The organism is Haemophilus paracuniculus (genome assembly GCF_002015115.1).
GTDB classification, from domain to species: domain Bacteria; phylum Pseudomonadota; class Gammaproteobacteria; order Enterobacterales; family Pasteurellaceae; genus Haemophilus_E; species Haemophilus_E paracuniculus.
In genome coordinates this window covers 33,987-88,656 of record NZ_MUYA01000018.1, presented here as the reverse complement: position 1 = coordinate 88,656, position 54,670 = coordinate 33,987, and the positions used below count along the sequence as shown (strand labels likewise).

Here is a 54,670-nt window from a genome sequence, read left to right as displayed (position 1 = left end):
GTTTTAATATACAAGGGGGGCAAGCGGTAAGATCCTGCGAAATTTCACAAAATCCCACCCCTTGCAGTGGGAATTTATCCCCTTTTGCTTGCTTTTAAGCTATAATCCGCCCCAATTTTTTCTGATTTCTGATAAAGGATAATTTTATGATGCGTTCTCACTATTGCGGTGCGTTAAACCGCTCTCACGTTGGACAAGCCGTAACTTTGAGCGGTTGGGTTCATCGAATCCGTAACCTTGGTCGTTTTATTTTTATGCAGATCCGTGATCGTGAGGGGATTGTGCAGGTCTTTTTTGATGAGAAAGATGAAGCGATTTTTAAATTAGCGTCAAGCCTACGCAATGAGGCGTGCGTGCAAATTCAAGGGGATGTGATTGCCCGTGATGAGTCGCAAATCAACAAAGAAATGGCAACGGGCGAGATCGAAGTGTTGGTTAAAAATTTGGTGATCTACAACAACGCCGAGGTGTTGCCGCTCGACTTCAACCAAAACAACACCGAAGAACAGCGTTTGAAATATCGCTACCTCGATTTACGCCGCCCAGAAATGGCGGAACGTTTGAAAACCCGTGCCAAAATTACCAGTTTCGTTCGCCGTTTTATGGATGAAAATGACTTCCTCGATATTGAAACCCCAATGCTGACCAAAGCGACCCCAGAGGGGGCAAGGGATTACCTCGTGCCGAGCCGTGTGCATAAGGGCAAATTCTATGCCTTACCGCAGTCGCCACAGTTGTTTAAACAGTTGCTGATGATGTCAGGCTTCGACCGTTACTACCAAATCGTGAAATGTTTCCGTGATGAAGATTTGCGTGCCGACCGCCAACCTGAATTTACCCAAATTGATGTGGAAACCACCTTTATGACGGCGGAAGAAGTGCGTGCCACAATGGAAAAAATGATTCGTGGCTTGTGGCTTGATCGTTTGAACGTGGATTTGGGCGAATTCCCGATGATGACCTTCGCCGAAGCGATGCAACGCTACGGTTCAGACAAGCCAGATTTGCGTAACCCGCTCGAATTAGTCGATGTGGCGGATATTCTCAAAAATGTGGAATTTAAGGTCTTCAACGAGCCGGCCAACGATCCTGAGGGGCGTGTGGCGGTGTTGCGTGTGCCGAACGGGGCGGAAATTACCCGTAAACAGATTGATGAATACACCCAATTCGTTGGCATTTACGGGGCGAAAGGCTTGGCGTGGATGAAAGTAAACGATGTGAATGCAGGCTTAGAGGGCGTGCAAAGCCCAATCGCTAAATTCCTCAATGAAGACGTAATCAAAGCCTTGTTTGAGCGTGTTTCGGCTCAAAACGGCGACATCATTTTCTTCGGGGCGGATAAAGAGAAAATCGTAACCGATGCAATGGGGGCGTTACGCTTAAAAGTAGGGCGTGATTTAGGCATTACCGATCTCACCGCTTGGAAACCGTTGTGGGTGGTGGATTTCCCAATGTTTGAGAAAGATGACGAGGGCAGATGGTCGGCAATGCACCACCCATTCACTTCGCCGAAAGACCTCACACCAGAGCAACTCAAAGCCGATCCGAAAGGGGCGGTGGCGAACGCTTACGATATGGTGATCAACGGCTACGAAGTGGGCGGCGGCTCAGTGCGAATTTTCAACCCTGTAATGCAACAGACCGTGTTCAGTATTCTAGGCATTAACGAACAAGAGCAGACAGAAAAATTCGGCTTCTTGCTCGATGCCCTCAAATTCGGCACCCCACCGCACGCAGGTTTGGCGTTCGGGTTAGACCGTTTGACAATGTTGATCACTGGCACGGAAAATATCCGTGATGTAATCGCCTTCCCGAAAACCACCGCCGCCGCTTGCTTAATGACCGAAGCCCCAAGTTTCGCTAATCCACAAGCCTTAGCGGAATTGGGGATTGAAGTGGCTAAAAGCGAAAAAGCGGAATAATTCTGCTGAAAGATAAATAAAAATAGGACGCAGATTGCGTCCTATTTTTTTGTTTGAAATGGCTATTCTTGTAGCCATTTTGTGGCTAGTTTTTCAAACTCACAAAATATCCGATCATTACTGTTTATTCTGCGAATTTCCATAATATAAGGTTTTAACGTATTCCAATCTTTTAGCACGCTACTTCTGCTCATTCGCTTATAAACGGCTTCATCAAATAATTCTTCGGCGATTCCCACACAAATAAATTCAATTGAATTAAGCACATCAAGCACAATGAAATTTTTTTCAGATTGCTCTTGGGTAGGGGTTGCGTTTTTATCCAATAAACAAGCCAATGCGGTAAAATTTTCCCCTTTATCTCGCATTTGCATATATTTTTGGCGGCGTTCACGTAAAAAAGCATTGCTGTTATTGCTAATCAGTAAGTCGATAGTTGATTTCTGCTTATGCTGTTTACGCAATTCTTTAAGTTGAGACCAAGCAAAAAAGCTAGGTAACCTGTAAATAAACAAGTCCCTAGCCCTGCAATCACGTTGAAATCCATTAGATTTCCCAACCTTCGTTGATAACAAATTTGTTCATTTTGCACCTCTTATGTTGTGGTTAATCTAATCGTGATGATTTTTATCACGCTCTGAATTGGGGCAATCCTAAGCCAAAAATGTTCCCCTGTAAAGAGAAATTTTTGTTATTTTAGGCTCTAAAATTCCCCAATCAAATTCAAAATCCGTTTATCGGAAATTGGGTATTTGGTGCCGAGCTGTTGGGCGAAGAGGCTGACTCGCAGTTCTTCGATCATATAGCGGATTTCTAGCACTTCGTCAGGGATCGCTTTCGATTTTGGCAGTTTGGCGAGCAGTTGCTGGTAGGCGGTTTGCACCTGTTCCACCCGCAACATTTTGGCTCGGTCGCTGTTGGTATCCACCCCAAGTTTGTCTAATCGCTTGTCGATCGCGGTGAGATAACGGTGCAGATCCGCAAGGCGTTGATAGCCTGTTTCCGCCACAAAATTTGGGAAAATCAGACCGCTTATTTGAGCTTTAATATCGCTCAACGCAAACGCCATTGTGAAATCCATTTTGCCTTTGAGGCGTTTGTTGATCTCGAACGTTAAGGTCAAAATTTTCTCGGTTTGCTGGGCGATTTCCACCGTGCAATCATTGAGGTTGGCTCGCACGAAATCGTGCAGGGCGTTGAATTTTTCTTCCGTCCAGACCACGCCGCCGAAGTCGTCCACCAATTTATCCACCGCACAGGCGATGCAATCGTCAATCAGCTCTAACACCTTGCCGAACGGGGCGAAATAAAGCCCCAATTTGGCTTTGTTCGGCAGTTTTTCGTGCAGATATTTAATCGGCGAAGGCACGTTGAGCAACAGTAATCGGCGTAGCCCCGCTCGCATTGCTCGGGCTTGCTCGAACTCGGTTTCAAACAGCTTGATCCCCACCGAAGTTTGCTCGTCCACAATCGCAGGGTAGGCTTTAACGCTGAAATGCTGGCGTTTTTGCTCGTACATCTGCGGCAGCTCGGCGAAATTCCACAAATGCACGCCCGATTGCTCAATGCCGTCATCGGCAACCGCCGACAGGGTATTTTGCACCTGATCTTTGAGTTGGAATTTTAGCTCGTCTAAGTTACCGCTTTCGGCGATTTTTTTGCCCTTGTCGTCCACCACTCGGAAAGTCATTTTGAGGTGTGGGGCGAGTTGCGACAGATCCCACAATTCAGGCTCAACCGTTACCCCCGTCATTCGGCGAAGTTCGTAGCTCAAACTCTCTAACAGCGGTTTGGCGAACGGCTCGGCTCGCCCTAAAAAGGCATCCGCATAATTCGGGGCTGGCACGAAATTACGGCGAGTGGCTTTCGGCAGGGATTTAATCAACGCGACCACCAACTCGTGGCGAAGCCCTGGGATCTGCCAATCAAAGCCCTCTGGCTCAACCTGATTGAGCAACGGCAACGGAATATGCACTGTAACCCCATCGTGATCCTGCCCCACCTCAAATTGATAGCTCAATTTGAGTTTTAGCTGCCCTTGATGCCAGAAATTCGGGAAGTCGAGATCGCTCACTTTGTTGGCGTTATCGTTGATCAAAAAGGATTTCTCAAAATTGAGCAGATCGGGATCGGCTTGGCTTGCCTTTTTCCACCAGCTATCAAAATGGCGGCTCGACACCACATCCGTGCCGATCCGCTGATCGTAAAAGTCGAACACCACCTGCTCGTCCACCAAAATATCACGGCGGCGAGATTTGTGTTCCAAATCTTCCACTTCCTTGATCAAGCGGTGGTTTTCCTTGAAAAATTTGTAATTGTTGTGCCATTCGCCCTCAACCAACGCCGAGCGGATAAAAATCTCACGGCTGACCGCAGGGTCAATCGAGCCATAATTCACAAGGCGATTTGCCACAATCGGAATGCCGTAGAGCGAGACTTTTTCATACGCCATCACCGCCCCTTTCGACTTCGCCCAGTGCGGTTCGCTGTAACTGCGTTTGGTTAAATGTTGAGCTAGCGGTTCGACCCATTCAGGTTCGATTTTCGCCACCGTTCTCGCCCATAATTTGGTGGTTTCGACCAGTTCCGAGGCGATCAACCATTTCGGCTGTTTTTTGAACAGTTCCGAGTTGGGGAATACATAAAAATGAGCATTTCTCGCCCCCAAATAGTGCATTTTTTCGCTCTCTTTGCTGCCGATATGCGACAGCAAACCGCTCAATAACGCGGTGTGAATCTGCGGATAATTTGCCTCGGCGGTGTTGATCCGCAAGCCCATTTCCCGCACCGCAAGGCGAAGCTGATGATAAATATCCTGCCACTCACGCACGCGTAAATAATTGAGAAAATCCTTTTGGCACAATTTGCGGAACTGGTTTTTGCTCAGTTCTTTTTGCTGTTGTTGCAGATAGTGCCACAAATTGACGAACGCCAAAAAGTCAGAATCCTTATCGGCAAAACGGCGATGTTTTTCGTCCGCCGCCTGTTGGCGTTCCTGCGGACGCTCACGGGGATCTTGAATCGAAAGTGCCGACACGATCATCATCACTTCGTGCAAACTGCCATTTTTCGCCGCCTCGATCAACATTCGCCCCAAGCGAGGATCAATCGGCAGTTGAGCGAGCTGGCGACCGATTTCGGTCAGGCGATAACGCCCCTCGTGTTTGTGTGGGGTGGGAATGATCGCCTGCAATTCTTCCAACAATCTCACCCCGTCCTGCACCTGTTTGGTATCAGGGCGATCCACGAACGGAAAGGCTTCAATATCCGACAAGCCGAGCGAGGTCATCTGCAAAATCACCGAAGCGAGGTTGGTTCGCAAAATTTCGGGATCGGTAAACTCAGGGCGAGCGTTAAAATCTTCTTCCGAATAAAGACGGATACAGATCCCCTCAGAGGTTCGCCCACAACGCCCCTTCCGCTGATTTGCCGAGGCTTGCGAAATCGGCTCAATCGGCAGGCGTTGCACTTTGGTGCGGTAAGAGTAGCGAGAAATGCGAGCCGTTCCCGTGTCGATCACATATTTGATATTCGGGATCGTGAGCGAGGTTTCCGCCACGTTGGTGGCTAAAATCACCCGATTCAACCCACTTGGCTTGAAAATCCGCTGCTGTTCTTCGGCGGAAAGACGAGCGTAAAGCGGTAGGATTTCGGTAAATTTTAGCTCACGTTTCTGCAACGCCTCGGCAGTGTCGCGAATTTCCCGCTCGCCGTTCATAAAGATCAAAATATCGCCACGCCCTTCCGCTTGCAGTTCGTCCACCGCATTCAAAATCCCTTGCAGTTGGTCTTGATCCTCTTCCTCAACAATCGGGCGATAACGCACCTCAACGGGGAACGTTCTGCCCGACACCTCAATAATCGGGGCGTTGTCAAAATGGCGGGAAAAGCGTTCCACATCAATGGTCGCCGAAGTGATGATCACTTTGAGATCGGGGCGTTTGGCGAGAATTTGTTTGAGATAGCCCAAAATAAAATCGTTGTTGAGGCTGCGTTCGTGCGCCTCGTCAATGATCAAGGTGTCGTATTGATTGAGATAGCGGTCGGTTTGGATTTCGGCGAGTAAAATCCCGTCCGTCATCAATTTGACGAGGGTATTTTCGCTGATTTGATCGTTGAACCGCACCTTGTAGCCGACCGTTGAGCCGAGTTCCGACTGCAACTCTTCGGCGATCCGTGTTGCGACCGAGCGAGCCGCCAAACGGCGAGGCTGAGTATGCCCGATCAAGCCTTTCACGCCCCGCCCCAATTCCAAACACATTTTCGGCAACTGGGTAGTTTTGCCCGACCCCGTTTCCCCTGCGATTACCACCACCTGATGCTCGGCGATCAGCTTCAAAATTTCCTCACGGCGAGCCGATACGGGCAGATCGGGATAGCTGATCCGCAAATTTTCCGCCTGCATTTTGCGAGCAGAAAACACCGATTTTGCCGACAAAATATCCGCTTGTATCTGCGAAATGATCTCTGCTTTTGCCTTATCCTGCTTAACATTCGCCAACCCCAAAATCCGCCCACGCAAACGGCGATATTCAAAGTTCGTCAAATCAGAAAGTTCAGCCAGTAAGGTTTTTTGCTCATCAGTAAGCGGTCGGTTCACCCGATTTTTTTGCAAGGGTTTGGTCATCGAAATCACAACAAATAGCTATCAAAAATGGGGGTAATATAGCATAAAATGCAGGGAAAATAGGATATATCCCTTTACAAAGGGGAAGGATCTTTTAGAAATTTCGCCTTTCCTTTTCCTACGATGCCTAATGCCCTAAACCTTGCAGAAAAGCCAATAACTGAGGAACAATCTGTTCATAGGCATCTTCTTGAATAAAATGCCCTGCATCTTGCACAGGGGGTAATTTGAGCATCGGGCAAAATGCGTTTCCACTCTTTATTTAACACATCTGACGACCACGCAATATCTTGCATTCCCCACATAATTTCAACGGGTTTGTTACGATAAAGGGCGATCAGTTGGCTTTCCAAATATTCAAAATAGCCCGTCAGCGGATTTTGTGGCTCAATCGGAATTTGGCGAGGAAACGCCAACACGGGTGTGCGAGATGCCCAAGTTGGATGTAGGGCTAAATAAGCCTGCTTGATTTGATCGTTCATTCGCTCGTGTTTGATAATCCCTGCCTTGAATAGCATTCCTTTTTTGAACAGCTCCAGCCCTTTTACCAACATTTCGCCGATATATTTGGTACGAAACAGGCGTAGGATAAGAGGTATTTTTTCCTTTTGGCGGACAACGTAAGCCCCTGTATTGAGCAGGAACATTCCCGCCACCTTGTGTGAATGGCGAACTGCCCACCATAAGCTGATTGGTCCGCCCCAATCGTGGGCGACTAGCACCGCATTTTGCAGATTCAAAGATTCAATCAAGGCTTCAAAACGTTCGGCGTGTCGTGGCACGGCATAGAGATTGGTTTGATCGGGCTTTTCTGATCTGCCAAAGCCCAAATGGTCAGGCACAATCACACGGTAGCCAGCTTTGGTAAGCGGTTGGATAAAATGGCGGTATAAATATCCCCAAGTGGGGTTGCCGTGTACCAAAATCACAGGCCGCCCCGTGGGCGACCCCTCATCAATGTAGTGCATTTTGCCGTCTTGGCTCTCAAACCATTTAGGCTCGTATTGCCAAGTGCCGTTGAATGTCCAGTCTATCGTGCTGTTTTTCATCGTGAGTTTATTTGAAAGGAAAAAAGTGGGGAAATTATAGCATTTCCAAACAATAAAAAATAAAAGGCAACTCATTGAGTTGCCTTTCTTTTTGGTTGCAAGCGGTCAGATTAGTATAATTTTTCTGATGTCTTGAATAATTCTTCTTTGAACGGACGACGCATATTAGTAATTGCATCGATGATATCGTGATGCACTAACTGCTCGTTTTGAATCCCTACGCAGCGACCGCCGTAGCCTTGTAGCAACAATTCCACCGCATAAACCCCCATACGGGAAGCGAGGATTCGGTCGAACGCACAAGGCGCACCACCACGTTGGGTGTGGCCGAGAACGGTTGCACGGGTTTCTAAGCCTACGCGTCCTTCAATCTCTTTCGCAAGGGCGTGGACATCGGTGATCAATTCGGTGATCGCAATAATCGCGTGGCGTTTGCCGCGTTTGATTCCTTCTTCCACACGTTGAATCAGTTCTTCACGGTTAAATTCGTGTTCTGGCACCACGATAAATTCGCAACCGCCAGCGAGGGCAGCGCTGAGGGTTAAATCACCGCAGTGACGACCCATAATTTCTACGATTGAGATACGTTGGTGCGAGCTTGACGTATCACGCAAGCGGTCGATTGCCTCTAACGCTGTTTCAAGGGCGGTTTGGAAACCGATGGTGTAATCCGTACCAGCCACATCGTTATCAATCGTACCCGGCAAGCCAATGCACGGATAGCCGTATTCTTCGGTGATCAACTTCGCCCCCATATAAGAGCCGTCCCCACCGATCACCACAAGGGCGTCAATGCCGTGTTTTTTGAGATTTTCGACCGCTTTGGCACGGATCGCAGGATCTCTAAATTCAGGGAAACGTGCCGAGCCTAAGAACGTACCGCCACGGTTGATCACATCAGACACCGAACGGCGTTCTAATTTGACGATTTTATCGTGGAATAAGCCGTAGTAACCGTCTTGGATACCGTAAACTTCCAAGCCTTCGGTTAGAGCCGCACGCACAACACCACGGATAGCGGCATTCATTCCCGGAGCGTCGCCGCCGCTGGTTAATACCGCAATTTTTTGGATTTTTTTGGTCATTTTTTCTACCTTTTTTAAATTTATAAAATAAATCGAAACTGGTGCGAAGATTACAATATTCGAGCCTTGTGTTCTAGTAAAAAATACGCAGATTTTACGAAAATTTGATCTAATCGGCACTTTGAAAAAGAATGAAAAAACAAAAGCCAACCGAGGGTTGGCTTTATCAATCAGTTTAAAATTACAGACCTGCTGAGGCTCTCAACGCTTCGGCTTTATCGGTTTTTTCCCAAGGGAAATGCTCGCGACCGAAGTGACCGTAAGCCGCTGTTTCACGGTAGATTGGGCGGATTAAATCTAACATTTTGATCAAACCGTAAGGGCGAAGATCGAAATGCTCACGCACCAAACGCACTAATACTTCGTTACTCACTTTGCCTGTGCCAAAGGTTTCCACCATAATCGAGGTTGGCTCGGCAACGCCAATCGCATAAGATAGCTGGGTTTCACAACGATCCGCCAAGCCTGCCGCCACGATATTTTTCGCCACATAACGTGCTGCATAAGCCGCTGAGCGATCCACTTTGGACGGATCTTTACCCGAGAACGCCCCACCGCCGTGGCGAGCTGCACCACCGTAGGTATCTACGATGATTTTACGCCCCGTCAAACCGCAGTCGCCCATAGGTCCGCCGATCACAAAACGCCCCGTTGGGTTGATGAAGTATTTGGTGTTTTGGCTCAACCACTCGCTTGGCAAAATCGGCTTGATGATCTCTTCCATTACGCCCTCGAACACGGTTTTTTGATCGACCTGTTCTGCGTGTTGAGTGGAAAGCACCACCGCATCAATCCCCTTGATTTTGTTATCTTCATAGATGAACGTGAGCTGGCTTTTCGCATCAGGGCGTAACCAATCGAGCTTGCCCGATTTACGCACTTTCGCCTGCTGTTCCATTAAGCGGTGAGCGTAAGTAATCGGGGCTGGCATTAGCACGTCCGTTTCATTGGTGGCGTAGCCGAACATAATCCCTTGGTCGCCTGCCCCCTGCTCTAATGGGTTGGCACGATCTACCCCTTGATTGATGTCTGGCGACTGTTTACCAATCGCATTCAACACCGCACAAGAGTGAGCGTCAAAGCCCATATCAGAGTGGTTGTAGCCGATGTCCGCAATCACTTGACGAGTGAGATTTTCAATATCGACCCACGCGGAAGTGGTAATCTCGCCACCCACCAACGCCATACCCGTTTTCACATAGGTTTCGCACGCCACACGCGCTTTTGGATCTTGCTTTAAAATTTCGTCTAACACCGCATCAGAAATCTGATCGGCAATTTTATCTGGGTGTCCTTCCGACACCGATTCAGAGGTAAAAAGATTGATAGCCATTTTTTATCCTATTGATTTATTTGATATTTTCCACAAAAACAAGCGGTCAGATAATGCAAAATTTTTGCAAAATCGCACCGCTTGTCGCCCAATCGGTTTGGATGTAAATCCGTCTAGACGGCTATAATACGGATTTTGAGCAGAAAGAGCAACTATGGATGTTTAAAATAAAACTTAAATTATTTTCTGAGTAGTTTGTATATGATGGTTAAAACTGAAAGTGGTAAAATTCTCGGCACGGCTCGCATTAAGAAAATTCCTAAACCTAAAATGGGATTGTGGATTTTAAATTGATTTTTTAGGCGGTAAAGTTGCCATTCATATTCAAATTGTTTCCAGCCTCGACGGCGACCAACCATTCCGTTGCCGACCCTTGCGTAAACGAGTACATCGGGTAAATTCGCCACTTTATTGCCGTTTGCCACCATTTTAATCCAAAGGGTGTAATCTTCTTGCAGCCCTTGATAACCACCACACTCTTGCACTTTACTTTTTTGATAGGCAACCGTCATATGGTTAAATGGGCAACGCAAGCGGGTAAATTCGACAATTTTTTCACGTTCAGTCGGCACATTTCGATAGGCAACAATGTCCTGAATATTACGGTTAAATTCCGCAATTTGCCCGCCAAAAATAATCACATCGGGATTTTGTTCAATAAATTTGACTTGCTTTTCAAAACGTTCTGGCACGCAAATATCATCGGTATCCATTCTAAATACCCATTCGTGGGAACAATAATTTAACCCCTCATTTAAGGTTTTGCCTAGCCCTCGATTTTCCGCAAATCTCACCGCTTTTATCGGTAAAATTTGTTCATATTTCGCCACCACATTTTCTAATGCTTCGGTAACTTTTCCGTCAAACAAAACCACAATTTCATCGGCAGGGTAAGTTTGATTTTTTAAACTTTCAAAACACTCCGCTAAAAATGTAGGATCTTCTTTAATATATAAAGACATCAACACCGAGAATTTCATTAGATAAACCTTTTCATATTGATTGCAAGTTTCGGCGAAATAAAGGTAATTACCGCCATTAACAGATGTTTCAAACTTTTGCTTTGTTGAAACATTTTAAAATAATAACTACCCGCTTGTCGGGAATAATTCATCATATAAGGATACGCCAACATATAAAGTTGATTAAGTTTAAAATGATTACGTTGGATTTCCGTTTTTACATAGGTTTGCTCAATATAAGCGATACCTTGTTCAGTGTTTTTTATATTTTTGGATACACTCGCCGTTTTTGTTTCAAAGGTGCAACGGGTTAATGCTTGCGGTAAATAAAAGGGTTTAAAACTCGGTTCTTGAATCAATTTAAGCAGAAAATCATAATCTTCCAACGCTAATAATTCCGTCGCCAAGCCCCCTACTTTTTCAAATAACGATTTTTTCACCGCAATCATCGGCATTCCACCAATTTTATTCGCTAATAAAATGCTTTCAATACTAATTTGAGCAGGATCGGCAAAAGGTTTAGTTTGATAACTAAAACCTTCATTTACCATTACACATTCCGCAGGGTGGTAAATAAAATTGATCGTTGGATTTTCGTTAATGGCTTTTGCCAATAAAGCACATTTTTCGGGGGCAAATTGATCATCATCATCAAGAAATAATAGCCATTCATTTTGAGCATTATTTGCACCGATATTTCGGCTACCCGCCGCCCCTTTATTTTGTTCATTACGAATTAAGGTAACCTTAAACGGATATTGCTGTTCAACCGTTATTTTATTTGGCGAACAATCATCAACGATAATCACTTCAAAATCCGTCAAGGTTTGCAAGGTTAGATTTTCTAATAATGCCTTAACTTGCTGATTTCGATTATAAGACGGCACAATAATACTAAACATTTTTCTCTCGCTTTTGGCTAAAAATTTCTAAATTCCAACCGCTTGTGCCAAATAATGATAAGAACATTAACAACACAAGCATAATTCCAGGGAATGCATAAGTGTCTGCTTTTACATTTAGTACGCTGAAAATAAATAAGGTGGAAAGAATAAATTTCCAACTATAGTTAAACCAATTTATCGCCACTTTTCGTACAAAATAAAACATAAATAAAAAGCAAGTTAAAATATAACCGACACCACCATAAAGAGCTTGGCGAATAAAGCCTGAATCAGAGCCACCATAATAACTTTTGGTTTCCGTATAATAATAACCGTCCCCGATTAACAGTTGTTTTAATTCAGGCATAAATAGATGTTTTTTCACGAGGGTATCCGTTGAGGAACTCACCTGCCCAGCCCCTGAAATTAGGTTAATCACAGGTTCAAGGGCGTGTGCCACATAATGATTTTCAGGGAAATAAATCGCTAAAATTAACACCACCGCCACAAAAGCTACCAGTGCAGGAATATATCGCCATTTAAAATAGAGAGCGATACTGACAAGGGATAACATAAAAAAGGTTCTGCCCGATACCGCCCCAATAAATAGAATTAAAAACAGAAATAGACTACTGATATTATTATGTTTTTCGTTATAGGCTAAAATAAAATGCAGTAATAATAAATAAAAAGCACTTAACTGAAAAAATGCCGATGAAGTAATATTATATAAGCGATATTCCTGTTCTGAACCAAAAAAGCGAGGTAAATTAGCATTGGTTGAAAGGGCAAGATCAACCATAAAGGGAATACCTGCAAGGGCTAAAAAGCCAACCAAAGATTGAATACTAATCCCAATTTGCAGATCTTTAACCAATTTTTGTTGATTATTTTGTGCATAAAAAAGTGAATAGATCAGCACGCCAAAACCAAATAAAATTAACGATTTAATATACATCAACACAACAGAAAAATCTTTTGTGCCGTTAATCAATAATGAAATCGCCGAAAGCCCAATTAAACCTAAAATAACCGCTACGCTATCTAAGGGAATAACGATATTTAATGGCTCTTTTTTATACCATTTATATAAAAACAGACCGCTTGCAAAGATCCCCATTACAAATGCCATTCTTAAAAAATGGAATAGCCAAGGATCATAGATGTAAAATAAATTAACTAATGCACTCATTTTATAAATTTCGCTTAATTGCCAACGCCTTTTTAGCTGGGTATTTCAACAATTTTTTGAATAAACTTTGCTGAATTGAACCCCGTTGGGTTTCTAAATTACTGGTTAAAACAGGGTTTTCAATCGCCATTAACGGACGAACTACCTGCATCGTTAAACCAAATTGTTTTTCAAATAAAATAAAATCATCAGCTAACCAAAATGGCAACTGATTATCTAGTTGAGCTAATAATTTTCTGATCGCAGATTTTTTAATTAAATAAGCCACCGTGCCTGCATAATAAGGTAAATAAGGTAATCCATAACGATATTGCCCTTTGCCAAATTTATTCATCAATGAAAAAAGCGTAGTTGGATATTCAATTTCCAAGTTACTATCATTAAAATCGTTAATTTTCGACTGCCCCACCAAGATAAAATCCGCACCATTTTTTTGTTGAACAAGCTGGGCTAAATTTTCTTGAAAATCTTGATTAAACAGTGCATCATCTTCACAGATTAAACTATATTCTTCCTCTTTAATTTGATTATTCGCTAAAATTAAACGGTAAATTGCTAAATGGCTAAATGTGCAACCTGCTTCGCCCTTTGTAATATGACGTTGATAACGTTGATAAAATTTTTCTACATCAAACTTTTGAGCGAGGCTAGTTAAATCTTCATTCATCGTATTGATTGCATTAAATAGCTCAAAATCTGCGGTGTCCGCTTGGCTAAAAAAAAGCTCTCGGCGATGATGATCTTTTTCAAGGGAAACTAAATATTTTTTCATATTATTTATCAAGTTCAATTACCTTAACCCTAAATTTTTCAAAAATAGGGTAACAGGCTAAATAAGTTGGGTTTGTTAAATTAGGTTTAATCGAAATCACTTCGATATTAGGATTATTTAATACATTCAACACTGCCCCACTAAAATAAGTGTAAATCCGATATTTTTGTTGCTGGCTTTGTTGTGAAATATAATCTTCAAAAATTAACGGGGTTTCAATATATTTTACCTTATCCGTTTTAAAACTTTCCCGTGGGTGGGGTAAATAAAGCTCAATCCCAAATTGCTCTACGACACGCTCAACTAAGGCGATGTTTTGCTGATTATCTTCATACAAAGGTTGCCCTAAAAGCAATGCAAGGGGTGGCTTTTCCGAAAATTTCGCACTATTTTGTTCAACTGAATTACTGAGGGAAACCAACTCTATATTTTCAACAATATTTGGCATATTCGGATAAATGGAATAATGCTTTTGCGAAAGTTGGCGTAATTTTTGAGTGCTATATTTATTACCTAATACTAAATTAGCCATTTTCCTAACAATAGATTGAGACGAATCTTGATAATAGATACTATTTTGCACAATATTTGCCGTGCCGTCATCAAAAGTGCAAAGCAGGTTAAATTGCAACTGGCTAATAAAAGTTTGCACAAATAAATCATCAATGCTCGCCACAAAAATGTTATTAAATTGGCGTTGTGGAAATTTTTTATTAAACTGGTAAAGTGCAGAAAATAATGAAAATCTACCCGCTTGTGGGTAAATAAAAAGTTCGCTTTTTGCACATTTTTCTGAAAAGCGTTGCCAATAATGTTGGAACTTTTGATTATGATAAGAAGCGTAGGTAAACATCACCCCATAAAAATCTTCATTCGGAAATTTTTCCATTATTTTTTCCGCGATCAATACCTGTAAAGGGGTATGACAAATGATTAAATTCATTTTTATTCACCTACTTTTCTTGTCATTATATAAAGCATTGGCAATAAACTAATTGCCCCGATGATACTCGCATAAGGCACATAATCAATTTGCGTATTGGCTAATATCATTAAACTCACTACATAAATAATGGTTGAAATGACCGAGCAGATTGAAATCAATTTATTTTTGCCGTAATAGAACAGATAATTAACTAACACTAAATAAGGAATCGCTAAGGTGGTAGAAATTAAAAATAGCACAATAAAGTATTTTGTACCGACAAACTGTTCCCCTAATAGCCAAACCACCACGCTTTCAGGAATTAACCACATTATGAAAGCAGGGATCGGCACAAATAATAGGGCATAAATCGCCCATTGATAAACTTTATTACGGCTAATTTTTTTGGTTTTTAATCCTTCATATAAATAAGGGATCATCGCCTTATTAACTGCTTGAATTAAAATCATCAACACCGCTGCAATTTGTGCCCCCATTGCATATAAACCGAGATCAATTTCACTAAATTGGTGATAAATAAAAATCCGATCCAACTGCCCTTTTAAATAAAGGCTGGCGTGGTGCAATAATAAGGGCAAGCCAAAACTAAACAAATAAAACAGGCTGGTTTTATATTGTTTAATCGAATAACTTTTTTTCTTCGGTAATTTTCGGCTATATAAAAAATAAGCGATACTAAATACAATTAAATTACTGAATAAAATCGCTAAAATTCGCTTTTCGACTAAATCCGTTTGGTAAAATTCCAACATTAGGACGGTAATTGCCACCGAAAATAGGCTCAATAATAGTTGAATGACCGCATAGGGAATTGCCTGTTTTTGGCATTGGCGAACGCTTAGTTGCACGCCCAAAAAGGATTGGAAAATCGCCGAAATGGCTAGATAAGCAATGATTTCCGCTTGGAAAATCCAGCAACCGAGCAAAATCAACGAGCCAACCACCGCCGTGTAAGCGTAGCCCGTATTCACGATCAAATTGAGCGAGCGTTTACCGTAAAAATAGAAATAGCGAGCCACCGCCCCCTCTTGGCTTAGCCCGACAATAATCACAAACAGGGCAAGAAAAGTTTGGTAGTAAGAGAGTTCCCCATAGCCTGCCACCCCTAATTTTCGGGATAAATAGGGCAACATTAGGAAAGGAATTGATTTGGATAACAATTCCCCACCGAGGTAAATCACGCTATCTTTTATCGCTTTCATCGTTAAAAATTTTCAAAAATCAGACCGCTTGATCGTAAAAGGCTTTTGGCTGATCTTTATTCGGATCATTCAAAAACTGTTTAATCGCTGCGTAGGCTTTTTCCATTGCATTTTCTTGATAATACGGGTTGCCCATCGTTGGCAAGCGTTGTTGGAAATCTGCCGAAAGTAATTTTTTAATGCCCTGCACAATGGCTTCACTCGATGTTTCCACATCAATCACCGTTTCGCCACGAGTTCTACCCTGCTGGCGGTTGCCGATATTGAGCGTGCCGACTTTGAATGACGGGGCTTCCAATAAACCCGATGAACTGTTGCCGATCAAGCCCTGCGAATGTTTAATCAAAGACAAATACTGTTCTGGCTTGACCGAAGTGAAAAAGCAGAAGCCATTTTGCTCGGTGTATTGCTTAAAGCGTTTAAAAATCTGATCGGAACTGGTATCGGAATTTGAACCGATAAACACAAATTGATAACGATCTTTAAATTGATCTAACGCCGCCAAGAGTGCATTCACTTGTGCCAAAACAGGCTGTTCGGTCAAAGTTTCGGGGTGGAACACCACCATAAAGTAAGGACTTTGCGGAATCGCAAGGGTTTCCACCAATTCCGCCTTGCTCGGCAAACTCAAACTTAGCCCATTTTCCGCCCCGAGCGATCCCACATTATGCACGCTCTGCGGAAACTCGCCCATTTGGATCACCCGTTGGCGATATTCTTCCGTAGCAGTGAGGTGCAATTTGCTCATTTTAGTAATGGCGTGGCGGATAAATTCATCATAATTGCCCAAGGTCTGTTCGCCGCCGTGCAAGTGAACAATCGGCAAATTGTGCATCGCCGCCGCCGTTGCCACCGCCAGCATTTCGTAGCGGTCGCCCAAAATAATCACCGCATCGTAACGGTTACGTTGAAAATGCTCGCCAAAACGATCCAAACATTCCGCCATTGAGTGAATAATAGTTTGGTTATTTTCGCTATTGAGGGTCAGCGGAATCCGCTCGGCGATCTCAAAACCGTCTTGCTCAATGATTTGCACCGTGTTGCCATATTGCGGATCGAGGTGCATTGCGGTTACCACTAGCGAAAATTCTAATTCGGAATCATCAACAAAGCGTTTTAAAAGGCGTTTGACGATGCCATATTCCGCCCGCGAGCCTGTAATATATGCAATTTTTTTCATTAGGCTAATTCCTTTTCCAAAATCGCCGCCAATTTTTCGTAACCTTTGGCGTTGAAATGCAAGCCATCGTGGCTTAGGGCGAGATCCAATTTGCCATATTTGTCGCTAAATGCTTCGTCTAAATCCACCCATTTCACATTAGTGAGCTTTTGTTTAAGTAATTGATTTAACTCACGAATTTCTGCGTTATTCAAATTAACACGGAATGCGGACGGGGTAACTTCCAAAAAGAAAATTTGGCAATCTGCACGAATTTGCAGAATTTTGTCGATAACTTGCTGTAAATCGGCTCGAATTTGCTCGAAAGTCCAATTTGAGCGAGTGAAATCATTCACGCCGAGCATTAGCACCACTTGCTCGCCGAGCTGTTGGATCAAGCCTTGATCCAAAATCAGATCGAAATACTCTTTGGTGGCAATCCCCGAAAATCCTAAGTTATTGACCGCTTGTCCGTTCAAGGTCTCAATCTGCCATTGATCCAAAATCGAATGTCCAATCAGGGTGATCGGTTTCGCAAGGTTAAATTGCGGTTTTTTATATTCAATGCGTTGTTTAATCGTATTGAGCATTGTTTGAATACGGTTGCGTTGCTGCATTACAAAGTAGAAATACTCGAAATCGTTGCGATCATCAATGTCAATCGACACTGCTTTATCCATAAAATAAGCGAGGGATTTTTCGCCGTAGAAATGTTTTTGGACGAGGTAAGCGGTCGGTTTCGCACAAAAAATTGCCCCGTTCGGCGAATATTCTGGGTGATATTGCTGACGGGCGTAGTTGGAATAATCCAACTGGAAATTTTTCAAACTTTCATCGCCGTCAATTTGGCGAGTGAGGGTGGTTGGCTTGTGAGCGTCCGACACCGAAACCAAAAAATCAAACTGCGTAAAATGTTGCTCAAATTTTTGGCACGCCTCACGAATATGCTGACCATTTCGCAACGGCGAGGTCGGTTGCAATAACACAAAATAATCGAAATCCACCCCTTGATATTGCTGTAACACATCTTCAATCACGGCAAACGAGCTGGTGGTATCGGTCGCCAAATGCTCGGCACGCTTGATAAATTCAATAGGATAGTGGGAAAGCAGATCGATATATTCCTGCGAATCGGTGCTGACGATGATTTTGTCAAACTCGCCCGATTCCAACGCTGCTTCAATCGAGTAAGCCATCAGCGGCTTGCCCTCAACCAGCAACACGTTTTTATTCGGTAAACCTTTTGAGCCTGCACGGGCGGTGATAATTGCGATTTTTTTCATTTGTGTTATTAACTTCTTAATTGTAAGGGTGGATTTCCCCTCTCTCTGCAAAAAATGCTGAACGCATTTTTCGCTGTCTCTCTCCCACAAGTGGGAGAGAGTTTTTTATTCTTAATTCGGCTTTACACCCTCGCCCATTTATGGGAGAGGGACAGATTTTTCTTCGTTCAGAAGAAAAATCAGGGAGAGGGCAAAAATTTTGAAAATCCTACCGCTTGTTATTGCTGATTGGCAAAGCGAGAATCTTGGATCAGTTGATCTTCTTCAAAATCTTGCTCGGCAGTTTTGCCTAATACTTCATACCAGAACATCGGGCTGATGCCGTTACCTGGGCGTTTGGTGGTGATGTTGTCCACGGTAAACACTTCGCCTTTTTTGATTGGGCGGCTGGCGATAATCGATTTACGTGCCACGATTTTGTTTTTCGCTTCCGATTGGGTAACTAATTTTTCCGATGAACCCAATGATTTTTCCACGGCACGAATCCCTTCGCACAATAATTTTAATTCCTCTGGGGTAACAGAGGCTTTGTGGTCTGGACCTTCAAAGTTTTTATCGAGGGTAAAATGTTTTTCGATAAAGGTAATGCCGTAAGGCACGGCTGCCAAACCTGCAAAATAACCTGCGGAATGGTCGGAAAAACCGAGGCTATATTCGCCAAACACTTCTTTTAGTTGGTGGAATGCGTTGAGGTTCACATCTTCGTAAGGGGTTGGATATTCGGTGTTGCAGTGCAAAATCGTAATATCTTTTTTCGCCATTCCGTTATCTTCCAACACTTTCAGCGAGGCTTTGGTTTCTTCAATGGTCGCCATTCCCGTTGAAATCACAATGGTTTTGCCCTCAATCGGCAAACGGGCGATTTTTTCCAAATAAGGTAAATTGGTTAATTCGCCAGAGGGAATTTTCCACACTTTTTGCTGTTGGCTGGCGAGGAAATCAATCGACTCAAAATCAAACGGGGTAGAAAACACTTCCAAACCGAGTGAGCGAGCGTAAGCCTCTAATTTCACAAATTCATCGTAAGGCAATTCAAGTTTGCGGGTCATTTCCAACTGAGAATCCGCCGTGCCAGTGGTTACTTTTTGATATTCTGCTTTTGGGGCATATTTTGAAATCAATTTATCCGCTTTAAAGGTTTGGAATTTCACGGCGTCCACCCCACATTCTTTGGCAACGTCCACCATTTTCTTGGCAAGGGCTGGATCGCCGTTATGGTTACAGCCGATTTCCGCCACGATAAATACTTTACTCATTTGCTTTCCTTATTGATAGGTTTTGATAAATTTTGCAGGCACGCCTGCCACCACCGTGCGAGGTTCAACATTGCGAATCACCACCGCCCCCGAGCCAACCATTGCATTTTCGCCAACGCGAAGCTGCCCGTTTACCACCGAAGAACTGCCCACGAAAGCATAATCTTCCACAATCACATCGCCGTTGAGGGTGGTGTTGGTTGAGATATTGCAATGGCTGCCGATGTGGCAACCGTGTTCGATCAAGGCTTTGGTGTTGATAATCACATTATCCCCCACCGTTACCCCGCTGTTAATAATCGCCATTTTGCCGACAAAAACCCCCGTTCCCAAACGAGAATGGCGAGACACCAAGGCGGTTTTGTCGATAACATTAACCACTTCGCAACCAAGCTGCTGCAAAGCGAGGAATTTTTCCGTGCGATAGGCATTATTGCCGATACTAATAAAAAAGCAGTATTGATCCCGCTCGGCAAATTCTTGCACGGTGCAAGCCAAAATCGGATAGCCCAAATGCTCACTGCCTAAGGGTTTGAAGCTATCAATAAAACCGCAAAATTCGTACTGTTCTTCATCAACGGAATCCAGCACAGATTTGGCGTAGCCCCCCGCCCCGATAAGCACAAGTTTCTTCTTCATAATCTATTTTTCAATAGCAAAATAAGGTGTGCATTCTAGCAATAAATCGTAGAAAATACGCAAACTTTTTATCAAATGGAATCAACAATGTTTGTTCTGAGCAAAATTTTAACCGCCATTGTGCTGCCGCCCTTTAACGTAGCGGTGCTATGGATGATTTCGCTACTACTCGCCCGTTGGCATTACAAAAAATTGAGCCGTTTTTGTGCGGTGTTGGGGATTGGGATTTTGTACCTTTTCAGCACCCCTTTTCTTGCGACAAAACTCAGCGATTCCCTCGTCAAGCCCGATAATTTAACCCTTGCCGATTATCAATCCGCCCAAGCGATTGTGGTATTAGGTGGCGGAATGCGAGATAGCCAAGAAATTTTCGGCAAGATTGCGATTGGCAACACCGCCCTTGAACGAATGCGATATGCCGCGTATTTGCAGAAATCGGCCCGCTTACCGCTGCTGATTACGGGCAACAGCCCGAACGGCAATTCCGAAGCGAGGGTAATGGCGAAAGAGTTTGAGCAATTTTTCGGCGTAACACCAAGGTGGTTGGAAGAAAAAGCCAAAACCACCAAAGAAAATGCCGAATTGACCGCTGAAATGCTGCTCAATCAAAATATTCGCAAAATCATTTTGGTAACCAACCAATGGCATATGCAACGAGCCAAAATGCTGTTTGAAAAGCAGGGTTTTGAAGTGTTGCCCGCCAGCGTAGGGGCTGGCATCACGCCTGATAGCTATATCAATCTGATGTACTTTATCCCACAATCAGGGGCGATGGACAGCGTAATGATGTCGCTGAAAGAGTGGTTGGGGTATTGGAAAGAGAGATGAAAATAGGATTTGAGGAAATTTCAAAAATCCTACCCCTTGTTTGAGATTGTTACTTTTCTTTGCTTCGCCAAAGAAAAGTAACCAAAAGAAAGGCGACCCCGAGCATTTTGCTATTGTTTCGCTTGTTTCTAATTTCTGCGGTCAATTTGTAAACTCGCCTACTGCGTAGGCTCAAACAGTACAAATTGACCTTGAAATTAACGAAACCGCTCAACGCAAAATGACGGGGAATTTTATTCGAGCAAGGATTAAAAATGTAAGGGCGAATTTTATATCCGCCCTTAATCAGCAAGCGGTAAGATTTTGAAAATTTCATCAAATCCTACCGCTTGCACTTTTACTTACGCCAATTTACTCGCCTGATACTCTCTCGCCGCTTTGATAAAGCCCTCAAATAACGGGTGTCCATCACGTGGGGTTGAGGTGAATTCAGGGTGGAATTGGGCAGCGACGAACCACGGGTGGTTTGGCACTTCGATGATTTCCACTAATTTACGATCTGCCGATAAGCCCGTTACTTTCAAGCCTGCGGCTTCGATTTGAGGCAGTAAGGTGTTGTTCACTTCGTAGCGGTGGCGGTGGCGTTCGTAAATGGTTTCCGCCCCGTAAAGTTGGCGGGCGAGGCTGCCCTCAACCAAATGACAGGCTTGTGAGCCTAAACGCATTGTGCCGCCAAGGTCGGAATCGTCTGAACGCACTTCCACGTTGCCCTCGCTATCTTGCCATTCGGTGATCAAACCGACCACAGGCTGCGGGCAGTTTTTGTCAAATTCGCTTGAATTGGCTTGGGTCAAACCTGCCACGTTTCGTGCGTATTCGATCAAGGCGATTTGCATACCTAAACAGATGCCGAGGTAAGGGATTTTGTTCTCACGGGCATATTGTGCGGTGCGGATTTTGCCCTCAACGCCACGGTAGCCGAAGCCCCCTGGCACGAGGATCGCATCCACCCCTTTCAGCACTTCCACGCCTTTGGTTTCCACATCTTGCGAATCGACATATTTGATATTCACGGTCAAACGATTTTTCAAACCGCCGTGTTTTAACGCTTCATTGACCGATTTGTAAGCGTCTGGCAACTCAATATATTTGCCGACCATTGCAATCGTTACTTCGCCCGTTGGGTTGGCTTGCTGATAAAGCACTTGTTCCCATTCCGACAAATCCGCCTCTTTGCAGGTTAAACGGAAACGGTCGCAGATAAAATCGTCCAGCCCTTGCGATTTCAACAAGGCAGGAATTTGGTAAATCGAATTCACATCTTTGAGGGAAATTACGGCACGCTCTGGCACGTTACAGAACAAGGCGATTTTCGCTTTTTCGTTGGCGGGAATCATACGATCAGAACGGCACACCAACACATCGGGCTGAATCCCGATAGAAAGCAACTCTTTCACAGAATGTTGGGTCGGCTTGGTTTTCACTTCGCCTGCGGTTGGAATGTAAGGCACGAGGGTCAAGTGCATAAAAATCGTTTTTTCACGCCCCACCTGCACCGCAAGCTGACGCAACGCCTCTAAGAATGGCAAGGATTCAATATCGCCGACCGTGCCGCCCACTTCAACAATCGCCACATCGTGTCCTTTTCCGCCCTCGATTACACGCTCTTTAATTTCGTTGGTGATGTGCGGAATTACTTGCACGGTCGCCCCGAGATAGTCGCCACGGCGTTCTTTGCGTAAAACTTCGGAATAAATCTTACCGCTGGTAAAGTTGTTGGCTTTGGTCATTTTGGTGCGGATAAAACGCTCGTAATGCCCTAAATCGAGGTCAGTTTCCGCCCCGTCTTCGGTTACGAACACTTCGCCGTGTTGGATTGGACTCATTGTGCCAGGGTCAACATTGATATAAGGGTCAAGCTTCATCATCGTTACTTTCAAGCCACGAGATTCAAGCAAAGAAGCTAGCGAAGCCGCTGCAATCCCTTTCCCCAAAGAAGAAACCACACCGCCTGTTACGAAAATATAATTGGTTGTCATTGAAATAGCCTTTTTTATGATTGAAATGGAAGAAATCAGAAATGGCGTTAAACCATCAGGACGGGAGCGTAGTTTACAGGAAAATTCCGCTTTCATCTATTAAATTTTGCCAAATCCCACCGCTTGCCGAGGCGAAAAAAGCAATAAAAAAGGGCTAAATTTGCATTTAGCCCTTAAACTAGGGTTTTTCTTTTTTTAGAGTATTTGGATTGTTTACTATCAGAAACTTTCCCGAAAATAAACTTACCCATTGTAAAAAAAAAAAAAAAAACGCAAGCCTTTGTAAATAAAAATTTTTATTTATGCTTTTTCTTCGCCTTTGCTCAAAATTAGGGTTAGAATACTGTTTTTATTTACATTGAAGAACAGCAAAAAGAAAGAGAGCAACAGATGTCTGCCAAACGTTATGATGCCGATGAAATTACCGTTCTAAAAGGCTTAGAGCCTGTCCAAAAACGCCCTGGAATGTACACCGACACCACTCGCCCGAACCATTTAGGGCAAGAGGTGATCGACAACAGCGTTGATGAAGCATTGTCTGGCTACGCCACTCGCATTGACGTGATTTTACACAAAGATAATTCTCTCGAAGTGATCGATGATGGGCGAGGAATGCCCGTGGATATTCACTCTTCGGAAAAAGTGTCTGGGGTGGAATTGATCCTGACTAAACTGCACGCAGGCGGTAAATTTTCCAACAAAAACTACACCTTTTCGGGCGGTTTGCACGGGGTGGGGATTTCGGTAGTAAACGCCCTTTCCAAGCGGGTGGATATTCAAATAAAACGCAACGGCGAAATTTACACCATTGCCTTTGAAAACGGCGAAAAAGTCGAAGAATTAACCGTGATCGGCACTTGCCCGAAAAAGCAAACGGGGACGACCGTCCGTTTTTACCCGAATCCTATCTATTTTGAATCGCCAAAATTTTCGGTCAGCCGCTTACGCCATTTATTGCGTGCCAAAGCGATTCTCTGCCCGAAATTGACGATCAACTTTATCAATCAAATTGACGGCACGGAAGACCGTTGGTATTACGAAGACGGTTTAACCGACTACCTCTGCGAAACCCTTAACGAACACGATTATCTGCCAAATCCGCCTTTTATCGGCAACATCGCCAAAGAGACGGAAGCATTAAGCTGGGCGTTGTGTTGGCTACCAAATGGGGGCGTGCAGCTCGGCGAAAGTTATGTAAACTTGATTCCAACCACCTTGGGCGGCACCCACGTCAATGGCTTGCGTTCGGGCTTGTTCAAAGCAATGGACGAATTTTGCGACACCCAAAAATTACTGCCGAAAGGGGTGAAATTAACCGCCGATGATGTGTGGTCGCACTGCTGTTATGTGCTATCCCTAAAAATGCAAGAACCACAATTTGCAGGGCAAACCAAAGAGCGGTTATCCTCTCGCCAAGCCTCTGGCTATGTGGAAAGCACCATTAAAGACACCTTTATTTTATGGCTGAACGAAAACCTCGACACCGCCAAACAGCTCGCTGAAATGGCGATCAGTTCCGCCCAAAAGCGGTTAGAATCGGAACAAAAAGTGGTGCGAAAAAAAGTGGTAAACGGGCCAGCATTACCTGGGAAATTATCCGACTGCACCTCGCAAGACACCACCCGCACCGAACTATTTTTGGTTGAGGGGGATTCCGCAGGCGGCACGGCGAAAAAAGCTCGCGATAAAGATTTCCAAGCGATTTTGCCGTTGCGAGGCAAAATCAAAAACACTTGGGGAGACCCGTCTCAACAGGTACTTTCTTCGGAAGAGGTGCATAACATCGCGATTGCAATGGGGATTGACCCCGACAATGATGATTTAAGCCAAATTCGCTACGGCAAAGTCTGTATTCTTGCCGATGCGGATTCGGACGGCTTGCACATCGCCACCCTGCTTTGTGCCTTGTTCCTACGCCATTTCCCTGCCCTCGTCAAAACGGGCAGAGTGTATGTGGCAATGCCACCGCTCTATCGGATCGATTTCGGCAAAGATGAAATCCACTACGCCCTTGATGAAGCGGACAAGGATCGCATTCTCGCCCAACTCGCCAAAAAGAAAAAAGGCACGCCCGATGTGCAACGCTTTAAAGGCTTAGGCGAAATGAACGCCGACCAACTGCGGGAAACCACAATGAACCCCAACACCCGCCGTTTGGTGCAACTGACCTTTAACGAAGAACTCGACCAAGAGGACGAAGTGTCCACCTTTGAGCTAATGGATATGCTAATGAACGACAAACGCTCAAAAGACCGCAAATCGTGGCTAGAAGCCAGAGGCGATCAGGCTGATTTGAGTGTTTAAAATCAAAATAAAATGCCCCTTAATTTAAGGGGCAAATTTAAACTTAGTGATAAGTCTGACTAAATTTCTGGTAAGCGGTCAAAAACGCTTCAAAATCTTCTAAGCCACAAAAGGCTATGCTTTCTTGGTCGTAAAAGCTAAAACCCTCTTCCAAACTTTCTTCATCGAAGACATCTTCCAAATGGTTTGCCTTTACCATTACTTCATCAGCGTTGAGGTAGAGGCTGTATTCTCTGCCCTCAAAAATCCATTCATAATCGCTGGCGGTGGATTTTTTGCAGAGGGCGATTTTCTCGAAAATGGTGGCGAGTTGGATTGGGTTTTCGCTGATTTCGGTGTTGATCCAACGGGCGAAGGCTTCGTGATCCATTGAACATTTGGTCATCACGCCGTGCATTGTGTGAGTAAATTGATATTCCATATTTTCCTCTTGGGTTTGATTGTGGGGATCAAGGAAATTTTTCTAAAATCCTACCGCTTGCTTTTGAAAGTTTTGCCCCTTTGGCTCGCAAGCATTGCGACCCTACGGTAGGGACGCCACGCTGGCGTCCTTTTTGGCATTTCCTCGTTTATAGGGGAAGTACCCTGCGTAGCAGGGGATAGGGGGCAAAATTTTCTAAAATCCTACCCCTTGCAAAGCTACCAACTTCCCCCTGCACCGCCGCCGCCAGAGCTGCCGCCGCCGGAGCTGTCGCCGCTGCCACCTCGGAAGCCTCCGCCCCCACCAAAACCACCGCCGAATCCGCCGCCAAAGCCACCGTGTCGGCGGGATTGGCGGGCTATTTGACCGAGTTGATCTAAGGCACTTGGGCTGATGTAAATGTCTTTTCCTCCACGCGGGCGGAACATTAAGAAAATCACGACCCCAGCGAAGATAAAGAAAAACAAGCCGTCAAAGGGTTCTTCTTCTGGTTGAGCATTGTCTAAACCGTAGCTGGTGTAAGGGGCGTATTCGCCGTTGATTGCCGCCATAATTGCCGATAAGCCTTTGGCGATGCCCTCAGCATACAAGCCTTGTTGGAAAAACGGGCGGATTTCATTGCGGATAATGCTTGATGCAATCGCATCGGGCAACGCACCCTCTAAGCCTCGCCCCGTGGCGATAAAAAGTTTGCGATCATTTTTGGCGATTAGCAACAGCACGCCGTTGTTCTCTTTTTTCCGCCCAATGCCCCATTTATTGAATAAATTGAACGAATAGCTAGAAACTTCCTCGCCGTTGGTGGTCGGTACAATCACCACCGCAATTTGCGAGCTGGTTTTTGAGCGATTTTCGATTAACGCATTTTCGAGGGTTCGCCACTCTTCTTGGGTCAGGGTGTTGGTGTAATCGGTAACGTAGTAGAACGGATTCGGTGGCTCGGGGTAATTCGCCCACGCCGAAAGGCTGACTAACAACGCCAATAGTCCAATCCAAACACGGTTTACAAGGTTTTTGATCATTTGACGATCACCTCATTTGGCAATTCATTCACATCATCAGGCTGAATCGGGAAGTAAATCGCAAGTTGCTGTTCCACCTGCTTAATCCCCTCGCAGATCGCTTGGGTATATTGCCCCGCTTGGCAATGGTTTTTCATCGCTTGGTAAACGGATTGCCAAAACGCCTCGCCCACTTTTTGATGAATCCCCTCATCGCCCACCACCGCCACATAGTGCGGTTTGAACGAAAGATAAATCAGCACCCCGTTGCGTTCAGCGGTTTCTCGCATTTTAAGTTCATCAAAAAGCTGCTCGGCACGCTGTAAAGCGGTGAGATTCGCCGAATTTTTGGCTTTGCGTTCCACCACTACGCGTAATTCCGCCGAAGTTTGCTGTTCCAAATGGGCAATCGCCTGCTCGATCTGCTTGGTATCGACAGGCAATTTGCGAGATAGGAAATCGAATAATCCCATAAATCCCTCGAAATATGGATAGTGGTAACACTATCCATTCGATCTTAGTTAAAGTTTACCGTTGGTGCTTTTTCAGCGCCAGCGTCCGCTTTAAATTGTGGTTTCGCTTTGAAGCCAAGAATTTTTGCCGCCAACGACGTTGGGAATTGACGCACTTGCTTGTTGTACTCTTTCACCGCCCCGTTGAAAATGTTGCGTTCCACGTTAATGCGGTTTTCCGTGCCTTCCAGTTGAGCTTGCAAATTCAAAAAGCCCTCGTGAGCTTTCAACTCTGGGTATTTTTCCACCGACACCAATAAACGAGCGAGAGCCGAATTAACCCCTTGTTGAGCCTGTTGGAATTTCGCCATCTCTTCTTCGGTGGCGTTGCTCGGGTCAATCGTGGTTTGCGTTGCTTTGGCACGGGCTTCCATTACCGAAGTGAGCGTCTCTTTCTCAAAGTTCGCCTGACCTTTTACCGTATTAACAAGGTTTGGAATTAAATCCGCACGGCGTTGATACGCCGATTCCACATTCGCCCACACGGAATTGATGTCCTCTTCCGCTTTCACTAACTCGTTGTAGCTATTTTTTAACGTAATACCGCCGAAAATCGCCACCACGGCAATAATCGCAATCACTAACCATTTTTTCATAAATCAAAGTTCCTTAATTGAGGGTTGAAAGATACGAATTTTAAGCGGAAATCGCTTGTAACGCACGAAGATTTTATAAAAAGCGGTGGCAAGGGGTGGGATTTCACAAAATTTTTCCATATCCTACCCCTTGCTATTTCACATTCACCCGCTGCCCAATGTCTTTAAGTTTAGAAAATTCTTCTACAAGGCGAGGGGCGTCATCAAGGCTGAAACCGAATGTCCACATATAGGTGATCACGGCGTAAATATGCCCTGCACTGCCGTAGCCGTTGAGGGTTAAAACGCTGAGGGTAACGCCGAACAGCAGGCACATTGCCACGCCTACTGCCAGAAAGCCGAATGCTTCTCGGTTGGAAATTTTGATCCGCAGTTGCGAGAGCAAATCGTAATGCTTGAACAGCTCTTGATTTTTGGCACGTTCGATCACGTCTACCTCTTTTTCAAGGCGATTGTTGAGTTTGAAGTAAAGGCTGTCGTTGGTTTGCACATATTTCGGCAACAAAAAGCCAAACACGATAAAAATCGCCACCGCCACCACGCCCGACCAAAATTCAATCGTGAGCAACATTATCGCCGAGCCGCCGCCGTTGAGGTTGAACCTTTGAGGCGTTGGTCGAGAATGACAGGCACTGCAAGATCAGCGTAAATGCGAGCGAAAGCACGGGTGTCTACCGCCCGCCGCATTGAGCCGACCAGCCAAATAATCAGCACCAGCAAAGCGTAACTCAACGCCAACCACAAATTGCCCTCAATCACTGCATTGACGGCAAAACTGGCAATCACAGGATAAACCAGCAACAAAATATTTTCCGCCGCCACCAACGCAAAAGTCGCCAGCAATTTTTTGCGATGTTTGAGGCTAATTTGTTTCAGCGTTTTAAATAATGAGGGTTGTTCAAAAGGGATTTGTTCTGACATTTTGCTTTCCATAAATCAAAAAGAAAGGGCGATCATAGCGAGGTTTTTGGGGATTGCAAGGGATGGATTTTTGAAAAATTTGCTCCCCTAAATAAAGAGGGCAGATTCACGAAATTTTCGTGAATCTGCCCGCTTGTTTTTGGGTTAGAACGGATTATTTACCACCACAACCGCAAGTTGCTGGTTGTTGTTCAAAACGGCGGCTGGCTTCGTCCCAGTTTACCACGTTCCAGAACGCTTTGATGTAGTCTGGGCGGCGGTTTTGGTAGTTGAGGTAGTAGGCGTGTTCCCACACGTCTAAGCCGATGATTGGGTAGCCTGATACGCCTGCTACTTCTTTGCCCATTAGTGGGGAATCTTGGTTAGCGGTTGAAACCACGGCTAATTTGCCGTTTTCTAATACTAACCACGCCCAGCCTGAACCGAAACGGGTGGTTGCCGCTTTTTCAAATTCTGCTTGGAAGTTTTCCACTGAGCCGAAATCACGCACGATAGCGTCTTTCAATGCACCGCCTAAGGTTGTGCCAGTTTTTAAGCCTTTCCAGAAGAAAGAGTGATTCACGTGTCCGCCCACGTTGTTGCGTACTGCGGTGCGTTTTTCCGCTGGCACTTTGTCTAAATTTTTGATTAAAGTGGCAGGGCAAAGCTCGAATAATTCTGGATGAGCTTCTAACGCGGCATTGGCGTTGTTGATGTAGGCTTGGTGGTGCTTAGAATGGTGGATTTCCATTGTCGCTTTGTCGAAATGTGGCTCTAATGCGTCATAAGCATAGCCGAGTTCTGGTAGTGTGTAAGCCATTTTTATTTCCTCTTATTAGAAATGACGGGTTAAAAACGGGGCAAATATAGCAAAAAAGCGGATAAAAATCATCATTTCTTTAATCTAAATCAAAAAAAATGCAATTAAAATTTCTGCACCGCCCTACTCAGTTTGGGGGTATAATGCCCCACTTTTTTTGAAGAATGAAATCCTATGCGTTTAGATAAATTTATTGCCGAAAATACGGGCTTAACCCGTTCGCAAGCGGGCAAAATCCTCAAAAGTGGGGTGGTTACCGTCAATGGCGAGGTGGAAAAAAACGGGGCGTGCAAAATTTCCCCCGAAGATCAGATTTGCTACGAGGGCGAGCCGTTGGCGTGGTTAGACGAGGGGCAGTATTTTATGCTCTACAAGCCACAAGGCTACGTTTGCTCGCACGATGACGGCGATTATCCAACCGTCTTTCAATTTTTCGATTATCCACTGATGAGCAAATTGCATTGTGCAGGGCGGCTGGACGTGGACACCACGGGCTTGGTGCTGCTCACCGATGACGGGCAATGGTCGCACCGCATTACTTCGCCCAAACATCATTGCGAGAAAACCTACCTCGTTACCCTTGCTGATCCCGTGGAAGATTTTTACGCAGAAAAATTTGCCGAGGGGATTTTATTACGCGGCGAACGCGAGCCAACCCTGCCCGCCACCCTTGAAATTTTGGACGATTACAACGTCAATTTAACCATTAGCGAGGGGCGTTATCATCAAGTCAAGCGGATGTTTGCGGCGTTAGGCAATAAAGTGGTGGCGTTGCACCGCTGGCGGATTGGCGATGTGGTGCTTGATGAAAGTTTGGGCGAGGGCGAGTTTCGTCCGCTCACCGAAGATGAGGTCAAAAATTTCTGATGAGCGAAACAAAATTTAAACCGAGTTTTATCATTATCTTAGGCATTTTGGCGATGTTGCCGCCCTTGGCGATTGATATGTATCTGCCCTCTTTTTTGGATATCGCCAAAGATCTCAACGTCAGCCAAGAGAGCGTACAAGCGACTTTGGCGATTTTTACCCTAGGCTTTGCGGTGGGGCAGTTGGCGTGGGGCCCGATTGCCGATAGCTTCGGACGCAAACCCGTGATTTTAATCGGGCTAGTTGGCTCGGCGGTGGCGGCATTTTTCTTGACCACCGTGATGAACATTGAAAATTTCTACGTTCTACGCCTCATTCAAGGCATTTGCGGGGCTGCCCCTGCGGTGGTGTTAGGGGCATTGGTGCGAGATCTGTTCGACCGCAACCGCTTCGCCCAAATGATGTCGATGATTATGATCATTTCAATGATCGCACCGCTTGTCGCCCCGATTGTGGGCGGACACCTCGCCAAATGGTTTCACTGGCACGCCATTTTCTACGCCCTTGTGCTAATGGGCGGGCTTTGTGCGGTGCTAATCAGTTGGAAAATCCCCGAAACCCTCGCCAAAGAAAAGCGACTTCCCCTCAGTTTTGGCAAGGTGCTGAAAAATTTCGGCGAATTACTTTCCCACAAAGCCACCCTCGGCTATGTGCTGATCGGCGGATTAAGTTTCGCAGGAATGTTCTGTTTCCTTACCTCAGGCTCAATCGTCTATATCGGGCTTTATGGCGTATCGCAAGAGAATTTCGGCTACTTCTTCATTATGAACATTTTGGTAATGGTAACGATGACGGCGATCAACGGGCGTTTAATCAGCGTTTACGGCTCGGAAAAAATGTTGCGATTTGGTTTGTTGATCCAACTTCTGGCGGGCATTTGGCTCGCGATTTCCGCCACCTTCCAACTTGGCTTTTGGTCAATGGCGTTAGGGATCCCATTTTACGTGGGAATGATTTCCACCATTGGCAGCAACGCCTCAGCCGCCATTTTAGACCGCTACCCCCAAATGGCAGGCACAGCAAACGCAGTGGCTGGCACAGCGCGTTTCGGCATCGGCTCATTAGTCGGCGGTGGGCTTTCTTATATTGCGATTACCAGCGAACGCCCGATGCTTTACGCAATGGCACTCTGCACCCTAACCGCCTTTGTAGTTTATTATTGGCTTTGTTATCAGAAAGAGAGTGAATAAATCGTGCAAGGGGTGGGATTTTGGGGAATTTCATGTTCGGTGGAATGATGACTTAAAGCGAAATTTTCACAAATCCTACCCCTTGTTTGAGATTGTTACTTTTCTTTTCTTTGCTTCGCCAAAGAAAAGTAACCAAAAGAAAGGCGACCCCGAACATTTTGCTTTTGCTTCGCTTGTTTCTAATTTCTGCGGTCAATTTGTAAACTCGCCAGCAAGCTGGCTCAAACAGTACAAATTGACCTTGAAATTGACGAAACCGCTCAACGCAAAATGACGGGGAATTTTTTCGAGCAATAATTTGAGATATGGGAAATATCTACAAAAAAGGACGCCAGCGTGGCGTCCCTACGTACGGGGGCGATTCACAAGATTTTGGATAAGCCACCGTAGGGACGCGATGCTCGCGTCCCACAAGGGCTAGGATTTTTGATTTTTTCCTAATTAAGTAAAAGTAAATATCCCCAAACAGCAGAAATACCGTGAAAAATCGGGTATAATCCGCCAAATTTTTTCTTACCTATCGAGCTACTATGTCTGATATTACCGAAAATCAATCTTGCATTGTGATTGCGATTGCGGGGGCTTCGGCTTCTGGCAAAAGCCTGATCGCCTCAACCATTTACAAAGAATTAAAAGAAGAATTAGGGGCAGATGAAATCGGGATCATTTCCGAAGATGCCTATTACCGCGATCAAAGCCATTTAACAATGGAAGAGCGGATCAAAACCAACTACGACCACCCAAATTCAATGGATCACGCCTTGTTGGTGGAACACCTCAAAGCCCTCAAACAGGGCAAGGCGATTGATATTCCTGAATATGATTACGCCGAGCATAACCGCAAAAAGAGCGTTACTCGTTTCGTGCCAAAACGCATTATCATTTTAGAGGGCATTTTGTTGCTCACTGACGAAGCGATTCGCAATGAAATCAATGTCTCTATTTTCGTCGATGCCCCGTTGGATATTTGCTTTATCCGCCGTTTGCAGCGAGATATGGTGGAACGTGGGCGTTCAATGGAATCGGTGATTTCGCAATATCGCAAAACCGTCCGCCCGATGTTCCTGCAATTCATTGAGCCGTCAAAACAATACGCCGATGTGATTGTACCGAAAGGGGGCAAAAACCGCATTGCGATCAACATTCTGAAAGCTCAAATCAAGCAACTTCTAAAACAAAAATAATCTCACGGGGGATTTATGCGTTTATGTGATACCGATATTGAACGTTATTTAGACGAGGGCAAAATTGAAATCTACCCTCGCCCGTCCAACGAAAAAATCAACGGGGCGACCGTGGATGTGCGTTTGGGCAATTCGTTTCGGATTTTTCGCGAGCATTCCACCCCCTACATCGATTTAAGTGGCTCGCGTGAGCTGATGACCGCACAACTCGACCAAGTAATGAGCGATGAAATTATCATCAACGATGATGAAGCCTTTTTCCTGCACCCTGGCGAACTCGCCCTTGCCACCACCTTAGAATCGGTCAAACTGCCCGCCAATATCGTGGGCTGGTTAGACGGTCGTTCTTCGTTGGCTCGCTTGGGGTTAATGGTACACGTTACCGCCCACCGTATCGACCCCGGTTGGGAAGGCAAAATCGTGTTGGAATTTTTCAACGCAGGCAAATTGCCGTTGGCGTTACGCCCGAATATGTCGATCGGGGCGTTGAGTTTTGAGGTGTTAAGTGGCTTTGCCGCTCGCCCTTACAACGCTCGCCGCGATGCCAAATACAAAAACCAACAAAGTGCGGTGTCTAGCCGTATCAATCAAGATAATTAACCAAGCTACAAGGGGTGGGATTTTGCGAAATTTCATAAAATCCTACCCCTTGCATTCAGTAATTTATGATCGATTTCCGTCCTTTTTATCAACAGATCGCCACCTCGTCTTTGTCTGCGTGGCTGGAAACCTTACCGTTACAACTCAAACAATGGGAAAAATCCGCTCACGGCGACTATGCCAAATGGGCGAAGATTGTCGATTTTCTGCCGAATCGCACCGCTTGTATTAACCTCGCCGACAAGGTGGAAGCGCGTCTTGATACGCCGTTGAGCGAGGGCGAAATGCAGCGGTTGGTTTATCATCTCAAACAGCTAATGCCGTGGCGAAAAGGCCCTTACCACCTGCACGGGGTGCATATTGATTGCGAATGGCGTTCCGATTTCAAATGGGATCGCGTTCTGCCCCACCTTGCCCCCTTGAAAGATCGCACCATTTTGGACGTGGGCTGCGGCAGCGGCTACCATATGTGGCGAATGGTGGGCGAAGGGGCAAAAATGGTGGTGGGGATTGACCCGACCGAGCTGTTTTTGTGCCAATTTGAGGTAGTGCGGAAACTGCTGAATAACGACCGCCGAGCCAACCTGATTCCCCTTGGGATCGAACAAATGCAACCGCTACACGCCTTTGATACCGTCTTTTCAATGGGGGTGCTTTATCATCGCAAATCGCCCCTCGATCACCTTTCGCAGCTGAAAAATCAGCTGGTTAAAGGTGGCGAATTGGTATTGGAAACCCTTGTGATTGACGGCGATGTGAACGATGTTCTCGTGCCTGCGGATCGTTACGCCAAAATGAAAAATGTCTATTTTATTCCGTCCGTGCCTGCCTTGATTAACTGGCTGGAAAAAGTCGGCTTCAAAAATGTGCGTTGTGTCGATCAAGCGGTTACCACCCTCGAAGAGCAACGCAAAACCGACTGGCTGGAAAATGAATCGCTGATCGATTTCCTCGATCCGAAGGATCTCAGCAAAACTATTGAGGGCTACCCAGCCCCGAAACGGGCGGTAATTTTGGCGAATAACTGATCGCCAAAATTTCTGGACCCCCCCCTTGCAAGCGGTCAGAAAAAAATTTAAATCGAAAGGCACGCCATCGTGCCTTTCTTTTTGCTCGTTATAAACATTTTGCCGGTTTCGGTAACCCTGCGATTTTGGTGGCTTGTTTGGCGGGACCGTCTGGGAAGAGACGTTGTAAATAGCGGCTGTTCCCTTTTTGTTCGCCAAATTTTTGGGCGAGGGATTTGACTAACATTCGGATCGCGGGCGAGGTTTTGTATTCAGCGTAAAACTCTCGCACAAAGTAGATAATTTCCCAATGCTCGGCGGTGAGCTGAATTTGCTCTTTTTCGGCAATTTTTTCAGCAAGTTCGGGCGACCAATCGGCTAAATTAGCAAGATAGCCGAAGGCATCGGTGGCAAATTGTTGCTGATTTAATTCAATAAAATGGCTCATCATCCATCCAAAAAAGAAGTGCCACATTTCGTGGCACTTTCGGTTTAATTAAGGTTAATCATCGTTGCCTAATACGCCAAAGATTTGTAAGAAGCTGACGAATAGGTTGTAGAGCGACACATATAAATCCACGGTAGCACGAATGTAGTTGGTTTCGCCGCCGTGAATAATGTTGCTGGTGGCGAGTAAAATCGCACCGCTTGAAAAGAGGATAAACAAGGCACTCATTGCAAGGCTTAACGCTGGGATTGCAAGGAAGATATTCGCAATCACGCCAACGAGTAGCACTACAAATAACGCCATCATCATTCCCGAGAGGAACGACATATCTTTTTTGGTTACCAGCACATAAGCGGAACAAGCGAAGAACACCATTGCGGTTGCCCCAAAGGCTAAACCGACCACATCGCCCAAGCCTCTGCCGATATACGCATTCAGAATAGGTCCTAGTGAATAGCCTAAGAACCCTGTCAAGGCAAACACGCCCACAATGCCTAACCCGCTATTTGAGGTGGCGTTGGTTAAGAACAGTAAGCCGTAGAAGCCGATTAACATTCCCCACCACGGCAGGCGTGGCAAGTTAAGGCTCATTGAAACGAAAGCAACCACCGAAGAAAAGGCTAAGGTCATTGCCAATAAAAGGTAAGTATTGCGTAGCACTTTGTGGGTGCTGAGTAGCGATTCGCCACGTGCATATTCAGTTGCTAAACGATTTTGCATCACATTCTCCTAAAAACGTTAAAAAAGTATGGAAATATGTCCATACTTCGGGCTTAAATTAACCATAAAAAGCGTGAATGTCAATCTTTTACGCTTAATTTTTAGCCATTTGCAAGGGGTGGGAAACCGCCTAATTTTTTCAGTTGATTCACCATTGTGCAAAATAGCTCGGTGGTTTTTTCGGTGTCGTACAAGGCGGAATGAGCCTGTTTGCCGTCAAAGGTAATTTGTGCCATTTGGCACGCTTTGACTAGCACCGTTTGCCCATACATAAAGCCCGCCAAGGTGGCAGTATCAAACATTGCAAAGGGGTGAAACGGATCTCGCTTAGCGTTAATCCGCTTCACCGCCGCTTGCACAAAGCTCTGATCAAAGGCTGCATTATGTGCCACGATTACCGCTCGCTGGCAGCCCTGCTCTTTCATTGCTTGACGCACCATTTTGAACATTTCGGGAATCGCCACATTTTCTGGCACCGCCCCACGCAAGGGGTTATCAATATCAATGCCGTTAAATTTGAGGGAATCGGGGTTGATGTTCGCCCCCTCAAACGGCTGAATATGAAAATGGCATTTTTTATCCGCTTGTAAATCGCCATTTTCGTCCATTTTGACCGTAATCGCCGCCAACTCTAATAACGCATCGGTTTGAGCGTTCAAGCCCGCGGTTTCCACATCAATAATCACGGGCAAATAGCCACGAAAACGGTTTTTTAAGAGGCGGTAATCTAGCGTTTCTGTCTGCTCTGCCATTGTTTAACCCAATGCTGCTTTGGCGTCTTTGTTCTCAATAAATTCAATTTTGTAGCCATCTGGATCTTCCACAAAGGCGATCACAGTTTTGCCACCTAACACTGGACCGGCTTCACGAGTTACTTTTCCGCCCGCTTGGCGAACGGCTTCCACGGTGGCGTAAATGTCGTCCACGCCAATCGCAATATGTCCGTAAGCCGTGCCTAATTCGTAGCTTTCTACGCCCCAGTTGTAGGTTAATTCAATCACGGAACTTTCGCTTTCGTCCGCATAGCCCAAAAACGCGAGGGTGTATTTATACTCTGGATTTTCGCTGGTGCGTAGCACACGCATTCCAAGCACTTCGGTGTAAAATTTGATTGAGCGTTCTAAATTTCCTACGCGTAACATTGTATGTAAAATTCGCATTGTCTGTTCCTCTGAATAAAAATAGCGTGCCATTATGCCATAAAATCATTTTTGTGGCATAATTTGCGACTATTCATTCCCGTTTAAACACGATATTCCAATGGCACACGATCACGATTCCGACAAAAAATACGATATCGCAACCTTTGCGTTATTGCCAATGAGCCTAATGCTCTTTATTCAAATGGCACTGAATTTTTACTTTGCACCGCAAGGGGTAATTTTTATTTCGCCCTATCTGCTCGCCCTGTTGGCAGCAAGCCTCGTGATGTTATTTGTGTTGTGGAAAGGGCAAATCTGCCCTGGTCAGCGAGGGCGTTTACTGTTTGTGCTGAAATTCTTCGCCCTGTTTGCGGTGGGGAATTTTCTCTATTCGGTCGGCTTTACCCCAAAACATAATCCAATGTTGTTGGTGGGCGTTGCCTCAATAATGCTAGTTTTCCTGTTTTGGGCGTTGCCCGATGAAGAAAAACTCGCCCAAACGATGATCTATTGTGGTTTTGGCATCGTGGCGATTGCGATGATTCAATATCTCGCCATTTACTGGATCGAACTACCCTCACTGTTCAACTGGCTGCGTGCTAACAACTTCGCCCAGCTATTGCTTGGTGTGCTGTTGGCGGGTTGGTATTTGATGCTCGCCAAAAGTCGTTTAGAGGGCTTTTTGAAATTGCTCGTTAAAATCGCCCTGTTATTATTGGTGATGAATTACGCTTGGCTGATCGCAATGTTTTATATGCTAATGAAAAGCGGTGTAGCAGAGGTAGCGATGCTACCCCTTGCGATCAATTTTGCGGTGCAGTTTGGGATTTTAGCCTGCCTTGCGTGGTTGCTGATAGGTAACAAGGGCAAAAATATCAAAAATCCGACCGCTTGGACCGCAGCCACATTCCTTGCGATGAGCTATCCGCTCACTAGCCTTATCTAGCGAATGTTCTCTCGCCTTTTAGTCGTTCTCGGCATCCTTTTCGCCACCCTGTTCGCAGGGGGCGTGGCGTTGATGTCGGGCAAGCAACTTTCCACCGTGATTAACTGGGCGTTGCCAGAAGGGTGGAAAATCAACACCCCAACGGGGCTTGATTTTGGGTTGGAACGCCTTGCGTTGCCCGAATTTTCCCTCGCTTACCAACAATGCCCGTTGCTTGATGTCAAAGGCGTTCGCCTGCAATGGTTGCCCGCTCGCCAATTTACGATTGACACCGCCAGCCTTGATTATCAATGCTTAACCCAACTTCCGCCGAGTGAAAAATCCGATAGCCCAACCTCGCTCAACGCCTTGCTCGCCCTGTTGCCAGAGGGCGAAGCAAGCCTGAATCAGCTGACGTGGCGGAATTTGTCTGACGATATTAACCCGCGTTTAAAAACCCTGTTGAATTCGCCGAGCCAGCTCAAATTAGCCTATCAACAGCAAAAATTAACCGCCCATTTGAGCCAACAAGCGGTCAGATTTTCCTTAATTTTTGCCGATCAAACCCTCAATGCGAATTTGGACTATCAGCCCGATTTCCCTGCAAATACAAAAGAAAATTCCAAAGAAAGCCACCGCTTGCAACTGAATGCGAAGCTGAATGATGATCTGTCTCAGCCGCCCGTTTCGGGCAACTTACGCTATCAATGGCGATTGCCAAAAACGATAATCGATGATCCCAATTTACAACAAGGGGAAATCAACGCCGATTGGCAAACGGAACAGCCAAACCAACTGGCGGGCGAGCTACGTTTTGTTTCCCAACACAACGACAAAAATCGGCTAACCCTGCCGTTTAAATTCGATTTAAACACCCTTGAAATCGTGCAAGCCCCGTTCTATTGGGAAATCAGCAAAATTTTCCCGTTGCAAGGGGTGGCTTCCGCAAAAATTTCCCCAAAAAGCTGGACGGGGGATTTCTTCCCGATTCAAACCTATTTCCGTTTCAGCTTTTTATCGCAAAGCAAAAAAGCAGGCAAAGGCAACATCGTGATTGAAAATAAGCAGGGCGAAATTCTGCCCGATACCCTCAATCTGCCGCTGCAACTGACGGGCAATGTCAAATATGATGATTTTATTTTATACAGTGCCGTACCGATTGCCTTTCAAGGCAAATTTGACGATTTGAGCGTTCGCTTTCAGCCCTCGGCGTTATTGCGTTTGGTCGGCAAGCAGGATAATTTGATCATCAATGAACTGCGTTTCCCAATGGCGGGGATTTTAGTCAATAAAAACGGCATCACGGGGCGGTTGCAAGCCCTGCTGAAAGGGGAAACCCCCGAATTTAAACAGCTTGCGTTGAATTTGGACGGCTACGCCAAAAATTTCCACGCAGGGCAAAATCAATTTTTCCAAAAGCTGAAAGGCAAAAAAGCGATTAACGATTTGTGGCAATGGCGAATTTGGGGCAATGCACAGGTGCAGAGCCTCAAAACGCCCCTCAAAGTGGGTGGTCGGGGCAAATGGCAAGGAAAATTGGTTACGTTGAGCGAGCTAGACGGGCAACTCGGCAAGCTCATTTTGACGGGAACGCAGATCCCAAAAATTGATTTTAGCCTAAGCGAACCGATTGAATTTGCCTATCTTAAACGGCAAATCAAGGGCGAAGTGAAAGCGATTTCCCCCGAAACGACCTTCAATTATGGGGGCGAACTCACTCGCCCCGTGGGGCGTTTAAAATTCAACGGCACACTGGAAAACTTTAACATTCAGGGGCAAATTGAGGCGGGCAAACTCGGGCCGCTCAAACTCTTTGCTCGCCGTTCCCTCAAAAAAGGGCAAAGTGAATTGGTCGGCAAACTCTATTGGTATGCTCAACCCGCCAACGTGTTCCAACCTTTGTTGCCATTACGCCAAAACTGGATCATCAACAAAGGCATGGTCAAAGGCGAAACCGCATTTAGTGCCAACGCCAAGCAGGGGCTGATCGCGGGCGGGCATTTTTCGATCATTGACGGAGGATTATCGATCCCAAGTGGCGACATCAACGGCATTCAATTTTCGCTACCCTACCGCTTGCAACAGGGGCAATTTAGCTTTGGCGTAAAACAACCGATTGCGGTGAACATTGATGAAATGAAGCTCGGCGTGCCGATTACCAATGTGCGAGTAAAAGTGAATGGCAGTTATCCATACAGCAAAAAACGCCCGCTCTATTTGCGAGAGCTAAAAATGGATCTGCTCGGCGGATCGTTGCAGGTCGATCACTTCGCCCTGCCACAGACTTCCCTCACTTATCTCAAATTGAATGAGATTGATTTTGAGGAAATCCTCAATTTGATGAAATATCAACAAATTGAACTCAAAGGCAAAGCCAACGCGATTTTGCCCCTTTGGTTAGAGGGCAAACCGTGCTATGTTTGCGATGGTTTGATTACGCAAGCGGGTACTTCCCGCCTAAAATTCACCCCCGAATTGCTCAACGCAATGAAAAACAGCGGCTACACCGAACAGCTTTTGCTTTACTTGATGAACGACACCAAAATCAACGAGTTGCGAGCGTTAGTCAATGTGGGGTCAAAAGGGGATATGGTGCTGGACGCCAAACTGAAAATGGAATTGAACGAACAACAATCGGCGAAAATCAATTTTAATTATAATCATCGTGAAAACCTGTTTGATCTCTGGAAATTGATTAACGCAGGTAACGATTTTGAACAACAAATCGAAAATAAACTCTATCAAATTTTGGATAAACGCAAATGATCAAAAATCTTTTCTTTGCCATTTTTTGCTTAAATCTCACCGCTTGCACCCCGAAAATCCAGCTCGAAACGCCGAAAGAGGGGATCACAATCAATATGAATGTGGTGGTGGATCATAAAATTGACGTGCAAATGGACAGCAAATCCCGTGCCATTATTCGCACTATTGATAACAAAGCGGAAAAGGCGAAAAAATAACGGTTGGCCCCCTACCCCCTGCTACGCAGGGTACTTCCCCCGTGAACGGGGGCAGATCTTAAAACCACCACAAAACTCGATCTTCCCCCGCTTGCGGGGGAAGTGGCACGCAGTGCCGAAGGGGGCGACAAATGCAAAACCAAGAACGGTAAGCGGTGGGATTTGGGTAAATTTTGTAGGAATTGGCACAAAACGCAATGGCGTTCGGGGAACGCTCTGCATTGCGTTTTATTTGAGATATTTTAAGTTATTAGAGAAATTGGTTGATTGGCAATAAACAAAAAAGCGGACAAAAGCCCGCATTTATGATTTTAAATTCTTTCACTGTTGTGGGTATTAATCCCTCTGAGGTTAATCATTCGGGTAATACTTCCGTCCAGTTCTCAGAGAAGTATTGTATATAGCACCGCCAAACCCGTCCATTCGCTCGATATTATACTTAATTGCATTATATTGTTCTAGGGTAAATTGATTTCTGCGGCTATCGAGTGCAACTTGAAATGTTTTAGCATTTCTAATCAACTCATATCCAGTATTTTTTGTTGTTCTCAATAACGCTTTATTATAATTACCTTTTTCAATTTTTCTCACTTCCTGTGTTAAATAACGAAGGCTCTTCATCATTTCTTTATCGAAAAAATTTGCTTCTCCCGCTTTTACCCGATTTACGTTAGTTAACATTCTTCTGTTATTATCTACAATTTTACTTTCAACTTTTAAAAAATGTTTTTCGAGTTTTGGGGTTAATTTAACTGGTGGTGCAAAAGTATCATTTGCATTAGCAACATTTCCCATCATTAAACCAAATAAAACAAAACCTAATTTAAACCATTTCATTATTAAAATCCTCTTAGTGTATTAAATTTTCTGTTCGAAGCACTTTGCTCATTTTCTTGTCGAAAATTTTGATTGAGTTTCATTTCTTCATTCTGTTTATCAGAAAGTTGCCCTTTATATTGCTCAACATTCTGATATAACCCTTGCAACTCAACATCTTGTGGATTTTGCTCTACAATATTTTTAAGTTTTTTCCAGTCTTCTGCTGTCATCTTATCTAATAAATGTTTTAGATCTTGATAGTTTTTAGCATTTGTAAAAAGTTTTAAAAGATGCTTAGTATTATTTGTATTTTTTAAACCTTCTGCGATTAAACGGTCAATACGCTCAAAAGTATCCTTTTTACGAGAATAGTTTTTACTATTGATACCCGCTGTTTCAATTACGACTGTTCTACCGTAGTTCTCTTCGGTGAAAGCTTGTTTTGTATAGTCAACTTTGCCATTATTATTTTGGAAGATATTACCGCTTGCCCCGAGTTTAGAGGCGGCTTCGTTAAAGGTATCGACTTTTTGAGGGGTCGAAAGATGCTGATAATATTCCTCAATAAAATTGATTAAGGACAAAAAAGTCATTTGTTTCAAATTCATCTCCTGAATTTTTTTCGTTGCAGACCCCCCCCGCCGCCTTCGGCGGGGAATTAAACGGCTTGTCGCTAATGCGACAACCCCTTTAATTAATGACAATAGGGCAACTTCGTTGCGAGATAAAAGCCATAAATGGCTTTTTTATCGGCTATTTTTTAAGAAAAATAGCCGTAATTACCCACCCTCACCACCTGTGGTGGTGAGGTTTATTTTTATTGATAAGATTGAATAATGATTGAAAGATAATTTTCGAGTTTAGATTTTTTTACAGAGTATCACTCGTTAAATTCTTTGTTTCCTTTGGTGATATGTTTTCCTCTATAAAATTAACAAGCTCTATAACAGAACTAAATGAAAGGTATAAGAATGTTGCACAGACAGCAATATTAGCGAGAAAAATATAAGATTTTTGGGTACAGGCATTTTCTATGCCTGATACAGTAATATTTAAATCTTTTGCAAGGAATAAAATAAATAATAGTGAGATTATAAAGATAACCAATAATCCAATATGTTTTTTGTTATGTTTGATTACTTTCACAAAAGCAATAACAATTAATACATATAACAATATTATAATTAATGAATAACAATCAGTTGATGATTGAATAAAATACCCAACATACGTCAATATCGCACTAATTTCATCACCATTATTAGCTTTCCCAGTTTGACTATCTAAAATCAAAAATCGGAAAAGTAGGATAATGGTAATCGGTTTAGAAATATAAATAGCTTTCTGGACGAATGAACTAACAGAAGAAAAAATTTCGCTAAGTTTGTTTTCTAGGTTGGTTAATGAATTACAAGAATTTGTTTTTTCCATAAAATCTTTCCGCATTGTAAAAAAAAACGTCAAGCCCTGCCAAATTGATTGCTTAAATTTTCATCTTTTGATGATTTTGATGTGAAATGGGAAGGATCACAAGGGGGAAAGATGCGAAGGTAATTGTTGAATGAAAAAATCCCCACCTGACAAGGACGTTGGGAGGGAACATAAAAAATCCCCTTTCGGGGATTTTCATTAGAACGGTCGCCGCATTTGGCGGCTGATTTGTTCGTTGGCGGAACGCTCGGTGGTGATGATTTGCTCGCCTTCGTTCAAGCCTGAAAGAATCTCAGTGCTGAAACTGTCGGCAAGCCCTGTTTGTACCTCTTTTTCGACAGAACGGTTATTTTCCAACACATTCACGAACGTCTGCTTGCCTCGTTTTTTCAATGCCGAGGTTGGCACAACCAGCACATTTTCTCGCTCGGCGATCATTACTGAACCTTGTGCGGTCATTCCAATTCGCAGGCTGTTGTCCTCGTTATCAATCAGCACGTTGGCGTAATAATATATCGCTTCCGTATTGCCCGACTGCTCTTTGTAGTTGTTGTCGGTCAAGGTAGTGAGGGCAGGATCAATGGTGTCAATCGTACCGTGATATTGGCGTTCAGGCTCGGCGAGGGTGCTGAATTTTACCGTCTGCCCTACTTTGACTTGGGCGATGTCCCCTTCGGAAATTTCTAATTTAATCAACATCTTAGACAGATCCGCCACCTGTACAATGGTCGGCGAGGTTTGGTTAGCATTCATCGTTTGCCCGACCGAAACGGGAATCGAGACAATCACGCCGTCCATTGGCGACACAATTTGGGTGTAATTGAGGTTGGTTTTAGCATTATCCACCGAAATTTGTGCCGATTTCAGCTGGGCTTTCGCCTCGTTTACGCTCGCTTTTGCCGCCGCCAAATTATTTTTGGCGGTTTCCAAATCATTCAGCGAGGCACTATTTTGTTTGTAAAGGGTGCTAATGCGGTTGTAATTTGATTGTGCCACTTCCAGCCCCACCTGAGCCGCATTTAATTTTGCCTGCACCGAAGAAAGTTCCGCCTGTGCCGTACCGAGGGTGGTGGCTTGATTGTTGGAATCAATTTCCGCAATTAAATCGCCCTTTCTCACCGCTTGCCCTAGTTTGACATAGAGATTCTGAATTTTGCCCGACACCTGCGCCCCCACTTCCGTCCGTTGACTGGCTCGCACCGAACCGGTGGCAAGCACGCTTTTGCTCAACGAACTGCGTTTCACGGGTTCAGTAATATAATGCACCTGCTGCGACTGGGCTTGTTGCTGTTGATAATAATAAAAGCCCCCCGCCCCGCAAATGGCGAGTAGCAGTAAGGCGACTAATGTTTTTCGTTTCATATTGATCTGAATTGTAAAATTTAAATGATGAAATCTGACTTTGGTTTCGGGGGATTGTTCCCTAATTTTATTGTTGCTTTTATTAGATTCAAAATAAAAAATAGATATTTCTAAAAATTTCAGAGTCCCCCTTATGCCCTCATTCCACCTGCCTAATAAACCAACAATTATGAATCTGTGGATTACGTTCAAAATCGAGCGGTAGGGTTTTGTGGGAGATGTTTTCGGCGGTCAAGCCGAGATCTGCCAATGCCTCGAAATCCATTTTGAAACCGCGTTTGTTGTTTGAGAAAACGATGGTGCCGCCTGCGGTCAAAATGCGTTTTAACTGGCTTAATAGTTGGATGTGATCCCGCTGCACGTCCCAGCTCTGTTCCATTCGTTTTGAGTTTGAGAATGTCGGCGGATCAACGAAGATCAGCTCAAATCGCTCACGACATTCCGCCAGCCATTGCAAGCAATCGGCTTGGATCAAGCGGTGGTTTCGTGCCGATAAATTGTTCAGCTCTAAATTTTGATCCGCCCAGTTGAGATAGGTGTTTGACATATCTACCGTGGTGGTTGATTTCGCCCCGTTGAGGGCGGCGTGAATGGTCGCCGATCCCGTGTAAGCGAACAGGTTGAGGAAGGTTTTGCCCTTCGCCATTTCGCCCACCATTTTACGCGTGAGACGGTGGTCGAGGAACAAGCCCGTGTCGAGGTAGTCGGTCAAATTGACCCACAATTTCGCCCCATATTCGTTCACATAAAAATAGTCGCCCTTGTTGGCAAGTTTTTCATATTGGTTCGTGCCTTTTTGCTTCTGGCGAACTTTCAGCACTAATTTATTGGTTTCCACCCCTGTTACATAAAGGGTCGCCGACACCGCATCCAGCAAGCGTTGGCGAGCTTTTTGTTCGTCAATGTTTTTCGGGGCTTGATATTCCTGCACCACGATATGATCGCCGTAGCGATCCACCGCCAAATTATATTCGGGCAGATCCGCATCGTAGAGACGGTAAGCGTCAATCCCCTGCTGTTTCGCCCATTTTTCGATTTTCTTGATATTTTTCGCAAGGCGGTTGGCGAAATCTTGTGCGACTTGGGCGTTCTGCTCAAATTTGAGATCTTCGCCCTGTTCCGCACGGTGTTCGCTGATTTGATAATTTTTCTGCAAGCAATCAAGCGGTCCGTTTTTCGCTTTAAATTGACGGTGGGAACGCAAACGCAGGCAGTTGAGTAAATCGGGTTCGCCACTAAAAATAGAGGCGTTCCAACCTGCAAATTGCTGTTTGAGGCGTTGCCCGAACACAGAATAAAGTGCCACCAAGGCTGGGGTTGTGCCAAGTCGCTCGCCGTAAGGTGGATTACACACCACCGTGCCGACCTGCTCTGGGCAAGGATTTTTCAACGCTGCCACATCGCCCTGCTGCCATTGAATTAAGTGAGCCACCCCTGCGTTTCGGGCGTTTTGTTTGGCTTTGGCGAGAACGCGATGATCGAGATCGAAGCCAAAGAACATTGCTCTCTCTGCCCTCTCTCTGTTTTCCGTCAAGCCGTTACTTGACGGAAAACTGTCTCTCTCCCGCAAGTGAGCGAGAGTTTCATTTGCGGTATTTTTTGCTTCGGAAAGCACCGCTTGCCATTCGGTTTCGTTATGTCCTTTCCAACTTTGGAAGCCCCAATGCTGGCGGTGCAGTTGCGGGGCGATATTCGCCGCCATTTGTGCCGCTTCAATCAACAGCGTGCCAGAACCGCACATTGGATCAACTAACGGCGAGCCTTTTTGCCAGCCCGAACGCAAAATAATCGCCGCCGCCAAGGTCTCACGCAACGGGGCTTTTCCCGTATCCTCACGGTAGCCACGCATATGCAATGCCTCGCCCGACAGATCAAGGGATAGAACCAGCTCATTTTTTTGCAAATAGGCGTGAATGCGAATGTCGGGGAGGATTTTATCCACCGTTGGGCGAGCAAACCCCTTGCGTTCAAAGTGATCGACAATCCCGTCTTTCACTCGCATCGCCCCATATTGGGTGTGGCGAATTTCGCTATTTGTGCCGTTAAAATCGACAAAAAAAGTATCGCGGCTATCAAACAGATCCGCCCAATTTTGGGCGACCACGGTGGCGTAAAGATCCATTTCATCAAACACCTTACTGCTCACCAACGGCAACAAAATGCGAGAGGCAAGGCGGCTGTGCAATAATGCACGGTAAGCCCCCGCTTGCGTGGTGCTAAAATGCACCCCACCTTGGGCGATTTTACATTCCCCCTGCGTAATCTGTTCCAATTCGGCTTTGAGCATTTCCTCAAAGCCCCGAGCGGTGGTGGCAAAATAAGTGGTTTTTGACATTGTTTCTATCTTTGTGGCTGAAAATGGGCGTAATTATAGCGGATATTCGGCAAAATGCGTTACAAGCGGTGCTTTTCAGTTGAAATTTTGCCTATTTCGGGTAATCTTTCCACCTTTTTGAACAGACGAAAATAAAGGATAAAGAAGATGTTTGGCTTTGATCCTATGCTGACCACATTTTCCATTTATATTGTGGCGATGATTTCAGTCGGCTTTGTGGCTTACCGACTGACCCAAAATTTATCAGACTATATTTTAGGCGGTCGCCGTTTGGGTAGCTTTGTAACCGCCTTATCTGCTGGGGCTTCCGATATGTCGGGCTGGCTGTTAATGGGCTTGCCGGGGGCGGTGTATGCCAGCGGTTTGGTTGAGGGCTGGGTTGCCGTAGGGCTGTTGCTCGGGGCTTATCTCAACTGGCGAATTGTCGCAGGGCGGCTGCGAGCCCAAACGGAATATAGCGGCGATGCTTTGACTTTACCCGACTATTTCCACAACCGCTTTGGCGATAAAACCAAAATCATCAAAATTTTATCGGCGGTGATTTTCCTGCTCTTTTTTGCGATCTATTGTGCTTCGGGCGTGGTCGCAGGGGCGAGGGTGTTTGAAAACCTGTTCGGCGTACCTTACGCCCAAGCGATTTGGTATGGGGCAATCGCCACCATTATTTACACTTTCATCGGTGGTTTCCTTGCCGTGAGCTGGACGGATACTATTCAAGCCTCGCTAATGGTGTTTGCCTTGATTATTACCCCGCTGTTTGTGATGTTGAATTTGGGCGGCTTTGAGCAAATGCAGGCAACTATTGCCCAAGCGGGTGAATTAACGGGAAAAAATTATAATGATATTTTCCGTGGCACAACCCTGCTCGGCATTATCAGCCTGTTGGCGTGGGGGCTGGGTTATTTCGGACAACCACACATTATCGTGCGTTTTATGGCGGCGGAAAGTGTGAAATCCCTTGAAAAAGCACGCCGTATTAGTATGACGTGGATGTTTATCTGCCTAATGGGGGCGATTGGGATCGGCTATTTTGGTATGGCGTATTTCTTCGCCAATCCAGGGCAGGCGGGCGTGGTCAGCCAAAACAAAGAGCAGGTGTTTATTGAACTCGCGAAATTATTGTTTAACCCGTGGGTAGCTGGCGTGCTACTTTCCGCTATTTTAGCCGCCGTGATGAGTACCCTTTCCGCTCAACTGCTGATTTGTTCAAGTGCCTTGACCGAAGATTTATACAAAGGCATTTTGCGCCCGCAGGCGAGCGATAAAGAGCTGATTTGGCTCGGGCGGGCAATGGTGTTAGCCGTAGCAGCTTTGGCAATCTATATCGCCCAAGATCCAAACAGCCAAGTGCTTGGCTTAGTCAGCAATGCGTGGGCGGGCTTCGGCAGTGCGTTCGGACCCGTGGTGATTATGTCGCTCTTTTGGAAACGAATGAATGGCTTTGGGGCAATGGCAGGAATGATTGTCGGGGCGTTGGTCGTCCATTTCTGGGGGGATATTACCCAAACCTTTGCGTTACCAGAAGTGTATGCGATGATCCCAGGGTTTGGCTCGGCGTTAGTGGCGATAGTGCTAGCTTCGCTGATTACCCCACCACCAAGCCAACAAATCCGCCAAACCTTTGAACAAGCAGAACAAGCCTACCGCAACGAAACCCGCTAACAAGCGGTGGGATTTTTTGAAATTTCGTATCTCAAAGCCTCGTGATGAACGGGGCTTTTTTATTAGGCAAAATCTGTCAAAAAGATAAATAATACTGGGAGTTATGTTAAGAATTGATTTCGGAAAATAATGAAAGTATTGAGATAGTGTTAAATAGAAAAGTCAGTTTGAGAAATAATGGCTGGGGTACTAGGATTCGAACCTAGGAATGCCGAGATCAAAACCCGGTGCCTTACCGCTTGGCGATACCCCAAAAGAAAAAAACTAACGAATGTTAGCTTTAAGTGATTTGATTTGAAGAAAGTGGCTGGGGTACTAGGATTCGAACCTAGGAATGCCGAGATCAAAACCCGGTGCCTTACCGCTTGGCGATACCCCAACGACTGATTAAATAAGCTGATAAATGGTGCGGGAAGAGGGACTTGAACCCACACACCTCGCGGCGCCAGAACCTAAATCTGGTGCGTCTACCAATTTCGCCATTCCCGCAAATGGTGGCTATGACGGGATTCGAACCTGTGACCCCAACATTATGAGTGTTGTGCTCTAACCAGCTGAGCTACATAGCCATTTGCGTTCACCATATCGGCTTTGCGGGACGTATTATGCGGATTTCGCCCTACCTCGTCAAATACTTTTTTGAAAAAATCTGATTTTTTTTGCCGTTTGGGTAGAGTTTCGACAGATTGCTATAAAAAACAACATTTTAACGGCAAAAGTGCTTATTTTATAACAAGTTAAGATTGGCTATTTTGCACTTTCCATTTCTAATTTGAGCTGTTGCAGAACGCTTTCCATATCTGGCAGCACATCTTCCCACAACTGAAAGGCAAAACTTGCCTGCCCCACCAACATTCCCAAACCGTCTTGACAGAATTTCGCCCCTTGCGAACGAGCATAATTCAAAAATGGGGTCGCCATTCCCACCGCATATTGCATATCGTACACCTTCGCTTCTTTAAATAAGGCTGGGGGTAATTCCACATATCTCCCTTGCAAGCCGAGCGAGGTGGCGTTGATGATCAAATCAAAGGACGATTGGGCGATTTCATCCAGACAAGCGGTCTGAATCTTGCCAAATTTTGCAAATTTTTCGGCTAAACTAACCGCTTTCTCGGCAGTACGATTGTAAAGGGTAATCTGCTGATCGGCTTTTAAGAGCGGAAACAGCACACCTTTGGTCGCCCCACCCGCTCCTAAAATTAGCACTTTCTGCCCTTTTTCCAACCAGCCTGAACGAGCTAAATCGGCAACCAGCCCCACGCCGTCCGTATTATCCGCATATAAACGCCCGTCATCTAAGCGTTTCAACGTATTGCACGCCTCGGCAAGCAAGCAACTTTCGCTATGACAATCGGCAAGGGCAAAGGCTCGCTCTTTGAATGGGGCAGTAATATTCGCCCCTTTCGCCCCTTCGGCAAAAAATTGGCGTAGTTGCTGTTCAAAATTTTGTTCATCGCCCAATTTGGCGAGATAACTAATCGATTTTTGGGTCTGCTCGCCAAAAAGTTGATGAATACGAGGGGATTTGCTTTGAGCAATCGGATTGCCCCACACAGCATAATGGTTCATAAATTACCCTTGTCTTAAAATTTGTTGGCTAAAAATATCACGAATTTCTGAGGGATTGGTTCGTCCCCCCGTTGGCTGATCCAACACGGGAAAATTCTCGCCAAATTGAGCGATAACCTCACTTGCGATTCGGCACGGTGGTTGCCCTGTTAAATTGGCACTGGTCGAAGTGAGTGGAAACCCCACCGCTTCACATAATTGAGCCACCGCAGGCAAAGTACACAACCGCACCGCAATGCTCTCAAACTGCCCTCTCAGATAACGGGGGACATTTGGATTGGCTGGCATTATCCAAGTGATCGCCTGCTGTTCGGAAACCTGCAAAAAGCGTTGCCATTCTTGTTCGGAAAGTTGGGTTTGATCCAAATAAGGCAACAACAATTCAGGGCGGTGGGCGATCAAAATCAGCCCCTTGTATTCAGGGCGATTCTTCAAATTTAGCAAAGATCGCACCGCTTGTTCACTATTTGGATTACAGCCTAACCCAAAAACCGCTTCCGTTGGATAAGCAACTACTTGATTTTGTTTGAGTTTTTCAACAATTAACGCAAAATTATTCATCATTAAAAATATGTTGGCAACTTTTGTTGGCACATTGATATTTGCCCTTTTTCGGCAGGGCAAGTGAACATTCACATTGTGGACAAGTTTTCAAAACAGGCTTACTGGCTAAGGTAAATTTACATTGTGGAAAACTTGAACAGCCGTAAAAATGCTTGCCCGATCTACCCTTGCGAGCCACTAATGCCGAACCACATTCAGGGCAGTCAAATTGTTCTTCCTGTTCGGTTTGCTCTTGCACGATAAAATGGCAATCAGGATAGCCACTACAACCAATAAAAATCCCAAAACTACCCTGTTTTAATTGCAATGGCAAGCCACATTCAGGGCAAGTTTCCGTCAGTTGTTTAATCACGTGGTTGATTTGATGTAGCGGTTTGAGGTAATCGCAAGCAGGGTAATTACTACACCCCAAAAAAAGCCCTTGTTTGCCTTTTTTAAGTTGCAATTCTGCGTGGCATTGTGGACAAATTTCTGCCTGTTTGGTCGATTTAAATAAGCTCATTAAATTAACTCAAATTCAATTACAAAAAATTGATTTTCGCTGGGATAAATTTCTCTAATCACCTGTTTTAATTCCGCAAGGCTCATATTTTCTTGCTGGGCGTGGCGTTCGCTTAAATCCTCAAATTGAATTTCCGTTACGGATAGCACCCGAATTTGAGCAAACAAGCGGTCGGTTTCGTGGGTAAAAACGCTCAGTTGCTGCTGCGGTTGGAAATGACTTTCCGATTTATCTCGAATGGTAATCGTCTTTTTGCCACTCAAAATATCCGCTTCAAAACGGCTGTAAAACGTAATTTTATTCATCGTAATCCACCTTTAACAGATCATAAAATTGATCTCGCTCGAACCCTCTGCTGATCATAAATCGCCACATTTTTTGTTTAGCTTTTAAATCCCAACGGCTAGGGCGTTTTTTCTCAAACACCGTTTCAGCCAGTTCGTACCAATCAATTTCTGCCTTGTCTAATTCATCTTCAATTTGCCAATCGGCAATCCCTTTCAAACGCAGTTCTTGCTTTAAGCGTAACGCCCCAATGCCCTGCCTAGCTCGATAACGAATATAGCCCGCACAAAATCGCTCATCACTTTGCCAGCCGTTTTCTTTGGCTTTTTCGACCGCTTGTTCAATCTCTTGATCTTCGTACTCTTTCAAAGCAAGTTTGTGCCTAAGTTCCTTTTCGCTGTAATCTCTTTTGGAAAGCAAGTATAAGGCGTAATTGATCGCACTATATTTTTGATTCATTACTTTAATTCGTTTTGATTATTTTTTAATGCGTTCATTAACAAAAATGCGGTTCGCTATATTAGCAGAAACCGCATTTTACAGATTAAAATTCTTCGTTATCTAGTTCAACATCATCAAGATTTTCGACTTCATCATCGGCATCATTTTCTTTACCCATTACCGCTTTTTCAGGGTTACTGAGCAACAAGTTACGAATATCTTGCTCAATTTTTTCAGCAATTTCAGGGTTTTCTTTCAGCCAATTCAGAGCGTTATTTTTACCTTGACCGATTTTATCGCCCTCATAAGAGAACCAAGAACCCGATTTCTTAATAAAGCCATTCGCTTCGGCTAAAATCAACAATTCGCTCATACGAGAGATACCCTCGCCGTACATAATGTCAAACTGAACTTCACGGAACGGTGGTGCAACCTTATTTTTCACCACTTTTACTTTGGTTTCGCTACCGATAATGTTGTCGCCGTCTTTTACAACACCACAACGGCGAATATCTAAACGTACTGACGAATAGAATTTCAACGCATTACCGCCCGTAGTGGTTTCTGGATTCCCAAACATCACACCGATCTTCATACGAATTTGGTTGATAAACACCACCAAACAGTTGGTCGTTTTGATATTACCCGTTAATTTACGCAAGGCTTGCGACATCAAACGAGCCTGTAAGCCCATATGCGAATCGCCCATATCGCCCTCAATTTCTGCTTTCGGGGTTAAAGCGGCGACAGAGTCCACAATAATCACATCAACCGCCCCCGAACGCACCAAAGCATCACAAATTTCAAGGGCTTGTTCGCCATTGTCGGGTTGCGAAATCAATAATGAATCGGTATCCACCCCTAATTTGCGAGCATAAACAGGGTCAAGGGCGTGTTCCGCATCAATAAAGGCACAGGTTTTGCCTGTTTTTTGAGCTTGGGCAATTACCGAAAGGGTTAGCGTGGTTTTGCCCGAAGATTCAGGACCATAGATTTCAACAATACGCCCCATAGGTAAGCCACCAATGCCTAACGCCATATCCAACCCGATAGAACCCGTTGAAACCGCTTCAATATCAAGGGCTTGGGTATCGCCTAATTTCATAATTGAGCCTTTACCAAATTGTTTCTCAATTTGAGCAAGGGCGGCGGCGAGTGCTTTCTCTTTTTGTTCTGGATCGGTCTGTTTAACGACTACGTTTTTCTGATTTTTTTTGCTTTCAGATGCCATAATTCTGTCCTAAATAGAAAGGGTTACGAATAAAACTGTCAAAAATTACTGTTCATTAGTATAGTGTTTTTTCATACAGTTGCAAGCGGTTTTTTCAAATTTTTCGATCGGGATCACAAAATTCAATTGAGGAAATCGGCAAAGCCCTTGTTAGATCAAAGGGATTCAACGCATTGATCATCATCACTTTCTCGAAAGTTGGCAGATCCTCTGCTCGCATTTCAGTCAAAATAGCCTCGCCTTTTTCTACCAACTGGGTTAATTGCGTGCCTTTGAGTAAATAATGTTGCGAGCTATACCATTGGTTTTCTTTTAAAAAAAGTAAATTACCAATAGTGCAATCACTCACAAAACCATTATTGATAATTATCACTTCATCAGCATTAGGATTTTTTAAAAGATCTAACCCCTTGCGATCACTATATTTAAACTGATAATCTAAATTTTGCGTATAAACACATTGAAATTTTTGAATTAGTTTTCGCTGATAGGGATAAAAATTAACTTCATAAGTTCTTTCATTATAATCAATTCGACAGCGAATAATTCCCTGTTTAAAATGTTCAGGCACGATAATGGTTTCAGCTAAATTTAAACTACACGGATGTTTAAAAAAATTCTGAAAAGCAAATTCTACTCGTTGCTGATGATAATATAAATTTTTAGCCTCACCATTTTCAATTAAAATGGTTTCAAATAGCGGAAATTGGCACATAAACTTTCTCTAAAATTTCGTTATATTCTTCGATTAAATCGCTTTTTGCCGTAATGCCACCACCACTTCTAAATATCAGCTGATTATCTTGTTGTTCAATATAACGAATGGCTACAGCACTTTCTAAATTTTCGCCATCAAAATAGCCAAAAATTCCCGTGTAATAACCCCGCTCTTGCTGCTCGGCTTGTTGGATAATTTCAACAGTTTTTTGCTTTGGCGCCCCACTGATTGAACCTGCTGGTAATAATTTTGCTAATAGCGTACCGATTTGATCTTGCCAATTCAGTTCCAATTCCCCACAAATTTCAGAGCTAGTTTGATAAATAGCCCCTTTGTGGGTTTTAATTTTTTCAAGGTAGCGATATTTTTTTACTTGAATATTTTTTGAAACTAAGGCTAAATCATTACGAATTAAATCGACAATCGTATTGTGTTCTGAAAACTCTTTTTCCGAATTTAATAATTTATCCACCGCATTTTCTTCATCGGCGTTAATTGTGCCTTTCATTGGATAAGAATAAATATAATTATCCTTAATTCGCACAAAACATTCAGGGGAAAAACAGACAAACCGATCTTTCAAATATAATTTATATTTAGCCGAACTCGCATAAAAAATCTCGGCTAAACTAAAATTAGTTTGAATTAAGGTAGGATAAGATAAATTCAGTAAATAACTATTGCCTGCTTGAATTTCCTTTTGCACAATTTCAAATCCTGTTTTGTAGCTTTCAAAAGCTAGGGGCTGAAAAGAAAAATGGAAAGGCTTTTCAATTTTTTTCGGTGCAATGTAATTAAGATTAAAAAAATCAAAAAACAGACCGCTTGCATTAGCTTCCGCAAGGGGATAGATAAGCGGTTTTTTTTGCTCAAAATCAATCAGAAAAAAGAATGGTGTGAGATTTTGACCAAAGTGATTTGCCTGAGAAATAAAAGATTGCATTACAAAAATACGATAAAAATAAATGCTTTATAGCGGAATTTTTTTAATTTGGAAAGGATTATTTAAAGAGTGGTGGGCGATACCGGT

51 protein-coding genes, 4 tRNA genes and 1 pseudogene are annotated in these 54,670 nt (G+C 44.6%); 13 read left to right on the top strand and 43 right to left on the bottom strand.

The window, feature by feature from the left end:
- Positions 1-146: 146 nt before the first annotated feature.
- Positions 147-1,922 carry an aspartate--tRNA ligase gene (gene aspS, locus B0187_RS09645; RefSeq protein WP_078237643.1) on the top strand — a complete coding sequence of 592 codons (1,776 nt, stop codon included), beginning with the start codon at positions 147-149 and terminating at the stop codon, positions 1,920-1,922.
- Positions 1,923-1,984: 62 nt separating this feature from the next.
- Here aspS and B0187_RS09640 read toward each other — a convergent pair whose 3' ends face one another.
- The 5 genes from B0187_RS09640 to metK all read right to left on the bottom strand — a co-directional run bounded on the left by B0187_RS09640 (position 1,985) and on the right by metK (position 10,016).
- Entirely contained in the window at positions 1,985-2,497 is a 513-nt protein-coding gene (locus B0187_RS09640) for a DUF4760 domain-containing protein (protein WP_245797030.1), read from the bottom strand.
- Between the two features lie 128 nt (positions 2,498-2,625).
- Positions 2,626-6,549 carry an ATP-dependent RNA helicase HrpA gene (gene hrpA, locus B0187_RS09635; protein WP_078237645.1) on the bottom strand — a complete coding sequence of 1,308 codons (3,924 nt, stop codon included), beginning with the start codon at positions 6,547-6,549 and terminating at the stop codon, positions 2,626-2,628.
- A gap of 176 nt (positions 6,550-6,725) precedes the next feature.
- Positions 6,726-7,598: an alpha/beta fold hydrolase gene (locus B0187_RS09630; protein ID WP_158078238.1), complete on the bottom strand. Its 873-nt coding sequence runs from the start codon at positions 7,596-7,598 to the stop codon at positions 6,726-6,728.
- A gap of 110 nt (positions 7,599-7,708) precedes the next feature.
- Positions 7,709-8,683: a 6-phosphofructokinase gene (gene pfkA, locus B0187_RS09625; RefSeq protein ID WP_078237641.1), complete on the bottom strand. Its 975-nt coding sequence runs from the start codon at positions 8,681-8,683 to the stop codon at positions 7,709-7,711.
- 181 nt (positions 8,684-8,864) lie between these two features.
- Positions 8,865-10,016 carry a methionine adenosyltransferase gene (metK, locus tag B0187_RS09620; protein ID WP_078237640.1) on the bottom strand — a complete coding sequence of 384 codons (1,152 nt, stop codon included), beginning with the start codon at positions 10,014-10,016 and terminating at the stop codon, positions 8,865-8,867.
- Here metK and B0187_RS10285 point away from each other — a divergent pair.
- Entirely contained in the window at positions 10,006-10,143 is a 138-nt protein-coding gene (locus tag B0187_RS10285) for a hypothetical protein (protein ID WP_158078237.1), read from the top strand. The two genes, metK and B0187_RS10285, sit on opposite strands and share 11 nt — an antisense overlap.
- 52 nt (positions 10,144-10,195) lie before the next feature.
- On the opposite strand, the gene B0187_RS09615 is transcribed toward B0187_RS10285, so the two are convergent.
- The 10 genes from B0187_RS09615 to B0187_RS09570 all read right to left on the bottom strand — a co-directional run bounded on the left by B0187_RS09615 (position 10,196) and on the right by B0187_RS09570 (position 20,311).
- Positions 10,196-10,996: a glycosyltransferase family 2 protein gene (locus B0187_RS09615; protein ID WP_078237639.1), complete on the bottom strand. Its 801-nt coding sequence runs from the start codon at positions 10,994-10,996 to the stop codon at positions 10,196-10,198.
- On the bottom strand, positions 10,996-11,880 hold the full coding sequence (locus tag B0187_RS09610) for a glycosyltransferase family 2 protein (protein ID WP_078237638.1): 885 nt from the start codon (positions 11,878-11,880) through the stop codon (positions 10,996-10,998). Before B0187_RS09610 ends, B0187_RS09615 begins: the two co-directional genes overlap by 1 nt.
- Positions 11,873-13,054 (bottom strand): hypothetical protein, encoded by a 1,182-nt coding sequence (locus B0187_RS09605; protein ID WP_078237637.1) that lies wholly within the window; start codon positions 13,052-13,054, stop codon positions 11,873-11,875. The genes B0187_RS09610 and B0187_RS09605 overlap by 8 nt, the downstream gene beginning before the upstream one ends.
- Position 13,055: 1 nt before the next feature.
- Positions 13,056-13,826, bottom strand: a complete 771-nt coding sequence (locus B0187_RS09600) for a glycosyltransferase family 25 protein (protein ID WP_078237636.1) — start codon at positions 13,824-13,826, stop codon at positions 13,056-13,058.
- A 1-nt stretch (position 13,827) separates the two neighbouring features.
- Entirely contained in the window at positions 13,828-14,715 is an 888-nt protein-coding gene (locus tag B0187_RS09595) for a glycosyltransferase family 52 (RefSeq protein WP_245797029.1), read from the bottom strand.
- Positions 14,716-14,771: 56 nt separating this feature from the next.
- Positions 14,772-15,974 carry a flippase gene (locus B0187_RS09590; protein ID WP_078237634.1) on the bottom strand — a complete coding sequence of 401 codons (1,203 nt, stop codon included), beginning with the start codon at positions 15,972-15,974 and terminating at the stop codon, positions 14,772-14,774.
- A 19-nt stretch (positions 15,975-15,993) separates the two neighbouring features.
- Positions 15,994-17,154, bottom strand: coding sequence for a UDP-N-acetylglucosamine 2-epimerase (gene neuC / locus B0187_RS09585; RefSeq protein WP_078237633.1), 1,161 nt, complete (start codon positions 17,152-17,154; stop codon positions 15,994-15,996).
- The gene (locus B0187_RS09580) at positions 17,154-18,416 is read right to left on the bottom strand and encodes a cytidylyltransferase domain-containing protein (protein WP_078237632.1); all 1,263 of its coding nucleotides are present in this window, start codon (positions 18,414-18,416) and stop codon (positions 17,154-17,156) included. Before B0187_RS09580 ends, neuC begins: the two co-directional genes overlap by 1 nt.
- Before the next feature lie 218 nt (positions 18,417-18,634).
- Entirely contained in the window at positions 18,635-19,672 is a 1,038-nt protein-coding gene (gene neuB / locus B0187_RS09575) for an N-acetylneuraminate synthase (RefSeq protein ID WP_078237631.1), read from the bottom strand.
- Positions 19,673-19,681: 9 nt separating this feature from the next.
- The gene (locus B0187_RS09570; protein ID WP_078237630.1) at positions 19,682-20,311 is read right to left on the bottom strand and encodes an acetyltransferase; all 630 of its coding nucleotides are present in this window, start codon (positions 20,309-20,311) and stop codon (positions 19,682-19,684) included.
- An 87-nt stretch (positions 20,312-20,398) separates the two neighbouring features.
- On the opposite strand from B0187_RS09570, the gene B0187_RS09565 reads away from it, so the two are divergent.
- A complete protein-coding gene (locus B0187_RS09565; protein WP_078237629.1) occupies positions 20,399-21,139 on the top strand; it encodes a YdcF family protein in 741 nt (246 codons plus the stop codon).
- A gap of 341 nt (positions 21,140-21,480) precedes the next feature.
- Here B0187_RS09565 and pyrG read toward each other — a convergent pair whose 3' ends face one another.
- Positions 21,481-23,118 carry a glutamine hydrolyzing CTP synthase gene (gene pyrG / locus B0187_RS09555; RefSeq protein WP_078237627.1) on the bottom strand — a complete coding sequence of 546 codons (1,638 nt, stop codon included), beginning with the start codon at positions 23,116-23,118 and terminating at the stop codon, positions 21,481-21,483.
- Between the two features lie 390 nt (positions 23,119-23,508).
- On the opposite strand from pyrG, the gene parE reads away from it, so the two are divergent.
- The gene (gene parE / locus B0187_RS09550) at positions 23,509-25,422 is read left to right on the top strand and encodes a DNA topoisomerase IV subunit B (protein WP_078237626.1); all 1,914 of its coding nucleotides are present in this window, start codon (positions 23,509-23,511) and stop codon (positions 25,420-25,422) included.
- Positions 25,423-25,465: 43 nt separating this feature from the next.
- Here parE and B0187_RS09545 read toward each other — a convergent pair whose 3' ends face one another.
- The 6 genes and pseudogenes from B0187_RS09545 to sodA form a co-directional block, all read right to left on the bottom strand.
- Positions 25,466-25,843: a YacL family protein gene (locus tag B0187_RS09545; protein WP_078237625.1), complete on the bottom strand. Its 378-nt coding sequence runs from the start codon at positions 25,841-25,843 to the stop codon at positions 25,466-25,468.
- A 218-nt stretch (positions 25,844-26,061) separates the two neighbouring features.
- Positions 26,062-26,865 carry a TPM domain-containing protein gene (locus B0187_RS09540; protein WP_078237624.1) on the bottom strand — a complete coding sequence of 268 codons (804 nt, stop codon included), beginning with the start codon at positions 26,863-26,865 and terminating at the stop codon, positions 26,062-26,064.
- Complete coding sequence (locus B0187_RS09535) at positions 26,862-27,317, bottom strand: TPM domain-containing protein (RefSeq protein WP_078237623.1); 456 nt, start codon at positions 27,315-27,317, stop codon at positions 26,862-26,864. Before B0187_RS09535 ends, B0187_RS09540 begins: the two co-directional genes overlap by 4 nt.
- 44 nt (positions 27,318-27,361) lie before the next feature.
- Positions 27,362-27,952 carry a LemA family protein gene (locus B0187_RS09530; protein ID WP_078237622.1) on the bottom strand — a complete coding sequence of 197 codons (591 nt, stop codon included), beginning with the start codon at positions 27,950-27,952 and terminating at the stop codon, positions 27,362-27,364.
- A 133-nt stretch (positions 27,953-28,085) separates the two neighbouring features.
- Positions 28,086-28,873, bottom strand: a pseudogene (locus tag B0187_RS09525) (ABC transporter six-transmembrane domain-containing protein).
- Positions 28,874-29,027: 154 nt separating this feature from the next.
- A complete protein-coding gene (sodA, locus tag B0187_RS09520) occupies positions 29,028-29,672 on the bottom strand; it encodes a superoxide dismutase [Mn] (RefSeq protein WP_078237621.1) in 645 nt (214 codons plus the stop codon).
- A 174-nt stretch (positions 29,673-29,846) separates the two neighbouring features.
- Between sodA and rsuA the strand changes: the two genes are divergently transcribed.
- The 5 genes from rsuA (at position 29,847) to cmoB (ending at position 34,541) form a co-directional block, all read left to right on the top strand.
- Complete coding sequence (gene rsuA / locus B0187_RS09515) at positions 29,847-30,539, top strand: 16S rRNA pseudouridine(516) synthase RsuA (protein ID WP_078237620.1); 693 nt, start codon at positions 29,847-29,849, stop codon at positions 30,537-30,539.
- On the top strand, positions 30,539-31,729 hold the full coding sequence (locus tag B0187_RS09510; RefSeq protein ID WP_078237619.1) for a Bcr/CflA family multidrug efflux MFS transporter: 1,191 nt from the start codon (positions 30,539-30,541) through the stop codon (positions 31,727-31,729). The genes rsuA and B0187_RS09510 overlap by 1 nt, the downstream gene beginning before the upstream one ends.
- A 530-nt stretch (positions 31,730-32,259) precedes the next feature.
- Positions 32,260-32,913 carry a uridine kinase gene (gene udk, locus B0187_RS09500; RefSeq protein ID WP_078237617.1) on the top strand — a complete coding sequence of 218 codons (654 nt, stop codon included), beginning with the start codon at positions 32,260-32,262 and terminating at the stop codon, positions 32,911-32,913.
- Between the two features lie 15 nt (positions 32,914-32,928).
- Positions 32,929-33,513 (top strand): dCTP deaminase, encoded by a 585-nt coding sequence (gene dcd, locus B0187_RS09495; protein WP_078237616.1) that lies wholly within the window; start codon positions 32,929-32,931, stop codon positions 33,511-33,513.
- Positions 33,514-33,578: 65 nt separating this feature from the next.
- Positions 33,579-34,541 carry a tRNA 5-methoxyuridine(34)/uridine 5-oxyacetic acid(34) synthase CmoB gene (gene cmoB, locus B0187_RS09490; protein WP_078237615.1) on the top strand — a complete coding sequence of 321 codons (963 nt, stop codon included), beginning with the start codon at positions 33,579-33,581 and terminating at the stop codon, positions 34,539-34,541.
- Between the two features lie 88 nt (positions 34,542-34,629).
- Here the strand turns inward: cmoB and B0187_RS09485 are convergent, their stop codons facing one another.
- The 4 genes from B0187_RS09485 to gloA form a co-directional block, all read right to left on the bottom strand.
- Positions 34,630-34,995: a TusE/DsrC/DsvC family sulfur relay protein gene (locus B0187_RS09485; protein WP_078237614.1), complete on the bottom strand. Its 366-nt coding sequence runs from the start codon at positions 34,993-34,995 to the stop codon at positions 34,630-34,632.
- A 27-nt stretch (positions 34,996-35,022) separates the two neighbouring features.
- A complete protein-coding gene (locus tag B0187_RS09480) occupies positions 35,023-35,688 on the bottom strand; it encodes a Bax inhibitor-1 family protein (protein WP_078237613.1) in 666 nt (221 codons plus the stop codon).
- Between the two features lie 101 nt (positions 35,689-35,789).
- A complete protein-coding gene (gene rnt / locus B0187_RS09475) occupies positions 35,790-36,440 on the bottom strand; it encodes a ribonuclease T (protein WP_078237612.1) in 651 nt (216 codons plus the stop codon).
- A 3-nt stretch (positions 36,441-36,443) separates the two neighbouring features.
- Positions 36,444-36,848, bottom strand: coding sequence for a lactoylglutathione lyase (gene gloA / locus B0187_RS09470; protein ID WP_078237611.1), 405 nt, complete (start codon positions 36,846-36,848; stop codon positions 36,444-36,446).
- A gap of 100 nt (positions 36,849-36,948) precedes the next feature.
- Here gloA and B0187_RS09465 point away from each other — a divergent pair, with 100 nt between their 5' ends.
- Genes B0187_RS09465 through B0187_RS09455 form a run of 3 tightly spaced genes read left to right on the top strand, consistent with a single transcriptional unit; the run spans position 36,949 to position 40,718 of the window.
- The gene (locus tag B0187_RS09465) at positions 36,949-37,776 is read left to right on the top strand and encodes an HI_1241 family integral membrane domain (RefSeq protein ID WP_078237610.1); all 828 of its coding nucleotides are present in this window, start codon (positions 36,949-36,951) and stop codon (positions 37,774-37,776) included.
- 3 nt (positions 37,777-37,779) lie between these two features.
- Positions 37,780-40,521 carry a YdbH family protein gene (locus B0187_RS09460; protein ID WP_078237609.1) on the top strand — a complete coding sequence of 914 codons (2,742 nt, stop codon included), beginning with the start codon at positions 37,780-37,782 and terminating at the stop codon, positions 40,519-40,521.
- Positions 40,518-40,718 (top strand): YnbE family lipoprotein, encoded by a 201-nt coding sequence (locus tag B0187_RS09455; protein WP_078237608.1) that lies wholly within the window; start codon positions 40,518-40,520, stop codon positions 40,716-40,718. The genes B0187_RS09460 and B0187_RS09455 overlap by 4 nt, the downstream gene beginning before the upstream one ends.
- 351 nt (positions 40,719-41,069) lie before the next feature.
- On the opposite strand, the gene B0187_RS09450 is transcribed toward B0187_RS09455, so the two are convergent.
- From B0187_RS09450 to rlmKL, 5 genes are all read right to left on the bottom strand, one after another.
- Positions 41,070-41,555, bottom strand: coding sequence for a hypothetical protein (locus B0187_RS09450; protein WP_078237607.1), 486 nt, complete (start codon positions 41,553-41,555; stop codon positions 41,070-41,072).
- Between the two features lie 2 nt (positions 41,556-41,557).
- Positions 41,558-42,241 carry a hypothetical protein gene (locus B0187_RS09445; protein ID WP_143413778.1) on the bottom strand — a complete coding sequence of 228 codons (684 nt, stop codon included), beginning with the start codon at positions 42,239-42,241 and terminating at the stop codon, positions 41,558-41,560.
- A 166-nt stretch (positions 42,242-42,407) separates the two neighbouring features.
- Positions 42,408-42,968: a hypothetical protein gene (locus B0187_RS09440; RefSeq protein ID WP_078237605.1), complete on the bottom strand. Its 561-nt coding sequence runs from the start codon at positions 42,966-42,968 to the stop codon at positions 42,408-42,410.
- Between the two features lie 198 nt (positions 42,969-43,166).
- On the bottom strand, positions 43,167-44,330 hold the full coding sequence (locus B0187_RS09435; protein WP_078237604.1) for an efflux RND transporter periplasmic adaptor subunit: 1,164 nt from the start codon (positions 44,328-44,330) through the stop codon (positions 43,167-43,169).
- A 139-nt stretch (positions 44,331-44,469) separates the two neighbouring features.
- Positions 44,470-46,665: a bifunctional 23S rRNA (guanine(2069)-N(7))-methyltransferase RlmK/23S rRNA (guanine(2445)-N(2))-methyltransferase RlmL gene (gene rlmKL / locus B0187_RS09430; RefSeq protein WP_078237603.1), complete on the bottom strand. Its 2,196-nt coding sequence runs from the start codon at positions 46,663-46,665 to the stop codon at positions 44,470-44,472.
- Between the two features lie 147 nt (positions 46,666-46,812).
- Here rlmKL and putP point away from each other — a divergent pair, with 147 nt between their 5' ends.
- Complete coding sequence (gene putP, locus B0187_RS09425; protein WP_078237602.1) at positions 46,813-48,327, top strand: sodium/proline symporter PutP; 1,515 nt, start codon at positions 46,813-46,815, stop codon at positions 48,325-48,327.
- A 178-nt stretch (positions 48,328-48,505) separates the two neighbouring features.
- On the opposite strand, the gene B0187_RS09420 is transcribed toward putP, so the two are convergent.
- From B0187_RS09420 to B0187_RS09365, 12 genes are all read right to left on the bottom strand, one after another.
- A tRNA-Gln gene (locus tag B0187_RS09420) sits at positions 48,506-48,580 on the bottom strand.
- 51 nt (positions 48,581-48,631) lie between these two features.
- Positions 48,632-48,706 (bottom strand) — tRNA-Gln (locus B0187_RS09415).
- A gap of 25 nt (positions 48,707-48,731) precedes the next feature.
- A tRNA-Leu gene (locus tag B0187_RS09410) sits at positions 48,732-48,816 on the bottom strand.
- Positions 48,817-48,819: 3 nt separating this feature from the next.
- Positions 48,820-48,896: transfer RNA gene (locus tag B0187_RS09405), tRNA-Met, on the bottom strand.
- Between the two features lie 178 nt (positions 48,897-49,074).
- Complete coding sequence (gene aroE, locus B0187_RS09400) at positions 49,075-49,899, bottom strand: shikimate dehydrogenase (RefSeq protein WP_078237601.1); 825 nt, start codon at positions 49,897-49,899, stop codon at positions 49,075-49,077.
- A gap of 3 nt (positions 49,900-49,902) precedes the next feature.
- Entirely contained in the window at positions 49,903-50,460 is a 558-nt protein-coding gene (gene tsaC / locus B0187_RS09395) for an L-threonylcarbamoyladenylate synthase type 1 TsaC (RefSeq protein ID WP_078237644.1), read from the bottom strand.
- Positions 50,453-50,965: a DNA topoisomerase family protein gene (locus tag B0187_RS09390; RefSeq protein WP_078237600.1), complete on the bottom strand. Its 513-nt coding sequence runs from the start codon at positions 50,963-50,965 to the stop codon at positions 50,453-50,455. The genes tsaC and B0187_RS09390 overlap by 8 nt, the downstream gene beginning before the upstream one ends.
- The gene (yqfB, locus tag B0187_RS09385; RefSeq protein WP_078237599.1) at positions 50,965-51,270 is read right to left on the bottom strand and encodes a N(4)-acetylcytidine aminohydrolase; all 306 of its coding nucleotides are present in this window, start codon (positions 51,268-51,270) and stop codon (positions 50,965-50,967) included. Before yqfB ends, B0187_RS09390 begins: the two co-directional genes overlap by 1 nt.
- The gene (gene recX, locus B0187_RS09380; RefSeq protein ID WP_078237598.1) at positions 51,263-51,709 is read right to left on the bottom strand and encodes a recombination regulator RecX; all 447 of its coding nucleotides are present in this window, start codon (positions 51,707-51,709) and stop codon (positions 51,263-51,265) included. The genes yqfB and recX overlap by 8 nt, the downstream gene beginning before the upstream one ends.
- Before the next feature lie 85 nt (positions 51,710-51,794).
- Positions 51,795-52,922 carry a recombinase RecA gene (gene recA, locus B0187_RS09375; RefSeq protein WP_078237597.1) on the bottom strand — a complete coding sequence of 376 codons (1,128 nt, stop codon included), beginning with the start codon at positions 52,920-52,922 and terminating at the stop codon, positions 51,795-51,797.
- Between the two features lie 94 nt (positions 52,923-53,016).
- On the bottom strand, positions 53,017-53,637 hold the full coding sequence (locus B0187_RS09370; RefSeq protein WP_078237596.1) for an aminotransferase class IV family protein: 621 nt from the start codon (positions 53,635-53,637) through the stop codon (positions 53,017-53,019).
- Entirely contained in the window at positions 53,615-54,583 is a 969-nt protein-coding gene (locus B0187_RS09365) for an aminodeoxychorismate synthase component I (RefSeq protein WP_078237595.1), read from the bottom strand. The genes B0187_RS09370 and B0187_RS09365 overlap by 23 nt, the downstream gene beginning before the upstream one ends.
- Positions 54,584-54,670 lie beyond the last annotated feature (87 nt).

Excerpts from the sequence above, each read along its gene's own strand:
- aspS (WP_078237643.1), top strand. The coding sequence starts at position 147 with ATGATGCGTTCTCACTATTGCGGTGCGTTAAACCGCTCTCACGTTGGA.
- hrpA (WP_078237645.1), bottom strand. The coding sequence starts at position 6,549 with ATGACCAAACCCTTGCAAAAAAATCGGGTGAACCGACCGCTTACTGAT.
- B0187_RS09630 (WP_158078238.1), bottom strand. The coding sequence starts at position 7,598 with ATGAAAAACAGCACGATAGACTGGACATTCAACGGCACTTGGCAATAC.
- pfkA (WP_078237641.1), bottom strand. The coding sequence starts at position 8,683 with ATGACCAAAAAAATCCAAAAAATTGCGGTATTAACCAGCGGCGGCGAC.
- metK (WP_078237640.1), bottom strand. The coding sequence starts at position 10,016 with ATGGCTATCAATCTTTTTACCTCTGAATCGGTGTCGGAAGGACACCCA.
- B0187_RS09615 (WP_078237639.1), bottom strand. The coding sequence starts at position 10,996 with ATGAAATTCTCGGTGTTGATGTCTTTATATATTAAAGAAGATCCTACA.
- B0187_RS09610 (WP_078237638.1), bottom strand. The coding sequence starts at position 11,880 with ATGTTTAGTATTATTGTGCCGTCTTATAATCGAAATCAGCAAGTTAAG.
- B0187_RS09605 (WP_078237637.1), bottom strand. The coding sequence starts at position 13,054 with ATGAGTGCATTAGTTAATTTATTTTACATCTATGATCCTTGGCTATTC.
- B0187_RS09600 (WP_078237636.1), bottom strand. The coding sequence starts at position 13,826 with ATGAAAAAATATTTAGTTTCCCTTGAAAAAGATCATCATCGCCGAGAG.
- B0187_RS09595 (WP_245797029.1), bottom strand. The coding sequence starts at position 14,715 with ATGGAAAAATTTCCGAATGAAGATTTTTATGGGGTGATGTTTACCTAC.
- B0187_RS09590 (WP_078237634.1), bottom strand. The coding sequence starts at position 15,974 with ATGAAAGCGATAAAAGATAGCGTGATTTACCTCGGTGGGGAATTGTTA.
- neuC (WP_078237633.1), bottom strand. The coding sequence starts at position 17,154 with ATGAAAAAAATTGCATATATTACAGGCTCGCGGGCGGAATATGGCATC.
- B0187_RS09580 (WP_078237632.1), bottom strand. The coding sequence starts at position 18,416 with ATGAAAAAAATCGCAATTATCACCGCCCGTGCAGGCTCAAAAGGTTTA.
- neuB (WP_078237631.1), bottom strand. The coding sequence starts at position 19,672 with ATGAGTAAAGTATTTATCGTGGCGGAAATCGGCTGTAACCATAACGGC.
- B0187_RS09570 (WP_078237630.1), bottom strand. The coding sequence starts at position 20,311 with ATGAAGAAGAAACTTGTGCTTATCGGGGCGGGGGGCTACGCCAAATCT.
- B0187_RS09565 (WP_078237629.1), top strand. The coding sequence starts at position 20,399 with ATGTTTGTTCTGAGCAAAATTTTAACCGCCATTGTGCTGCCGCCCTTT.
- pyrG (WP_078237627.1), bottom strand. The coding sequence starts at position 23,118 with ATGACAACCAATTATATTTTCGTAACAGGCGGTGTGGTTTCTTCTTTG.
- parE (WP_078237626.1), top strand. The coding sequence starts at position 23,509 with ATGTCTGCCAAACGTTATGATGCCGATGAAATTACCGTTCTAAAAGGC.
- B0187_RS09545 (WP_078237625.1), bottom strand. The coding sequence starts at position 25,843 with ATGGAATATCAATTTACTCACACAATGCACGGCGTGATGACCAAATGT.
- B0187_RS09540 (WP_078237624.1), bottom strand. The coding sequence starts at position 26,865 with ATGATCAAAAACCTTGTAAACCGTGTTTGGATTGGACTATTGGCGTTG.
- B0187_RS09535 (WP_078237623.1), bottom strand. The coding sequence starts at position 27,317 with ATGGGATTATTCGATTTCCTATCTCGCAAATTGCCTGTCGATACCAAG.
- B0187_RS09530 (WP_078237622.1), bottom strand. The coding sequence starts at position 27,952 with ATGAAAAAATGGTTAGTGATTGCGATTATTGCCGTGGTGGCGATTTTC.
- sodA (WP_078237621.1), bottom strand. The coding sequence starts at position 29,672 with ATGGCTTACACACTACCAGAACTCGGCTATGCTTATGACGCATTAGAG.
- rsuA (WP_078237620.1), top strand. The coding sequence starts at position 29,847 with ATGCGTTTAGATAAATTTATTGCCGAAAATACGGGCTTAACCCGTTCG.
- B0187_RS09510 (WP_078237619.1), top strand. The coding sequence starts at position 30,539 with ATGAGCGAAACAAAATTTAAACCGAGTTTTATCATTATCTTAGGCATT.
- udk (WP_078237617.1), top strand. The coding sequence starts at position 32,260 with ATGTCTGATATTACCGAAAATCAATCTTGCATTGTGATTGCGATTGCG.
- dcd (WP_078237616.1), top strand. The coding sequence starts at position 32,929 with ATGCGTTTATGTGATACCGATATTGAACGTTATTTAGACGAGGGCAAA.
- cmoB (WP_078237615.1), top strand. The coding sequence starts at position 33,579 with ATGATCGATTTCCGTCCTTTTTATCAACAGATCGCCACCTCGTCTTTG.
- B0187_RS09485 (WP_078237614.1), bottom strand. The coding sequence starts at position 34,995 with ATGTGGCACTTCTTTTTTGGATGGATGATGAGCCATTTTATTGAATTA.
- B0187_RS09480 (WP_078237613.1), bottom strand. The coding sequence starts at position 35,688 with ATGCAAAATCGTTTAGCAACTGAATATGCACGTGGCGAATCGCTACTC.
- rnt (WP_078237612.1), bottom strand. The coding sequence starts at position 36,440 with ATGGCAGAGCAGACAGAAACGCTAGATTACCGCCTCTTAAAAAACCGT.
- gloA (WP_078237611.1), bottom strand. The coding sequence starts at position 36,848 with ATGCGAATTTTACATACAATGTTACGCGTAGGAAATTTAGAACGCTCA.
- B0187_RS09465 (WP_078237610.1), top strand. The coding sequence starts at position 36,949 with ATGGCACACGATCACGATTCCGACAAAAAATACGATATCGCAACCTTT.
- B0187_RS09460 (WP_078237609.1), top strand. The coding sequence starts at position 37,780 with ATGTTCTCTCGCCTTTTAGTCGTTCTCGGCATCCTTTTCGCCACCCTG.
- B0187_RS09455 (WP_078237608.1), top strand. The coding sequence starts at position 40,518 with ATGATCAAAAATCTTTTCTTTGCCATTTTTTGCTTAAATCTCACCGCT.
- B0187_RS09450 (WP_078237607.1), bottom strand. The coding sequence starts at position 41,555 with ATGAAATGGTTTAAATTAGGTTTTGTTTTATTTGGTTTAATGATGGGA.
- B0187_RS09440 (WP_078237605.1), bottom strand. The coding sequence starts at position 42,968 with ATGGAAAAAACAAATTCTTGTAATTCATTAACCAACCTAGAAAACAAA.
- B0187_RS09435 (WP_078237604.1), bottom strand. The coding sequence starts at position 44,330 with ATGAAACGAAAAACATTAGTCGCCTTACTGCTACTCGCCATTTGCGGG.
- rlmKL (WP_078237603.1), bottom strand. The coding sequence starts at position 46,665 with ATGTCAAAAACCACTTATTTTGCCACCACCGCTCGGGGCTTTGAGGAA.
- putP (WP_078237602.1), top strand. The coding sequence starts at position 46,813 with ATGTTTGGCTTTGATCCTATGCTGACCACATTTTCCATTTATATTGTG.
- aroE (WP_078237601.1), bottom strand. The coding sequence starts at position 49,899 with ATGAACCATTATGCTGTGTGGGGCAATCCGATTGCTCAAAGCAAATCC.
- tsaC (WP_078237644.1), bottom strand. The coding sequence starts at position 50,460 with ATGAATAATTTTGCGTTAATTGTTGAAAAACTCAAACAAAATCAAGTA.
- B0187_RS09390 (WP_078237600.1), bottom strand. The coding sequence starts at position 50,965 with ATGAGCTTATTTAAATCGACCAAACAGGCAGAAATTTGTCCACAATGC.
- yqfB (WP_078237599.1), bottom strand. The coding sequence starts at position 51,270 with ATGAATAAAATTACGTTTTACAGCCGTTTTGAAGCGGATATTTTGAGT.
- recX (WP_078237598.1), bottom strand. The coding sequence starts at position 51,709 with ATGAATCAAAAATATAGTGCGATCAATTACGCCTTATACTTGCTTTCC.
- recA (WP_078237597.1), bottom strand. The coding sequence starts at position 52,922 with ATGGCATCTGAAAGCAAAAAAAATCAGAAAAACGTAGTCGTTAAACAG.
- B0187_RS09370 (WP_078237596.1), bottom strand. The coding sequence starts at position 53,637 with ATGTGCCAATTTCCGCTATTTGAAACCATTTTAATTGAAAATGGTGAG.
- B0187_RS09365 (WP_078237595.1), bottom strand. The coding sequence starts at position 54,583 with ATGCAATCTTTTATTTCTCAGGCAAATCACTTTGGTCAAAATCTCACA.